Source organism: Pedococcus bigeumensis (assembly GCF_039531795.1).
Taxonomy (GTDB): Bacteria; Actinomycetota; Actinomycetes; order Actinomycetales; family Dermatophilaceae; genus Pedococcus; species Pedococcus bigeumensis.
This window is the reverse complement of sequence record NZ_BAAAQS010000002.1, coordinates 227,615-281,816: the sequence shown is the minus strand read 5'-3', so window position 1 is coordinate 281,816 and position 54,202 is coordinate 227,615. Positions and strand designations below refer to the sequence as shown.

Below are 54,202 nucleotides of genomic sequence, written 5' to 3'. Positions count from 1 at the left end.
TCCCAGGTCGCCTCGGCGACCTCGTCCCCGGTCAACGACCCGCCCTGCGCCGCGGCCCGTAGCCGCGCGTCTCGGGCCGCCTGTTGGGCGAACCGTCGTGGGGAGGCGATCTGCTGGATGACCTTCTTCAGGATCTGCCCGGCGAGCGTGGGCACGGTGAACCGGCCGGTGGTCGTGCCGTCGTGGTTGTCGTGCAGGGTCAGCCTGGTCGCGGCCAGGGCGCGCTCCTCCTCGCCGCGCAACACGGAGTCCTCGTGGGCGTCGACCTCGGCCTGCGAGCGGTGCACGGACTCCAGCGCCCGCCGGGCCTTCCTGCGCAGCGCCGCGGGATCGACGCGCTTGCCGACCGCCACGAGCGACTGCTCGATCGCGGCCCGCTCGGTCTGGTCGAGCCCGCTCGGCAGCTGTTGCGCAGTGGTGGCGATCACCAGCGCGTGCTCGGTGCTCAGGTCACCCACGCTCAACGCCTCCCGGGTCGCGCTGAACCCGCCGTCGAGGGCGGTCGCCAGGCGCACCTCGCGCGCAGCGGACGCACCGTCACGCCGAGACCGAGCGGCCAGCCACGCGGCGGTGCCGGTCATCCCCGCGTCGGAGGCGACGTCGGACCTGTCCACCACCGCCACCAGGGACAGCTTGAGGGCCTGCAACCTGGTCACCGCCCGGTCCAGCTCGACGATCAGGCTCGACGCGGCATACCCGGACAGGTCGCCGACGGACGCGCAGCGGTCGAGCACGGCATGCACCTGACGCACCCCATCAGCTGCCGCGAGCCGCGGCGACGGGTGCATCGGGGTGATGGCCATGCCCCATCGTATTCGAACACATGTTCGAAGGTCAACCAAGGAAGGTGGTTATTTCTGCGAACCGGTTGACCCGCACCCGTCGGTGCCGGACGATCACCTCAACGAACGGGGGAAGTCATGGCAAGTGTGTCGATCTTCGCGATCCTGCTCATCGGAGCCTTCGCCATCGGGGCGGTCGCGATCGTGGCCCTGATCATCTACGGCGTGGTCCGGAGCGCCAGGGACAAGCGCACCCCTGACGAGCGGCGCGCCGACGAGTACGGCGACATGCGGCCGGGCTCGTTCAAGGTCACGCCCGGCATCGGTGGCGACGTCGACGGTGGCACCGGCAGCCTCTGACGACCACCGCCGCGACCCGACGTCAGGCTGAGGGGGGCGGCGCCGCCGCCTCGATGAGGCGGGTCAGGCCGTCGCGCATGGCCTCGAGCTCCGAGAGATCCATGCCGAGGCGTTCGATGATGGCCGGCGGGATGCGTTCGGCTCGCTTGCGGGCGGCCGCCCCCTTGCGAGTCAGGGACACGGCCAGGGCGCGGTCGTCGAGCGGGTCTCGCCCTCGGGTGACCATGCCGCTGGCTTCCAGCCGCTTGAGCAGTGGCGAGAGGGTGGCGGGCTCCAGGCTGAGTCGCGACGCCAGCTCGCTGACCCGCAACGGCGAGTCCTCCCAGAGCGCCAGCATGACGAGGTACTGCGGGTGGGTCAGCCCCATCGGCTCGAGCAGCGGCCGGTAGAGCGCGATCACGTTGCGCGACGCGACCGCGAGGGCGAAGCAGACCTGGCGGTCGAGCCGGAGCAGGTCGGGCTCGTCGGCGGTCAGCGGACGGCGAGCGCTCTTCGTCGATGTGGTCACGATTTCGAGTCTAGCCCGATCGGGTCTATCGTTAGTGCGCAGGTAGTTAGGGCACTAAGTAATTGTGATGCCGAGGATGGGAAGAGCAGATGGCCAAGGCCGATCGCGAAGGGCTGTCGTGGGGATACCGCGTCGGCTACCGGATCAAGTGGCTGGGGATGCACCTCTACGGCCCCGCGCAGCTCGGTGACGCCGAGGACCCGCACCGCCGCCTCGAGCGGCAGCGCGCGGCCAGGGTGGCGGCGGCCAGGCTGGCCCGCGAGACGCCTCAGTAGCAGCCGTTGACCGTCGCGGCGAGCATGTCGATGTTCTGCCGCATGAGCGTCGTCGAGGTCGGGTTGCCGTTGATGATGAACGCGAACGCCTTGATCCGTCCGTCCTTGCCCACGGTCCAGCCGGCCAGGGCGACGGCGTCGCGCAGGGTCCCGGTCTTCGCGTAGACCTTGCCGACGGCGCACTTCGACGTGCTCGCGGTGAACCGGTCGTACGACGCCTTCAGCGTGCCGGTCATCCCGGCCTGCGGCAGCCCCGGGCTGGAGCGCAGGATCCGGAACGGCACCTTGTTGCCCGACTCGAAGGTGTTCTTGACCATCTTCGCGAGCTGGATGCTGGTCAGCCGGTCGCTGCGGGACAGGCCCGACCCGTCGTAGATGGCGGTGGCGGAGAGCCCTTCGTAGGTGAGGCCCTTCTGGGCTGCGGAGCTCGCTGCCGACCAGGTCTTGCCGGCGCCCGAGCTCACCCCGACGAGGCGGTGCAGTGCCTCGGCGTGCTCGTTGTCGGACTCCATCATCATCCGCGTGACGATCTGGTCGATGGTCTGGCCGGCCGAGCTCGCGAGCACGGGGTTGGCGGTCGACGCGGTGCCCCGGGCCACGCTGGCGACGGTGATCCCGTAGGTCTTGAGCTTCGCCGCGAAGATCTTGGCCGCGTCGATGCTCGTGTCGGTGACCTGGCGGCCGTCCACGACGAGCGACCGCAGCCACGTGGTCTCGTCGGGGACGTAGCTCGACGGCCAGCCGGTCGCGAGGCTCGGCGCGGCGAAGAGGGTGTCGTCGGCATACAGGCGCACGCGCAGCTGGCCGTTCGCCTTCATCGTGTAGGCGGTCTGCTTGGCCAGCGCCACCAGCTGCGTGGAGGACAGCGCCGGGTCGCCGGAGCCGACGAGGACCACCTGGTCGGCCTGCGCGCCACGGCGCACGACGGTGGTGAAGCGGTAGGTGGGGCCGAACCGGCGCAGCGCGTTCGTGGCTGCGACGAACTTGATCGTCGACGCGGGCTTCAGCGCGGTGTTGCCGTCCTTGCTCCACAGCAGGGTGCCCGTCCGGGCGTCCATGACCGCGCCGCTGAACTGGGTGCCGAACCGCGCCGTGGTCACGCGGGCGGTCAGCTTGCTGACGATGCGGGCATCGGCTGCGGACTTCGTGTATGCCGTGGTGAGCGTGGGCGCGCTGACAGCGGCTGTCCCGGTGGCCACCGTGGTGCTGGCGACCGTCGTGGCCGGCGACGCCGTGGCGGTGGGCGCCACGAGCATGGTGGCGGCCAGGGCGGCGACGACGGCGGAGGAGGTCAGGAGGGAGCGCGCGCGTGTGGTCATGCCGAGTCCTTGGTGAGGGTGCCGCGGCTGGGGAGGCTGTGGCGGGTGGGGCGTCGGGGGTGTGGCGAAGGTACTGCGGACCACGGGCCAGTGGGGGCTTTCGCCCGATTTTCACAGCGTTTCTGGCCGTTCTCCCGAGGTTGGTCCCGGCGTCGCCGTGGGGCTCGTCGCCGGCACCCGTGCCGGCGCCTCAGACGTCGACGACGAGCCGGATCGTCGTGGTGGCGCCCACCTCCAGGCCCTCGGCCCGCCGCACGGCGCTCTTGAGCGGCACGATGTAGCGACCGTCCTTGGGCCACAGGGACGTCGTCCAGTCGGTCGCGCCGATGGTGACCCGCACCGGGATCATCCCCCAGCCGTAGCTGACCAACCCGGCCGTCGCGTCGAGTGCGTCGCAGAGCTCCTCGGGCACGGTGACGAAGTGGAAGGGTGACGGCCCCTTCCAGTGCCAGATCTCCCCGCTGAACTCCAGCTCCACAGCAGAGCGCCTCAGTAGTCGGCCAGGGCCAGCTCGAGCAGCGCCGCCTCGACCTCGTGGTCGAGCTCCAGCCCTCGCAGCCGGGCCGCGGCATCAGTGGGCCCCTCGGCTGCCGTGACGAGGTCGTAGGCCGTGCGCTTGAGGTTGTGGTCGATGCGCGCCCGGTCGAGGACCTGCCGTAGCTGTTCGACGGTCCGGGTCCAGTCGAAGGGCTGCACCTCCGCCAGGGTGACGGTGACACCCGCGCTGGTGTCGACGGCGCCCAGGGTGAACCGCGTGCCGACGGAGGTCGCTTCGGAGTCGACGTTGTCGTCGCCGTGGCCCGCAACGGCGTTGGCGCCCAGCAGCAGGACGGTCCACTCGCGCGAGGTGGGCAGGACGTCGGTGGCGCCAGTGGCCGGCGCGACGGTGAGCGTGCCGGCGCTGTCGTCCCAGGCGATAGTCGTGACGGCGGTCTGTGCGTCGGCGCTGCCGTCGTCCTCGACGAGGTCGAAGCGGCCGTCCGCACCAGGGGCCAGCACCAGCTCGAGGCGGTCGGGCAGCTCGGTGCCGACGCTCTCGCCCTCGCCGCCGGCCAGTGGGAGCAGCCCGCCGGCGCGCAGGAGCACCGGCATGGTCTCCATCGGCCGGTGCAGCCGCAGCTGTCGCCCACCGCGGTAGCGCACACCCGTGAAGAGGTCGGTCCAGTCGCCCTCCGGAAGCCACGCCTGCACGCTGCCGAGTCCGAGGGTCCGCTGCTGCGGGTTGGTGATCGGGGCCACGACCAGCTCGGTCCCGAAGCGGAACTGCGTCGGCACGTCATACGACTCGACGGCGCTGGGGTCGCCCCAGTACATCGGCTCGACGAGGGGTGCCCCGTCGCGCGCAGCCCGGGCGTTCATGGTGTGCAGGTAGGGGACCAGGCGGTGCCGCAGTCGCAGGAACGTGTCGATGGTGGCGCGCGGCTCGGCAGGGAAGTTCCACGGCTCCTTGCGGATGAAGGGATGCAGCGACGAGTGCAGTCGCATGATCGGCGAGAAGACGCCGAGCTGCACCCAGCGCACGGTCAGGTCGTCGTCACGGCTGCCGTACCAGTGCCCGCCGATGTCGTGGCTCCACCAGCCGTACCCGATGTTGGAGGCGCTCGCCGTGAAGTACGGCTGGAACTCGAGGGACGCCCAGGTGATGTGGGTGTCGCCGGAGAAGCCGATCGGGTAGCGGTGGCTGCCCGGGCCGGCATACCGGGAGAAGGTCAGCGGGAGCTGACCCCGGCGGGCCGAGTCGTTGAAGTGCTCGATGTTCAACAGCCACAACGGATCCACACCCGGGACGCGGCTGAACGAGCCCTGCTGCCAGTCCAGCCACCAGAAGTCCACGCCCTCGTCCTCGAGCGGGTGGTGCAGCCGCGTGAAGTACGACTCCATGAAGCGGTCGTCGGTGGGGTCGAAGGGGATCGGGCGCTCGGTGGCCGGGTCGACGCCCATGTCCCGGGCGACCTGCGGGTAGGCGTCCTCGAACGCCCGGACGCCGTCGGCCGGGTGCACGTTGAGCGTCACCGCGAGACCGCGACGGTGCAGCTCGGCGAGGAAGGCCGGCGGGTCGGGGAAGAGGTCGCGGTTCCAGGAGTAGCCGGTCCACCCGACCCCGAAGCGCGGGTCGATGTCGACCCAGTGCCAGTCCATGTCGATCACCGCGACCGACAGCGGCACCTCCTCGGCCTCGAACGTGTCGAGCAGCTCCAGGTACTCGTCGGCCGAGTAGGGGTGGTAGCGGCTCCACCAGTTGCCGAGCGCCCAGCGGGGGAGCATCGGCACGTCGCCCGACACCGCGTAGAGGTCGGCGACGGCCGCACGGTAGTCGTGCCCACGGGCGAAGATGTAGAGGTCGGTGTTGCCCTGGTGCCGGGCCGCTGCCGCGCCGTCCTCGATGAGGAACGATGTGGAGTCGTCGATGACCGCGATCCCGTTGCGCGACACCACACCCGGGCCGAGCGGGATCGCCCCGTCGACCTCGTCGAGGGTGCGGGCCGTGCCGCCGAGGCCGTCCGCCGGCTCGCCGAACCGCCACTCGACGGTGTGGGAGCCGGGCATCGGCGAGGTCGCCTGCACGACGAGGCCACTGGGGCTGAACGGCATGCCGTCGTAGGACAGGTGGAGCAGGCCGGTCGAGAGCTCCACCCGCTCGCCCTCCCGGTGCACCTCGACGTCGGGGGTGGGCAGGGCGCGGTTGACCGCGAAGGTGCTGGCCCGGTCCTCGAAGACTCCGTCGTCCGACCACTCGAGCCGCACCAGGCCGGGAGTGAGGACGGTGATCCGCCAGTGCCGGCCTTCGAGGATGGAGTCAGGGTTCGCGACCGGGTTGCCTGGGACCGTGAGTCGTGAGGACACGGGTGCCGTCCTTCGTCATCGAGAGTGGGGGACTGCGTGCGCGTCTCACGCTATCGACGCTGCCTCCACTCGCAACACACGCCCACCGCGCGCAACACATGCCCACCGCGCGGCCCTACCCGGGCCGTCAGTCCGGCTGTGCGCGTGTGTTGAGGCTGAAGACCTGGTGCGGCGGCTTCTGTGCCAGCTCGAGTCGTCGGTAGGCGGTGGGCGTCATGCCGACCTCCGCGAGGAACTGGCGGTTGAAGTTCGCGAGGTTGCTGTAGCCGCTCTGGGTGGCGACCTGGCCGATCGAGTCTTCGGTCGTGTCGAGGAGGCGTCGGGCGTAGGCGATGCGCAGCTTCTTGACCATGCTCGAGAAGGTCATGCCGGTCGCGGTCTTGAAGTACTTGGCGAAGGTCTGTTCCGACATGAACGCGTGCTTCGCCGCCGTCGAGAGACGGACCGCCCCACCCAGGTTGTCGAAGATGTAGGCCAACCCGGCCTCTCCGGCCTCCCGCGCCGTCGCGTCCGGGGGATGCCCCATCCACTCGCTGGCGACTACCTCGTAGTCCTCACGTGGTGCGTTGGCGAAGAGGGCGAGCAGCCTGAAGAGGTGGGCGAGCTGGTCCATGCCCTCGCTGTGGACGCACGACAGGATCGTGTCGGCTGCCCTCCAGGCGGTGGCTCCGGAGAAGACCAGACCGCGTGTGGACCGCTGGAGCACGTCGTCGAGGTCCGTCAGCTCGGGGAGGTGCTGCATGGCCCCGCGGATCCACTCGTCGCCGAAGTGGATGACCGCATCGCGGTCGACTGCCACCTCGCCCTCGGCCAGGTCGCTGATCCAGTCGTGGGGGAGGTTCGGTCCCATCAGGCTGACGTGTCCGGGTCCGAAGGTGCCGATGTGGTCACCCGCGATGAAGCTGCCGCGCGTCTTGGTGATCAGGTGGATCTCGTACTCGGGGTGCGACCCCCACCCGCAGATCTCGCTGGGGAAGTCGTGGGTGAGCACCCGCACCGAAGCATGGGGATGGGGCGGGATGACCTCTCGCCGCATGGTCGGGTCGAGGGCGGTCGGCGAGAAGGCGGGGGCCTCGCGTCGGCCGCCGGACCGGGTCGGCTGCGAGCGACTCGTCTCGGGTCGGAACGACATCGACGCCTCCTTTCCAGGACACGAGGAAAGTATCAAGAACGTGGGTCGGTGGCGCTTGTTGCACCTCTCGGACGCCTCCTAGCGTTCTTGGCATGAGCGGACAGCGCAGCCTGCAGGACACCGTCGTCGTGGTCACCGGGGCCGGCGGGGGGATCGGGGGACAGATCGCCCGGCTCGTCCTGGCCAACGGTGGGCGCGTGGTTGCCGGCGACCTGCGCCCCGAGTCCCTGGCCTCCCTGCGGGAGGAGTGTGGCACCGAGCGGTTGGTCGTCGCCCACGGAGACGTCCGCGACGAGGCCACCTCCACCGCACTCGTCGCGGCTGGGGTCGAGGCCTTCGGGCGGGTCGACTCCGTCGTGGCCAACGCCGCCGTCGGTTACTACGGCGGCGTCCTCGACTACTCCGCCGACGAGGTGAGCCTCATGGTCGACGTGAACGTCAAGGGCTCCGTCTGGCTCGCCCGGGCGGCCGTCCACCAGTTCCGCGCGCAGGGAGACGGGGGCGACATCGTCATCATCGGTTCGGTCGCCGGGCTCCTCATCGGCGGCGGCAAGGAGGCTGTGTATGCCGCGACCAAGGGCGCGCAGATCAACCTGGGATACGCCCTCGACCGTGAGCTCCGTGCGGAGGGCATCCGCACGACGGTGATCGCACCGGCCGGGGTGAACACGGCCTTCGCCGCCGCCGATGGTCGGTTCGGGGACCTCGACCCCTCGCAAGGGCAGTTCATGGAGCCGAGCGACATCGCCGACGCCGTGGTCTACACGCTGCAGCAGCCACGACGGATGCGGACCGAGCTCTGGACCATGTGGAGCATGGCCGAGAACCACTAGCTCTCATCGGTGTGGCGAGGACAGGTCGGTCCGGGCCACCCTGCGGCATGACGGATGGCCCTTCTCCTCGGCGGCGATCCCCGCTATGCATGGCAGGTGACGACGGCGCAGTGGTTCCTCGATGCCTCGGAACGTGGCAACCGTCGGACCGCCCTCGACCGGCGCCACGCCGACGGCAAGGCGTGGACCGAGGGCAACGACGTCGTCCCCCTCGTGCACGGAGCTGCCTACTTCGCCGAGCTGCACCGTCGCGTCGAGGACCTGCGCAGTGGTGACCTGCTCGTCTTCGTGGACTGGCGCGGCGACCCGGACGAGCGGCTGCTGGGCGAGCCGGGCAGCGAGGTCTCCCGGTTGCTGTGCCGGGCTGCCGAGCGCGGGGTCGAGGTCCGTGGCCTGGTCTGGCGCTCGCACCTCGACCGGGTGCAGTTCTCGGCCACCGAGAACCGGCACCTGGGCGAAGACATCAACGCTGCCGGCGGCCAGTGCGAGCTGGACATGCGGGTGCGCCCCGGTGGGTCGCACCACCAGAAGTTCGTCGTGCTCCGGCATCCGGGTCGGCCCGAGCGCGATGTGGCGTTCGTCGGCGGGATCGACCTGTGTCACAGCCGTCGGGACGACAGCCAGCACCACGGCGACCCCCAGCGCCAGCAGATGGCGGCGGTGTACGGCAAGCGGCCCCCGTGGCACGACATCCAGCTGATGGTGACCGGACCGGCAGTCGGAGACGTGGAGACGGTGTTCCGCGAGCGGTGGAACGACCCGCAGCGTCTCAGCCGCAGCCCCCTGCGGCTGCTGGGCGACAAGGTGCGCAAGGACCAACCGAGCAGGCCGCGCCCGCTGCCGGAGCAGCTGCCGGATCCTGAGCCCACCGGCGCGCTGCCGGTGCAGCTCCTGCGCACCTACCCGAAGAGGCGACCCGGTTACGACTTCGCGCCTGACGGGGAACGCAGCGTGGCGCGCGGCTACACCAAGGCGATCAAGCGCGCTCGACAGCTGATCTACCTCGAGGACCAGTACCTGTGGTCGCGGCACGTGGCCGAGACCTTCGCCCAGGCGTTGCGGGACAACGCCGGGCTGCGGCTGGTCGCTGTGCTCCCACACCATCCCGACCAGGACGGCAGGGTCAGCAAGCCGCCGAACCTCATCGGCCGGGAGGATGCCGTGCGCATCCTGAGGCGGGCGGCTGGCGACCGTGTCGCCTTCTACGGCGTGGAGAACCACGCCGGGGTCCCGGTCTACGTCCACGCGAAGGTGTGCGTCATCGACGACACCTGGGCCACGGCCGGGTCTGACAACTTCAACCGCCGGTCCTGGACGCACGACTCCGAGCTGTCGGTCGCGGTGTGCGACCGGGGCTACGCCCGCGACCTGCGCAGGTCGCTGGCCAAGGAGCACCTCGACAGCGAGGACGCGGACGGGCTGGAGCCGGACGCGATGTTCGAGGCCTTCGCCGAGTCGGCCCAGCGGCTCCAGCGCTGGCACGACGGCGGCCGGGTCGGGGCCCGCCCGCCGGGACGGCTTCGTCCCCTGGAGGAGCCGCCGCTGTCACGCTGGACGCGCCTGTGGGCGACGCCCTTGTACCGGGTGGTCTACGACCCGGACGGCAGGCCACCGCTACAGCGACTGCGCGGTCAGTTCTGAGGGACCGCGGCTCAGTCCCGGTGCTCGGTCGGGTCGAGCCGTGCCGACTGCTCTGGGCCAGCCCATCGGCGGGACGCACCGCGCGCTGCCCGCGCTGCACCCGCCAGGCACTGAAAAGCGCAGCCATCGCAGCGGTCCAGGCCGCGCCGAGGATCATGCCGCCCACCACGTCCGAGACGAAGTGTGCGGCGAGGGCGACTCGTGAGAAGCCGATCGCCAGCACCATGAAGGCCGCGATGGCAATGGCCGACTTGCGCCAGCGCGGCTCGATCACGGGCAGGAACACCAGCAGCAGCACTCCGTATCCGGTGACGGCGGCTTGGGCGTGACCGCTGGGAAAGCTGGCGCCGGGCAGGTGGACGAGGGGGTGGGCCACCAAGGGGCGCGGGCGGTTCACCGCTGCCTTCACCGCGGTGTTCAGGAAGGACGACCCGGTGCCCGTCACGACGACGAAGCCGGCGAGTCGCCACAGCCGCCTCCAGACCAGCCACAGCGCCACCAGGCCCAGGGCGATCTGCCAGGCGAGGCCAGACCCGGAGTCGCTGATCCACCGCATCACGGTGACGAACCCTGCGTGGTCGACGGCGTACTGGTGCAGGCTGTCACGGGCACTCTGGTCGGCCTCTGCCAGCGGCTCCCACTTGTCCTCGACCAGCACCAGGAGCAGGACGAACGGGACGGCCACGACAGCCAGCGCGGCGCCGCCCAGCAGCAGCCGGATCCTCCGATGGCGTGCGTCGGCCTCTCGGCCAGCCGGGTCGACGTGGGTGGTCACAGGTCCACTCTCGGTAATCCGAACTCCGTCCGCACCCCGGGACTGAAGGCCACGTGGTCGGGTGGCCGAGTCGTCAGGCCGGGGAGCCCGGCCGACGCCACCAGGCCGTCGTCCAGCGTCAGCACCTCCGCGTCGTGCATCGGCCACGGCTCGTGCCGGTTCGGGACGTAGAGGGTCCGGCCCAGCCAGTGCACGTGCAGGCCCCACCGGGCGCTGAGGAAGTGGTCGAGCTCGGTGCTCTCACGTCGTCCGCCGACGCGGACCACGACGTGGCTCTCGGTCCGCGCGTGACGCAGGTGCGCGGCATACGTGTGGACGTCGCCACGCTCGTGGTAGCTCATCCGCGCCCAGCGGTAGGGCAACCCGAAGGTGAGTCGCGCGCCCACCACGACCGCCAGCCGGTCGGCGTCGAGGCTGAGGAACACGATGCCGCGGCGCCCGGTGTCGTCGACCGAGTAGAGCCGCACGTTCGTCTCCAGGAACGAGCCGAGGTAGGGGACGCCGGGACCGCGGCCGACCCCCGCGCCGACCATCCGGAACGGGATGAGGCCCACGTACGTGACCCCGTCGAGGGTGTCGGGGCGGACGCCGGGTGGCATCAGGTGGGCTACGCGCTCGGGCGCCACCGCCCAGTGCAGGAACGTCAGGTCACGCCAGCGCTGGTTCATCAGGATCGCCCCGGTCAGCTCGGGCGCCTGCGCGGTGACGGGGTCGACGGGGGCGAGGGGGCTGACGGGGTCGACGGGGTCGACACCAAGGTGGCTCACCGTCTCACCCTAAGCATGCGCACCGCGGCAATGAAGAGCGCGCTCTCGGACTGACAGATGGGGCAGTTCGCGGGACCATCGAAGTCCGGGGAGCACGGCTCGGAGGAGTCACCATGACCAACGAGGTTCGCGGGCTGGGAGAACACGTCGCACTCAAGGACGTCCCACGGGAGGAGGTCCGGTTCGGGGTGGTGTTGAACGGCGGGGTCAGCCTCGCCGTGTGGATGGGTGGCACCGTCACCGAGCTGGACCGGCTGGCCAAGGCCGACCCCGACCGGCCCGACAGTCCCTACGCCCTGATGCTGCGGCTGGCGGGGTGCGTTGCACGGGTCGACGTGATCGCGGGGACGTCGGCGGGCGGGATCAACGGCGCCGCACTCGCGCTGGCCCAGGTGAACCAGGCGGCCCGGATCGCGACGCTGCGCGACCTGTGGATCGAGCAGGGTCAGCTGGAGACGCTGCTCCGGCAGCCGTTCGTGGGCTCGCCGTCCTCGTTGATGCGCGGTGACGAGTACTTCCTCCCGGAGCTGAACAAGGCCCTCAGCGCGCTGGCCTGGCCGCTGAAGACGACGACCGCGGCCCAGGCGCCGATCGACCTGACGATGGCCACGACCGTGCTCCAGGGCAACCAGCTGGTCACGACCGACGCCCTCGGCCAGCCACTGCCGCAGTCACTGCACGCCGGGCGGCTGCGTTGGAGCCGATGGCCTTCGCCCGAGCGGGATCCCGGCACCGACAAGCCGTTGCCCGACCCGTTCGCCGCCGACCGGATCCGCGCCACCGCGGCCGAGCTGGCGCTGGCTGCCCGGGCGTCGGCCAGCTTCCCGGTGGCCTTCGAGGCGACCTTCGTGCCGGTGGGTGAAGGCCGCCGGCCGGCACAGGGCGGCCAGCCGGCGTCGTGGGTCTCGGGTCGCCCGGCCGACGACCAGCGAGTGCGCCCCGACCTGGAGTCGGTCGTGGCCTCGTGGGGGGAGGTCCGACACAGCCGCGACCGTTCCCGGTTCGCGGTCGACGGCGGCCTCCTGGCCAACACCCCGACGCACTACGCGCTGCGGGCGATCCAGGCGATGCCCGCAGACCGCCCGGTCCGGCGGGTCATGCTGCTGGTCTACCCCCACGCGCCGATGCCGGGGGAGGACCCCGCCGACGCCCTCAGTGCGCCGCCGACGCTGCGCGAGACGCTGACCGGAGTGCTGGGCTCCCTTTCCGCCCAGGGAGGCCGGACCTTCGTCGAGGAGATCGAGCAGCACAACCGTGCCGCTGCCGGGCGACGGGGCACCCGCACCGACATCCTCCTCACCATCTCGGAGGCGCAGAGCGGCACCGGGCGCGGCAGCGACGCGACACCGGAAGGACCGGCACAGGAGGGGCCGCAGACCGTCGAGGCGCTCGCGGGCTCGCTGTTCCCGCACTACCGGCGGCTGCGCAAGTGGCGCGCCGCCCGCGACCTGGCGCGGCGGCTGCTCGACGCGCGGGCCGCGAACGTCGACCTGGCCAGCGCCGAGGTGTCCGCCTGGAGCTACGAACGGGTGCGGCAAGCAGCCCAGAACGCGCAGCGGGTGCTGGACTACCCCGGCAACATCGGTATGCCGTATGTGCCGGAACGGTTGCCCGACGCCGCCCACCCCGATCAGGGGCCGTTCTGGAGCTGGGGCAACAGCGGGTCGGAGCGGATCGCCGAGGCCGCCATCGACGTGATCCGGCGCCTCATCTGGGTGCTCGAGCCAGGCCCCGCGTACGAGGAGGTGGCCAACGCCTTCAAGGTCATCTCGCAGGAGTCGGTCCGACTCACCGACTGCCGTGCCCTCATCGACGACGACTGGGAGACCGACGAGGTGCTGGTGACCCTCGAGCCGGGCCAGTCCTACTGGGAGCTCCGGCTCGGCTGCTACGCCGCGCTCATGCTCGGGGTCGAGCCGACCGGTCTCGACCAGCAGGCCAAGGACCTGGCGGCGCGGGAGGCCGCCCTCGTGCGGGCCCGAACCGGCAGCGACGCTCCTGCGCAGGCGCGCGAGGCGCAGGTGCTGCCTGCACTGGAGAAGCGGCTGGCCTCGGTCCGTGAGGACCCCGGCCATGTCGGCCGGACGGTCCGCGGCCACGTGGAGGTGGTGGTCAGCTGCCTCGCGACGGTCCTGCCGCACCTGCCTGCTTCGCCGGAGGCCGACGGCTGCATGACCCCGGACGACGGACTGCTCGCCTGGCACGACTTCCTGGTGCCATCGGCCGGCAAGGGTGCCGACGTGGCCAGAGGAGCCGACGGGGCGGACCGAGCCGGCGTGGCCGGCGGTGGCGGCAAGGGCGCCGACGGGCTCGAGGCGGAGCAGCTGCTCACCCGGCTGCTGCAGCTGGAGGTCGCCACGACCGCGCTCGGCGACGAGACCACGGACGGCTCGACGGTCGCGGTCGACCTGGTGCAGCTGTCTGCGCAGACCACGAACGGCTTCGCCCGGCACTCGATCACGGCCGACGACAAGCTCGGCGGGATGTCGGTCATGCGGTTCGGTGGCTTCCTCAAGCGGTCGTGGCGCCTCAACGACTGGATCTGGGGGCGGCTCGACGCGGCCAGCGTGCTGAGCCTCACCGTGCTGGACCCCTCGCGAGTGCGTCGTGCGGCCGAGCTCTCCGGCTACCTCGTGACCGGGGCGCCGGCCGACCTCGCGAAGCAGACCGTCGACGGCCTCGTCGCAGCCCTCTTCGGGAAGGGGTCTGCCCTCGTCGACGCCGACCCGAGGCTCGGCAGGCTCAGGGAGGAAGCCGTCGCCGAGCTGGCCGTCACCTTCGACCCCGGCACCGCCCCGGGTGACCTGCCGCCGTCGATGCCTGGCCTCGCCGCGCTGTTCGCCTGGGCCATCCACCTCGACGTGGTGCCGGAGGACCTGCCGGCCCTGCTCGCGGCGATCCGCGGCGACGAGGCCGACGGCGCCAGCACCCGCTCGCGTGGGCAGCTCCTCGTCAAGGCCGATGCGGCCTTCCTCGACGGGGTGTCCACCAAGGTCCGCAAGGGGAGCCCGCTCACCCAGGCGGAGAAGACCGAGACCCTCGCCGCGTTCGACCGCGCGGGCGTCGGGCGCGAGACGCTGACGTCGGAGGCGAGCAGCGACCTGATGATCCGCTCGGTGACCACGGCTGCCGCTGTCGCCGCCACCACCCTCGACTCCCCGCGCTCCGGCCTGGGCGCGCTCCGGCTGGTCACGCGCACCCTGCGGGGGCTCATGCTGGTGGTCTACTGGGGCGTCGTGGGGCTGACCAGCCACGGCGTCGCCCGTGCGCTGGCGACTCTGGGGCTGGCCCTGGGTGGTGTCCTCGTCGTGCTGTCGCTCTTCGGCGCGCTGCCGGCCGCGGTGTCGGGGCCGGCGACGGCGATCGGGTTCGGGGTGCTGATCCTCGGCTTCAGCTTCGGGGCCATGCGCTCGGGCACCGTGCTGCACGGGCTCGTGCTGCTGACCCCGCTCGTCCCCCTCGTCGCGGAAGCCATCACCCGCGCGAGGGAGGACACCGCGAAGACCGGCGGTGCGGCGCAGGGCGCCACCGTCGTCATCGCCGTGGTGGTGCTGTCGCTGGGGCTCATGCTGCTCGGGTCGATCCCGGCGGTGATGGGGAGCCCGTATGCCGCGCTGGGGTCGCTGGCGCGCCGGGCGGGGGTGCCGCCGCCGGAGCCTCCGCGCTCGGGCACGTGGGCCCACCTCGCCGAGGGGATCTGGTGGCGGCTGCGCGGCATCTCCCGCTACCTGGACATCGCCCTGCCACGGCTGGCCCTGGCGCTGGCGCCGTTCGGGCTCGCCGTGTGGGTCACCTCGTCCGGCTGGGACCGGGTCTTCGCGACCCTCCAGGACCACTTCACGCTGTGCCTGGTCGTGGGCATCGTGCTGTCGGTGAGCGGCATCGTGATCGCGGGCGTGACCGCCTTCGCGTTGCAGCAGCTCGCCGAGGACCGCAGCGGCGAGAAGATCAGCTGGGCGTTCGGGCGGGTGGCGCACCCGGTCGGGGTCCAGGTGGGCTGGTCGGCGCTCTACGGGATCGTCTACACCGCCCTCGCGCTCGCGTTGATCCGCGACGCCTGGGGGTGGCAGTCCCGGACCTGGGCCCAGGCCCTCTGCGCCTTCGCGATCGTCGCCGGCGTCGTGCTCACCGTCGTGGTGCCGATCGCCTTGCCGTTCTGGGCGATTCGCGCCGCCGCTCGGCTCGAGCTCGAGCGGGCCAGGACCACGGCCGCGTTCGTCGCGGTGCCGGCCGACTTCGGCGCGGAGGACGACAGCAAGCTGTCGATCAGTGGCGCGATGTCGTATGCCGTGGACCTCCTTCGCCGCGACCGGTCCTACCGCTGGTGGGTCCAGTACCCACCGCCCAAGCGCAGCACTTCCGTGGGGCCGTCACTCAAGCGCCGGGGCACCAAGCTGCTGGAGCGCGTCGAGAAGGAACGCACCTCTGCGGCGGCCCGGACCAAGGGCGACGGCGACCAGTAGGCGCTCGGCACCAGGCGCTCGACCAGCTGGCGCTCGACCAGCTGGAGCTCGACCAGCTGGAGCTCGACCAGCTGGAGCTCACATCACCACTGCGGGAGAAGGGATCGGATGGGCCTCCTCGAACACTCGACCTGGATCGAGGCAACGCCCGAGCAGGTGTGGCTGGTCTATGCCGACCCGACCCGCATCCCCGACTGGCAGACCGGGAAGCCGGTGATCGAGGACGTGCACGGTCCCCTGGAGGAGCCGGGTTCCTCGTACGTCTCACGCCGAGGTCGTCTCGTCGCGCGCACGACGGTGGTGAGCGCCGTCCCGCCGCAGGAGCTCGTGACGCGGACGGACGCCTACCTCGGGTTGAGCATCGAGGTGACCTCCCGGCTGGTCGCGCGATCGGGCGGCACCGACCTGCAGCTCCGCGCCGTGACGCGGTGGCGCCGCAGGCTCGGCCCCGTCGCCAGGCTGGTGGAGATGGCGATCCTCAGCCCCGGGGAAGCGCGCAAGGAGCTGGCCAACCTGAAGGCCCTGGTCGAGCGCCAGCCCTCCGGATGACAGGCCTAGGTGGAGCTCGCCACGCGCAGGCGTAGCGCCTCGGCGCCCTCGCCGGTGAGGTGGTCGAGCGCGGCGGGTCGTCCGGTGATCAGCAGCAGGATGGCGCCGATCGGGCCGGTCACTTCCGCTCCTTCGCCGCGGCTCCACTCCGTGTCGGTGGCACTGAGTCGGCAGCCCGCCCAGGGCAGTCGGCGGTTGACCTTGGCGAGCCAGGTGTCGCGCGTGTCCCATCGTCGGGTCGCAGCCAAGGCACTGAGCGCGGGTTGCATGGGGAGGTCCACGCCGAGTGGGAGGGCGATGTCCTGGCTGTGCACGAGGATGTCGGTGAGGGTCTCCAGGGGAGTCAGGCCGACGTTGTGGCGACGCGACCCGATGCCGCTCCTGATGCCCGCGACGATCTGTTCGGTGGACAAGGCCTGCGCCTGCACCAGTCCGGCGTCGTGGATGAAGGTGTTCAGAGGCATGCTGCGCAGCATCCCGGGGTGACGGATGATGAAGCCCAACGCATCACGCACTCGCTGCTGTTGCATGGTGAGGTGGGCGGCGACGTGCCGCACCGTCCAGCCGTCGCAGAGCGACGGGTGCTCCCACTGCTCGGGCGTGAGCGTCTCCAGCAGGGCTGCGGTCCTGGCCCGCTGGTCGTCGATCCCAGCCCACAGCGCGTCTGCCTCGGTGGCCGACAGGGTCGTCATCACGTCTCCTTCCAGTGACTGCCGGCTCGCTCAGGTGAAGACCGGGGGCTGCTGGCGGGTGCGCTTGAGCTCGAAGAACTGCGGGTAGCCGGCCAGGAGGCGCGCGCCCTCGAAGACCTGGACCGCGTGCTCTCCTCGCGGGATCGCGTTGAGGACGGGACCGAAGAAACCGACTCCCCCGATGGACGTGATCGGCGTCCCCACGTCGCCTCGTCCCACCAGGTCGACCCCGGAGTCGTGGCTGGCCTGCATGGCTTCGTCGTACTCCTCCGACTCCATGGCGTCCTCCAGGTCGCCCGGCAGCCCGACCTCCGCAAGGGCTGCCCCGACCACCTCGTGATACTCCGCCGAGGTGGGGCGGCGCCATACGTCGAAGACCCGGTTGCCGAAGGCGGTGTAGAAGTCGGCGAGTGCCTCCATCCCGCAGCGCGTCAGCACGGCCGTGGCCACCTTCGCGGGCCCGCGGCTCGCCTCGACGTTGCGGCGGTACTCCGGCGCGACGTCCGTGCGGTCCCGGTTGAGCAGGTAGAGGCTCAGGACGTGGTGGCGCACCGTGAGCTGCCTGCCTCGGCCCACCTCGTGCAGCCACCGGGACGCCGTCCACGAGTAGGGGCACACCGGGTCGAACCAGAAGTCGACCACCGTGTCGCGCGTCGTGTCCATGACTCCTCCATGGGCTAAACTAGTCCTAATAACGAACTAATATAGTTCGATGATGGGACTTTGTGAAGGGGTGCGATGGAGCGCGACCTGCCAGCCAGCCTGTTGATGCTCATCGCCTCCCGGTCGGCCGCCAACCGCATCTACGAGGCGCTCCAGGAGCAGGGCTTCGACGACGTGACCATCGCGCAGAGTCGCCTCATGATGGGCATCGACCCCGATGGCACCCGGCTCAGTGTGCTCGCCGAACGCGCCCAGATCGCCAAGCAGACCGCAACCGCCCTCGTCGACAAGCTCGAGCGCGCCGGCTACGTCGAGCGCGTCGCCGATCCCACTGACGGTCGAGCCCGTCTGGTGCGCATGACCGCTCGCGCGAAGGAGGCGATCCCCTATGCGCGGGCCGAGGAAGAGCGCATCGAGGGGGAGTGGCGTGAGCACCTCGGCGCCAAGCGCATGCAGCAGCTGCGCGACGCCCTCACCGAGCTGCGGAAGATCACCGACCCCTACCAGTGACCGCCGCGGACCCGTCCGTATGCCGCGTGGTCCACTCCTGCAGCTCGAAGGACCTTCGGCCCTGATCGATCGTCACGACCACGACGAGCCTGAGGTGATGGGCACGGACACAGCCGCCATTCGCACGGCCGGCCTGACCAAGCACTTCGGGAAGGTCGTGGCACTCGACCACCTCGACCTCGAGGTCTGGCCGGGGGAGATCTTCGGGTTCCTGGGACCCAACGGGGCCGGGAAGTCGACGACCATCCGGCTCCTGCTCGGGCTCCTGCGGCCGACCGCCGGTGGGGCCTGGCTGGCCGGCATCCCGGTCGAGGACGTCGAGCGGGCGCACCGTTCGGTGGGCTACGTCCCCGGTGACGTCGCACTCTGGCCGCAGCTGACCGGCGCCGAGGTGCTCGAGCTGGTCGGGAGCATCGCCGGAGGCGTTGACACGGCATACCGCGATGAGCTGGTCGAACGGCTCGACGTGGACCCCAGTCGCCGGATCCGTGCGTACTCCAAGGGCAACCGCCAGAAGATCGCCCTCGTCGCGGCGTTCATGACGAGGCCCGCGATCCTGCTGCTCGACGAGCCGACCGTCGGGCTCGACCCGCTTATGGAGGCGGAGTTCCAGGCCATGGCGCGGGAGGCAGCCGACCGCGGTCAGACCGTGTTCCTGTCGTCGCACCTGCTCGACGAGGTGGAGGACGTGTGCCAGCGGGTGGCCATCCTGCGCGCGGGGAGCCTCGTGGAGGTCGCCGCGCTCGCCGACCTGGAGCGGCTCAACACCACGATCTTCGAGGCCACCCTCACCGGACCTGCGCCCGCGCTCGCCGACCTCCCCGAGGTGGTCGCCGTCGAGCCGATGGACGGTGGCGTCCGGGTCACCGTGAACGGTGCCCCCGGCGACGTCCTCACCCGCCTGAACGCAGCGGGACTCACGCGGTTGCACAGCCGGGCGCCGACCCTCGAGCAGATCTTCCTCACCTACTACCAGACGACCTCCTCGCAGCGCCGGGCCGTCGCCGCCGCGCACGGCGACACCGGACCGCGGGTCGGCACGCCGGCGCCATGACCACGCCGGCCGTGGCGCACCCCCGCGTCCCCCGCGCCCCCAGGGCCCCACGTGTCAGCCTCATCGCGCTCAGCCTGCGACTGACGCGACGCGGCGCACTGCTGATGGCCACGTCGCTCGGCATCTACGTCCTGATCGAGGTGGCCGCCTACCGGGCTGCCTACCCGAACGGCGTGGACCCCGTGCAGTTCGCGATGTTCCTGGACAACCCCGTGGTGCGCATGATGCAAGGCGTCCCCAGCGCCCTCGACGTCGCCGGTGGGTACATGGTGTGGGACGGCGGCTGGATCATGCAGATCGTGCTGGGGGTGTGGGCGGTGCTCACCACCACCCGCTTGCTGCGCGGCGACGAGGACTCCGAGCGCGGTGACGTCGTGCTGGCCGGCCGCGTCCGGCCCAGTGTGCACACCGCTGCTGCCCTCGCGACCGTATGCGGTGAAGCTCTGGTCATCGGGGTGGTCGCCGCCGTCGCCCTCGTGGCGTCGGGGCAGGACGCCCAGGGATCGGTCCTCTTCGGGATCGGGCTGGCCGGGGTGACGGCCACCTTCGCCGGTGTCGCGGGGGTGACCAGCCAGCTGGTCCAGCCGCGCCGCCGCGCGGCGGGTCTCGCGGCCGGGGTGATCGCCGCGGCATACGTCGTCCGCATGTTCGGCGCCAGCACCGACCCGAGGCTGTGGGCTCGGTGGGCCACGCCACTGGGATGGGTCGACGTCATGGACCCCTACGGTGAAGGGGACTGGCGGGCCGTGCTGCCCGTGGTGGCCGTGCCCGTGGTCCTCGTCGTGGCAGCGGTGCTGCTCCGAGCGCGTCGTGACCAGGGTGGCGCACTGCTCGCCTCCGACGCCGACCGCGCTCCGCGGTTGCGGATGCTGGGCAGCCCGCTCGCCTTCGCCTGGCGCACCAACCAGGCGGTGTTGCTCGCCTGGGGTTTCTTCCTGGTCGTCTTCGGGGTGGTGATGGGCGCGCTGGTCGGGACGATGGTCGACTGGCTCGCGAAGGACGAGGACTACCAACGGATGTTCCAGCAGATGGGTCTGGACGAGGCGCTGTCGACGCTCGGCTTCCTCGCCGTGCTCGCATTGATGTTCGGCCTTGCCATCGCCCTCCAGGTCGCGTGGCGAGTCGGAGCGGCACGCGCTGAGGAGGAGAACGGCCTCGCCGAGGCGCTGCTCGCGCACCCGGTGTCACGCATGCGGTGGCTCGGCGGCCACGTCGCCCTCGCGGCAGCTGGCGGTCTGCTGCTCACGCTGCTCGCCGGATCGGCGGTGTGGGTCGGCTGCCTCGCCTCCGGACTGGACACGGTGACGTGGTGGCAGGCAACGTCGTCGGTGCTCAACGCCGTGCCGGTCATCGTCCTGGCGGGCGGCCTGTCCGTGCTGGCCCTCGGCGTCGCGCCCCGGCTCACCGTGGCGGTCCCGGTGACGGTGACCGTCGTCGGCTACGTGCTGACGTTGGTCGGTCCCGCGCTGAAGTGGCCACAGTGGGTGCTCGACCTGTCGCCCTTCACCCACCTCGCGCTCGTTCCGGCCCAACCTTGGGCTGCGACCTCGGGCATCGTGATGGCGGCCCTCGGGATGCTCGCCGCCGCTGCCGGGCTCATCGCCTTCCGGCGCCGCGACATCGTCGGCGGCTAGGGCGATTCCGCGTAAATGGAGACGAGTCGGACGAGGAATCCGGGCACCCTCGTGGCGCTGGCCGCGGACGCTTTCCAAGACTGTTGGTGCCTGCTCTACTGAAAGAGCGCCAGGGGGACACTCGTGGAACGAATGCGCCGGCACTGGTGCCCGCTCAAGGAGGTTTCATGCAACTTGACCGCGCTCTTCTGGCCTTCATCGGCCGTCGCTTCCCGGCCATCTTCGATGTCATTCCTCGGGGTCCCCAGTCCAGGCTCGGCCCGGGCGCTTCGGTGAGTCTCAACCCCCAGCCGATCCCGCCCGGAGCTGGTGACTACGTGTCGCTGAACCCCCAGCCACTCCCACCTCGTGAGCTCGGTGCGCAGGTGGCGGCCGACCTGCTGCACCTGAGCTGGGTCGCCGCGCGGCTGCGGATTGACGTTGCCCCCATTGCCGATTGGGAGGAGGACCCCTGCCCCACGTGGCCGAAAGTGCCGCACCTGCCGCCACACCGCGGTCCGATCCCCGACCCGGACCCAGGGCCGGACTGGCTCCGGGACTACCACCTCGGTTTGGCCAGCACCTTGGCCGACGCGTCCGACCGAGTGGGCAGTGCGCCGTTGGTCGAAGAGGCCCTGTCACGCTCGGCCGAGGCACTTGCCGCGGGACTGCAGGAGCGATGACGCGGTCGGCTCCGACCCGCTGACGTGGGAGTCCGCGCTGACGACCAGGGCCGACTCGGCTTCGATGCCTCTAGACGGCGAGCCCACGCGGGTGGACCATGAAAGACGGCGGTGGACGGTTCGGTGATAAGCGGGTCTCCCGGGAAGATGTTGTTCGCAGCGTCGCGAAGGGAACTCGAGGAAAAAAGTGTCGGGAGTCGGTGTTACGACGTGGGGTCTGGTCCAGTTCGCTGGCAGTTTCCCGTTGCGTGTCTTCGCCTTTCGTCCAGATGACCTAGTGGTCTGATCTACAGCGCGCCGCGCCATCGTCAACCGCAGCTCCGGGACTTCGGTCCCGGAGTTGCGGGCTGACCTACTCGGGGGCCCGTCCCGGGGAGTAGAGGAAGTCGGTGACGTGCGATGGCCTCACGCCATGCTGGGTTCGCTGCGGTGACAGTCGTGTCGGAGGCCCTGGTCAACCAAGTCCTCGGCACCTACCTCAACACCTTCCTGACCGGGGTCAGGTTGCCCGTCCAGGACCTGGTGTCCATGCCCTTCGGTGGTTCGCCGGCGACGCTCCAGGTCAGCGCCAGTGCAGCGCTGATCTCGGCTCGCGCCAACCTGCGCCGCAACACGGCTGGGTTGGTACCGCTGACGTTCCGCTTCTTCGGTCGTCTCCAAGCCGAGGTCCGTCCGATCGGTGGCGGCGATCCCTTGGCTTCGTTCGCGCCCGAGATCGTCATCGAGGTCGACGTCACTGCGGCGCTGACGACGCTGGTGGTCAACGACCACATCCAGTTCGGAGTGACCCCCCAAGGGTCACATCTCGGAGACATCCGCGTCATCGTCGTCGACGGCGACGGTATGCCGCCGGACATCCAGTCACGAGTCGTGCAGGCGATCGTCGGGCCCCCGGGACGGACCGCAGCTGCCGCGTTTCTTGCCTCGATCGACCCCAACAAGCTCCGCGTCACGCCTGGCACGGTGCCGGCCTTCTACGACTTCACGGTGCCCAAGCCACTTCAGCCGGGTGAAGTCTGGGCGGCCGCACGCATCGCCACCAGCCGAGTCGTCTACTGGCCGATGAATGGGGCAATGGCGCTGGCCTGTGATGTCCCCGGGTTCACGCAGGGAACACCCGCCGACCTGACCGACTTCCGGATGAACTCGGAGATCTCGGCCGCGACCAACCTGGACTTCATGCAGGCCTACTTCGCGTCGGCCGTCCTTCCCCAGATGCGCAATGCCTTCGTCAAGAACAACTTCCGCATCGACAGCATCAACTTCCTCCGGTTCACCCACCGCGACCTCGTCAACGGTCCGGCTGACTACCTCGAGCTGGGACTCAACTGCTCGTACTGGACTCACGACTTCCTGCACTTCGCGATCGCGGGGACCACCAAGATCAGCGACATCGACGTGGTCGTCCCGGCCGCACCGTACGTCTACGGCGACAAGGAGATCCGGCTCACCATCGGGATGATCGAGGCGGATCTGCCCGACTGGCTGGACGTGGCGATCCTGGGCTTCTCGATGATCCTGCCGCCCCTGACGCTGTTCCTGCCCGCCATCATCGACAGCGCCTTGCACAACGCGCTGGTCGACGTCTCGAGCAAGCTCAACGGAGGACCAGCGCCGATGGGGGCGACGGTCCGCGAAGACTTCGCGCTCCCGGGCACCAGTGGTCCCACGTACCGCTTCACGCCGAAGCGCATGGTGATGCAGTGCCAGGCCGGCGAACGGTCCGCCACCATCCATGCCGACCTCCGATCGGTCGGACAGCCCGAGCTGCGGGTGGCACTGGCCGACCAGAATGTCACCGTCGACACCCAGATCGACCGGCAGGAGATACGCCGCAACGGGGGCCTCTCGGACTCCATCACCGCGCGCCTCGTGCTGCCACCGGCATACGTGCAGCGCAAGGACCCCAACCTGCGGGTGCGCTTCGAGACCACGCTCAACGGCAAGGTCGTCCCCGAGTTCACACGCGACCTGCGCATGGTCGGCGATCTGGCCAGCATGGTGCTGGGCAAGCCGATCGACCCGCTGGTGCTGTCGATCGACACCAAGGAGATGGTCAGTCCCACCAAGCCCGACCAAGAGGTGCGGATCTCTTGCCGGCTCTATCGCTCGATGGGGGGAGTCACCGAAGACCTCTACAACGGCTCCGTCTACATCCTCTCGGTCGATCCACGCCCCGATGAGCTCAAGCCCTATGTGCAGTGGGCCCACAAAGCCATCTACTACGACAGGTACAAGCGCGTGGTGGCCTCTCGCCGCAGCAAGATCCACAAGGTCCCCGGGAAGGGCGGGTGCCGGTTCAGCAACCAGTACCTGTCCACGTCCATGTACCTGCCGGGCAAGTTCATCAGCTTGCGCCGCTTCACCGGTCTGCCGTTCGACCTGATCGACATCGAGGACAACCGCGATCTCGTGTGTCCCTACTGCTTCTTCGGTGGACCCGACAAGCACCCCAACCAGTTCATCGAGGCGACCACCGACCTGACCGGGGCGGTCGGCAAGGTCTTCAAGCCCTGACGTTTCGCGGGGGAGGCTCGACGTCATTCCTGGGCAGCGGTGAGGTCCATGGTCCAGCACACGGCGTCGCCCTCGAGGGCCACCACTCCGTCGTCGCGGACCACTCGAACCGCCAGCGTGGTGATCGGCTTGTCGTGCCGCACAGCCGTGACGGTGACCTCGCCGGTGATGGTGTCTCGGGGGCGGACCGGCGCGAGGAACCGTAGGTTCGTCTGTATGAAGACCGTGCCGGGTCCCGGCAGGCGTTCGGCGACGACGGCGTTGAGGATCGCGCTGGTCACGCCCCCTTGGACGACGATGCTGCCGAAGGGAGTGCGCCGCGCGGCCTCCTCGTCGTAGTGGAGAGGGTTGCGATCGCCACTCAGGCTGGTGAACAGCGCGATGTCGTCGTCGGTGATGGTCCGGGACAGGGAAGCCTGCTCGCCCACCTCGGGCGCCCGGTTCGGCCACGTGCTCATGACTACCCCGTATTCGGTCGGTGGGACTGGTGCACTGCAGTCGTTCTCGCTGGGCTGCACGGTAGGGAGCGGACCTTTCGCAACCCTTCCGCGCGAGCCGCCCCGTTCGCGAAAGGTCTGTGAAAGCGACGTCGATACCTTGGCGAGGACCCCCGACCACTCGACGGGTCCGAGCACGAGGCAGGAACATGGAGCGCATGGCCCGCACCGACCACCAGGTCGTGGTCCACGTCCAGCTCCTGGGTGACGTCGTGGTCCGCGTCGGGGAGCGAGCGGTCATCGCCGGCGCGCGGGGCCGTCGAGACCCGATCCGCCTCGCCGAGTACCTCGCCCTGGCGCCCGCGCGACGCGCCCACCGCGAGGTGGTGGTGGACGCTCTGTGGCCCGACGCCCCCATCGACTCGGTCGGCAACCGGCTGCACATGGCGGCCCACTACCTCAGGCGCGCGATCGGCATACCGGAGAGCGTCACGCTCACCGCCGACACCGTGGCGCTGTTTCCCGGGGACCTGGCGCACGTCGAGGTCGACGCGGTCGTCTTCGAGCGGCTGGCCCGGACCGCTCTCGACCCGAAGTCCTCGCCCGAGGAGCGGGCTGCCTGCGCAGAGCGCGCCCTCGACCTGTACCAAGGCGACCTCCTGCCCCACGAGCTCTACGAAAACTGGGCCTTCCACCACCGTCAGCGCCTCCAGCTGCGCCATCGCGAGCTGCTCCGGAGCACCGGCCGGTTCGCGGAGCTCGTGGCCCTCGACCCGGTCGACGAGGAGGCGCGGGTGGCGCTGATGCGCGAGCTGCTGGACGCCGGAGACCGTGCCGGGGTGTTGCGCCACTTCACCGCGCTGACCGAAGCGCTGGAGCGTGAGCTGGGGATCGGACCCAGCGCCGAAGCCAGCGCCGTGCGGGAGCTTGCCCTGACGCCCATCGTGCGGCCGGCGGTGCCGGTGGCGTCTCCGCGGGCTGCGACGCTCGCCGACCAGCGGGTCAGCTTCTGCCACACACCAGACGACGTGCGCCTCGCCTATGCGGTCAGTGGGTCCGGCCCGCCCTTGGTGAAGGCGTCGAACTGGCTGACCCACCTCGACCACGACTGGGAGAGCCCCATCTGGCGACCGTGGTGGAGCGCGCTCTCGCAGCGACACACCCTCGTGCGCTACGACGAGCGCGGTTGTGGTCTCTCGGACTGGGAGGTGGACGACGACTCCTTCACGCTGGAGGCGTGGGTGCGTGATCTCGAGACCGTCGTCGACGCGATGGCACTGGAGCGCTTCCCGCTCCTGGGCATCTCCCAGGGCGGACCGATAGCCATCACGTATGCCGCGCGCCACCCCGAGCGCGTGTCTCACGTCGTCGTCTACGGCACCTGCGCCCGGGCCACCTGGGCTCGCGCGGGCGACAAGCAGCGACGCGAGCTGGTGGCGTTGGGGGAGCTGATCAAGACGTCCTGGGGCGGCGACCAGCCGGGCTTCCGACAGGTCTACGACGCGCGGTTCCTGCCCGACGGACCACTGGAGAGCTGGCGCGCCTTCGACGAGCTGCAGCGACGCTCAGCGCCAGCCCACAACGCCTATCGCTTGTGGCGCGCGTTCGGAGACCTCGACTGCGCCGAGGCCGCCCGCACGCTCGACGTGCCGACCTTGATCATGCACTCGTCAGACGACCGGGTCTGGTCCTTCGCGGAGGCAGAGGAGCTGCATGCCATGGTGCGCGGGAGCCGGCTGGTCAGGCTGGACAGCAAGAACCACATCCTGCAGGGCGCAGAGCCGGCGTTCGGGGTGTTCATCGACGAGGTCAACTCCTTCCTGGCCAGCTGACCGGAGAGGTGGGACCCGCCCTCGGGCCGACCCCGACCCTCTGACGCTGCGGATGCGTCAGAGGGTCGGCGCCGTTGCTCCCTCTGCTGTCGCCGCGAAACGACGCTCGAGCTCGGTGCGAATCTCGACGTGGCGGGCCAGGAACGCTCGCTCATCCAGCCGTTTGCGGCGAAGCCAGCCGGTGACCTCGGTGTTGCACTTGCTGGTGTTGCACGACCGGCACGCTGGCACCACGTTGTCCAGCGTGTACCGCCCACCGCGCGAAATCGGCAGGACGCAGTCACGCTGGAGGGCGTCACTGGCGGCGCCGCAGTAGGCGCACCCTCCCCACATGGCCTTCAGCGTCGACCACTGGGCGTCGGTCAGATCATGACTGACCAGGCTCATGCGTCGTTTGCGCCGCTTGGCCGCCCGGGCTTGGCGGGTTCTCCCTACGGTCACCCCACGAGCCTAGGGTTCCAGGAGTCGGATCGTCGGCAGCCCATCTCTGACGCTGGCGCATGTCGGAGATCGGCGTGCTTCTTCAGCGCGACCGCCCAAGGAGGTCGAGTACGCGCACTGTGCCACCGTAGATGCCGCTGAGGCAGGACGGAGTCAGGTGGCCGGTTGTTTCCGGTGCTGGCAGGCGACCACAAGAAGCCACCGACCCGATGGCGGAGAGTGGAGCGCAGGGTCGGCGGCGTGCAGGTGAAGGGCAAAGTTGCGGTGGTGTCTGCGGCCACTGTTCTGGCAGTGTCCGCCAGACTGACGCTGTGGTGAGTCGGCGCTGGATTCGCGAGCACTGGCCTTCAGACGTTGTGTCTGACGAACGCTTCGAGGGGTACAACGGCTCAGTCGCCGAGATGCGCCTCGCGGGTGCTCGGACGGGTTACGCGATGATGGAGGTCCAGGACTGGGCGACCATCGAGGGCACCCTGTGGTGGAAGCGCCTGACGGGCGTTCAGACGCTGCCGGCCCTGCACATGGCCTATTGGGATAGGGAGACGGCGGCGCAGCGTGACTATGCCTGGCCGGTGTGGTTCACGCATGACGCTGTTGGGGCCCACGCGATGTATGAGGAGTGCATCGCCTCATCCTCCCTAACTTGGGATGGCGTGGTCTACGAGCTGCATTGGCTTACCGAGTCAGAGGCCGCGCGGGTCCGTGCAGAGCTCTTCCGGGAACCAGAGGCGCCGTAGGAGACGTGGTGTGGTGCCCTCGGGCAGCCCCGAGCTGCCGACACCCGCTTTAGGAGCGAGCCCTGGGTTGAAGCCCGCCGCGAATTCCATTGCAGCGCAACGGTTTCAAGTACACGATACCCCGGGCCATTGCGGCTGTTTCCTTGGTTGCGGGTACCTCTCGGGTACCTCCGCGCTACCGTCAGTGCATGTGGGGCGATGAGGCTCGGGTCGTGGATGCGTTCTGTCGATGGCTTGAATCAGAGGGGTGGAGCGTGGAGCGCGAGGTGGCATTCTGCGACGTGGTTGCCACGCGCGGAGCAGATCGCCTCTACGCGGAAGCCAAAGGGCGCACAGCGGCGCCGGGCCTCGATATCGACACTCTTTACGGCCAGCTCTTGCGGCGCATGCCAGAGGAGGAGTTTGGCCGCGGGGAGTTTGCGGTTGTTGTGCCCTCAGATCACGTCGCGAAGGCCCTTCGGGTGCCGCCTCGTGTCCGAGCGCTCCTGGGAGTCCGCGTGTACGGGGTTGGCGAGGACGGGCAAGTCACGATTCATCGCTAACGTACTGCAGTATTGTTCTGCAGTACGTTCTGCAGTACTCTTTTTGCATGAGGCTCCTTGTAGAAGCAACCAAGTCGGGCGAAAGCGTGTGGCGCGGTCGGTTGGACTCCTCCGAACTAGAGCTGTTGGGGAAGCCAACGTCGACTCGTGGTCCCGTGTCGGTTGTCTTGCTACACGCGAACCCGTCCATGCTCGGCGGCGAACTCATTGTCGAGACGACGGCAGCGACCCTTCTCAACCGCGGATCCAGCGAGGTGAGCATCTTCGTCGCTTCTCCCGAGCCGCTCGTCACCGCTCTCTCGAGCGAAGCTCCACCCGCCCCTTCGACACCAGGGGCGAGGGGTGGCGATCAAGAGTTCCTGCGGCAGTTGCCCCCGGTTCTCCGAGAAGTTGGTTCTCAGTTCCTTCAGGAGGCTCGGCGACGCTGGCCAGGCGAGCTGCGCTTTTCGACGCCGTCTGGCCGTTTCGTGGAGACTCCCGACAACTTCTGGACTGTGAAGATTCAGCCTCGGGATGCGTCCCTCCGAATCACGCTAAGGGGCGAGGCTTCCAAGTTCCCGCCTTTGCCGGCGCTCGACCTGAAGGACGACCGAAACGGATACTCAACCTTCAAGGTGCGGACTATGGCCGATGTGCCCACGGCTATCAGCCTCCTGGAGAGATCCCTGCGCCGTTGATTGCCACGCTCGGAATGGTTCCGACCAGGAAGAGGCGCCGACCCGATGGCGGAGCAGGGGAGTCTGTCGCAGTGGTCGGGTCAAGAGTGGCCGGAGGCCATCACGCAGTGACGCGTAGCGCTCTTGATGCGGCCCGGAGACAGGCGGACGGTGAAGCGTCGGGGCGGAGGCTCGAAGGTGACGCGCTCGCTACGGTGAGCGCCATGGGACGAGAGTCGAGTGATGAGGAGTACGTCCTCCAATTGTGTGACGAGTTGCTGGGGGAGGTCGGGTCGCGCCAGCACCTGTTCGACTGGCTCCTGGGCGACCCCGGGGAGAACGGGTCGCGTCGTCGACTCCCGGTCGATGGCTACTGGCCGGGGCACCGCATAGTCGTTGAGTACCGAGAACTGCAGCATGATCGTCCGACGCCGCATTTCGACAAGCCTGAACGCATGACGGTGAGTGGTGTACATCGGGGTCAGCAGCGCCGGCTCTACGACTTGCGGCGTGAGGAGCTGATTCCCGCGCATGGCCTGCGACTAGTGATCGTCAAGCCCTCACAGTTGGACGCTGATTCACGGGGGAGGCTGCGCCGGTCGAAGTCCTCTGACCTGGGGGCGTTGCGGAGCCTTTTGGCTTAACGGCTGAACTCGAGGGCTGAGGGTCACTGCCTAAGGGTGGTGACCCCTCCGTTTGTGCGCGGGGTGCGGTGGGGTGCGCGCAGGGCGCGAAGCGCCCGGAGCGCGGGGCCCCATCGCGGGGACCCGCGCCTCGCGGCGGAGCCGCGCTTGAGCCAGTAAGGAAAGTCCTCACGCGACATCGACCTGCTGCGCGGTACAAGTTCCGAGGGTTGTGTGGCCACGATCGGAGGAGGCGACGCCACGCTGGCGCAGCACTACGCTCGGTGGGACGAGCCGAGTGCGTTCCGAGCTTGTGAAGGTGTCCGGTCGCTTGGAGGGGGTGAGATGGTTGGCCGACATAGTTGACGCCGCCACTCGTAGCCGGATGATGGCGGGAATCTCAGGCCGCAACACCAGACCGGAACTCTTGACGCGCCGCTACCTGCACGCTCGAGGCTTCCGCTTTAGGTTGCATCCGGGGACCTTGCCGGGCAGGCCAGACTTGGTGCTGCCGAAGTATCGTGCCGCAATCTTTGTAAATGGCTGTTTCTGGCACGCACATACGGGCTGCAAATACTTCAAGTTGCCATCGTCTCGCCCCGACTTTTGGGCGACGAAGCTGGAATCGAATCGCGAGCGGGATGCTCGAAATCTGGCTTCTCTAGAGGCGCTCGGGTGGCGCGTCGCCGTGGTGTGGGAATGCGGTGTGCGCGCGGGAGATGCCAGCTTTGAGGAGCTCTGCCGCTGGCTACCAAGTGGTGAGCCAAACGCCGTCATCCCGGCTAGCCCCTCTTCGGCTTTAGGGCCCATCGAGGGGTAGTTCAAGCTCGGGGAGCGCTGGCATCTTTGGTGGGAGTCCCAAGAGCTCCCGCAATTCTCCTGGTTGATATGGCGGCTGTCGCCTGTGGGCGACGGAATGGCAGTTGCTGCAAAGTGGAATTAGGTCGCGAACGGGGTCCACAAGATAGTGTCCTCCCATCGTCGAGACAGGCACCCGGTGATGTACCTCGATAAAGCCGTTGGCCGACGCGCCGTAGCGCTCGCCGAAGTCGAGGTCGCAAACCCAACAGACCGCACCATAATGGGAAATGCAGCGAAGACGATTCACGGGGTTGCGTTCGTACCGGTTTACCTTGATTGTGGCTACTGCGCCCTCGGGAAGTGGCTCGAAAGAGGGTAGGTCGGCCTCGTTCTCCTGTTCCACGATTCCGTTCAACGCGATCGCCAAAGCTGGTCCACCGACCTTGACCAGACTCGCCTCGATGTCCTCAGCGGTACGTGCTGGAATCCTCGCCCAACATTCAATAGTGAAGGACCGCCAGAGGCCAGCCGGAACCTCGTTGGGGTCGTCGAGAATCTCGTCATTCACGGTCACCGTTAGGGCCACGCCTTGGGCCTCGGCTTCGGCAATGCCGACACGCCATGCGTCTGGATGATCTTGGGCCCAGCGGCCCAATCGGCGAACCAGGCCCCCCGCGTAGTCCTCAGCCATTACGACGGCTTCCACACTGGATAGCGTCCGGGACAGGGAGACTAAGAGACCCCTGCCCGGAACGATGCCCGAGATTCGAGCCCCCTCAGCGCGGAGTCCCGGGCGCGATATGGAGCATCGCACCAGCGGTAGTCCGGTGAGTGAGCCCAACCTGGCAACGGCCTGATCAAGGGTTTCTGCATGCGCAGATGCACTCACTCTTCGTCGTCCAGATCAGGCTGCGGAAGGTCCTTGACAAGTTTTCGAAGGTTGCGGCTCACGTCAATGCGCAGTTCCTCGAACATCTCTCGAGAGTCGCTGTTGGTAGCGTCGAGCTCCGCTTGAGCAATCGCGTAGAAGAGGAACTCGATGGCTTGCACCATTGTGCTGTTCTCCGCGATCGGCAGGTACGCCTTCTGGTACCACTCGTGGCCAGCGTTGAGTTCCACTTGAAGGATGTTATTCGTGGAGAGGGACATATCCCAAAGCACGCCATCTGTGAGCGACTCTCGGCGCACGATATTCATGGAGGCGAATTCATCGTCAACAGTGATGTTAACTATTCCGGATGGTTGGCCGTCCGCGCCAATGACTGGCACATCACCTGTCTTGTTGACCATAACGACGGAACCGTCGGCCGACTTAGAGATGACGGGTACGTTCAGCTTGCCCTTGAGCCGTCCAAGGGTGACCTCGGTGGGGCGGTTGCCGGAAGCGCGCGCTGCGGCGGTTTTCGCATTGCCAGCTCGTGACCGTTTGTCGGCTTCTCGACGCAGGGGCGTCAGTAGATCGATCAGCACCTCAACAAGGGCGCCGTCGATGTGGACGCCCGACTTCTTGATTCCAACGCCGAACACTCCGTCGAGAAGTGCATCGAATGACAGTTCCACTCGCAGGTTGTTGATGTGGGTTTCTGCGGCACCGGTGTCCAGCCAGCTTGGCCCATCAATGAGCCGGTCTTCCCGATAGAGGTAGATGCCCTGAAGATTGAGTGAGACGTTAGCTTCCTTCCAGGCATCCAGATCGGCAGTCTCGTCCTTGCGCGGGAGGATGAAGGCCCGAAGTTGTGCAGTGTGCGTCTGGCCGCCGGGCACATCGAATGTGAAGTCCTTCGTCATGACGAGATTGCCGCCGCGCCCCTCCATGAATGGATCCCAAGCAGAGAGCTTGTCACCATTGAGGTAGATGTTTACGTTCCTCGCACGAGCATCCTCGGGGTCAAGAAAGCGCTGGAACACCATGCGCAAATGCTGGCGCAGGTTCGCCTCCGTGCGCTTCATCGCCTGAGTGCGGTTCTTGGCTTCTTTCCCACTCTGGGTCTTCAGAAGTCGATCGATCTTGGCCCACGCAACGAGTGTCCCGCCAGCGGGGGAGACTCCGCTGAGATCCTCCAAGTCCGACAGCGCGTCATCGAGCATTTCACCTTCAGGGTCCTCGGCGACGTCGTGTTCCAAAATCCATTGGCCGGATGCAGCCACGGTGTCGAGGTCCCATGCGGCTGCAAATGAGACGTCAGTGCCTTGGGGTCGCGAGACCACCAAGAGCCTGCGGCAGAACTGTGTCGAGGCGGTCTTCAGTCCCAATCCAAACTTGCTGAGACTATTGGGATTGGTCTGGCGCTCGGCTCCGTATCGCATGGCGTTCTCGAGCCCGTCCAGGTCCATCCCAACGCCATCGTCCGCGACCTCAACGATGGCATCGCCTGTCGGGTCCAATCCAAGCCGCACGGCTACGTTCTTGGCGCCGCCGGGGCCGATTGAGTTGTCAATGATATCCGCGATGGAGGCTTCGAACGTGTACCCGGTGTCGCGAAATCCCTCGATAACGCGTGTCGTATCGGGGAGAACTACCTTTGTGTTCTTGGGCAATATCCTCAGTCCTTGGTATCGGAAATGGTAAGGCGCCAACCATTCTTGAGTACTCTCTCAGTTGCGGGCAACGGCACCGGGTCGTCCTGTAGGCGGATGCACGCTTCAATATCGCCAAGAGGGTTTCTCAGGAACGAGATCGAGTCCCCCACGCGGGGCGCCAGATCGCGCAACATCTGAGTTGTACCGGTCAAGCGATACTCATTCCGAGTCCCTTGGCCATGCGTCTTGCTGTTGTAATAGACGAAGCGCAATTGCCAGTAGTCTCCTGTCGCTGGCGTGTGGACGGCGATAAGACAGTCGGGGTTGTATTCAGTTGGATCCAAGCGTGGAAAGAAGGCGAGGACATCGGCATCCTTAGGGATAGCGATGCCGGCTTGGTGGGTGCCGGTGATGCCAAGATCATTCGGGGTGAGGATCTTGCTAACTTCGCGGGGCGCGGCCATAGGGCAGTTCAACTTCCTTCGCTTGTTGTTCCGGCATCCACCATGTCCGCCAGATCGCGCTTCCAGTCGGCACGGTTGAGGGCGTCCTCCTCGACTGAACTTTCATAGAAGAGGTGGTGGACAGTGACTGGAAGATCCTGCTTCCGCCGGTAGGCGCGTGCGGTTGCCTGACTAGTCAAGGCGGGATTCCATTCAGGGTTGAAATGGATGACATGATTGGCGGCAGTTATGTTGAGCCCGACGCCCGCCGCCTGAGGGTTCATGAAGAGGGCGCCGGGGCCTTCGAAACTGCTGAAGAGATCAATAATGGACTGACGTGCATCTGCCGGAGTTCGACCGTCGATGACCCCGAGAAACGCACCCGGATGCTCCGCCTGTACAGCATCAAACAAGCAATCAAGGGTGGTTTGAAAAGATGCGAAGACCAAGGCCTTCTGGGCTTCTTCAAAAGCCTCGGCGATCAGTCTCAGTGCATGCTCTGCTTTTGGCGAGCGACCGGCGCCAGTCCAGCTGAATCCATCTGCGTGGGCACAAACGACCCGGAGGGCGGTGGTAGCAGCGAGCGGTCCCGCGGCTGTCGCTAGGACATGGTCGTAACGAATCCGGTCGGCCGGGGCCAGTTCGAAGGCGGTCTCAATCTGAATGAGATCGGGGAGGTCTTTAGCTACATCCGCCACCAGGCGGCGGAGTGTGACGGGAGCGACGATTCGTCCGACCTCGTGGGCTCGATCGAGTTCGTCTGGGAAGGCGTCCTCGAATGCAGCTCGGTTCCCGAGCAGGGGCGGGATGACGAACTCGGCAATGGACCAAAGGTCGAGAAGGCGATTCTCGACCGGCGTGCCTGTGAGCGCTAGTGAGATGCGCCGATTCAATGACTTGACTGCCTCCGCGCGGGCCGTGTCTGGGTTTCGAATCGACTGTGCCTCATCGAGAACCACGACGTTCCACTCGATGGTGCCAAGGAAGCTCAGGTCATTGATGAGCGTGTCGTATGAGGTGAGGACAACGTCGTAGCCGGACAATCCCTGTGCGATACCCGTGCGTAGGGGACCTGAGTGGTTGAGGACGGAGATGTCAGGGGCGCACAGGCGGAACTCGCGACACCAGTTCCGCAGCAACGAGGCCGGGCCGACGACGAGGGCCGGACCGTCTTCGCGCTGGTCAAGGAGCAGGGCAATCGCCTGGAGTGTTTTGCCCAAGCCCATCTGGTCGGCTAGGAGAACCCCAACGCCGCGGTCCGCCATCGAGGCGAGGAAGTCCGCGCCCGTCTGCTGGTACGGGTATAGGTCGATGGTCAAGCCTTGGCTGGCGAAGTTCCTGGCCGTAGGGGGTTCCGCTGTCGTCCGATCGCTCCATGCCGTCTCGTCAATCAAGAGTCCCCAGGCAGCGGGGTCCGACTTCAGGTGGAGATACGATCCCAATGCCACGTCGTCGTGTGGTGACACCCTGTGCCGAGCGAGGAAGTCCTGACAAAGGTCCATGGCGCCGGGGTCTAGTGGGTGCCACCTGCGACCTTGGATTATGGCGCGCGAGCTAAGGCTGGGGATGGGGACAAATGTTGCCCCCCGCTGAACACCCAGTTCGACGCGAACATCATCTGGCAGATCCCCAACGAGCTTGACCCGTGGGCTGAGCATGACCCTGCCGAATCGCAGGCCAGTGTCCCCGCGGATCTCCGCGCTATGGTCCCCGGACGATGCCTCGGCGATCTCTGCGGTGGAGGCTGTCCGCCATGCCGTGCCATCCTCGACCTCGACGTCCGCGCCAACTAGACGCCACCTAGGTCTCTTCAGCCCCCGGGTGTCCATGGGGACGACGATAGAAGACCCTGGGTGCGCGAGGACGACAAACCGCCCAAATAGATTCTCGCAGGTGAGGTGTGGCTCTTGATCCTCCACCGGGCGTGGTTCGGTCCTGACAGGCAGTGCTGCGCCGCCGGCTTGCTGGCCGCGCTGGGAGTGTCACGGCCTGGATATACGTTCGACGCCGGGTATATCGGCGCGCCTCCCGCACGTGGGGGCTGTTAGCGGTCAAAATGTCCGGCAACACTCCCCACCATGAGGTAGACGAATGATGCCAAAGAGCTCTCACGACATGCTTCTTGAGTTGCGTCGCCAGAAGACCCACCAGCAGGTCGCGACCCTTCTCTCGGTCAGTGAGCGGACTGTTCGTCGGTGGGAGAGTCAAGAGTCGGCGTGCCCCGCGTATCTAGGCGACGCGATCAGAATGCACCTGACCGTGGACTCAGACCAGGGCCGATTTGCCTTCGCCGACCTCTTCGCTGGCATCGGAGGAATTCGTCAAGCATTCGAAGGTATTGGTGGAAAATGTGCATTCACGTCGGAATGGAATCCCTATGCACAACAGACCTATGCTGCGAATTTCCCTCACCGCGAGATGCATGTGTTCAACAACGACATAACAAGTGTCAAAGACGCCTCCACGGTGCCGGATCACGATGTGCTCTTGGCCGGATTCCCTTGTCAGCCATTCTCCATTGCAGGGGTTTCTAAGAAGAACTCCCTCGGCCGGGCGCATGGCTTCTCTGACCCGACCCAAGGAACGCTGTTCTTTGACGTTAAGCGGATCATAGACGCAAAGCAACCGGCTGCCTTCCTGCTTGAAAATGTTAAGAACCTACAGACGCACGATGGGGGAAGGACCTTTGCGGTCATCCGACGGACTTTGGAGGAGGAGCTGGGTTACCACGTGAAGTTTGAGGTTGTAAACGGTCTGCATTTCACACCGCAAAACCGTGAGCGGATCATGATTGTAGGGTTCCGTGAGCCGACCGACTTCAGTTTTGAATCCTTGGAGCGGCCGGCCGAGGGATCAAAGATCGAGTCCGTGCTTCATCGTACGGACGGCACGGAACCGGTATTGCCACATGACGAGGGCCGATACTTCGATCATTCGAGAAACCGTGTGCCCGACCGCTACACGTTGACAGAAAACCTCTGGACCTATCTGCAGAATTACGCAGCCAAACATCGGGCTGCCGGAAATGGCTTTGGCTACGGCCTGGTTAGAGAGGGAATGACCACTCGAACTCTCTCGGCTCGTTACTACAAAGACGGATCTGAGATCTTGGTTGAGCAACTCGGAACTCGTCCACGTCGTCTCACGCCGCGTGAGTGTGCTCGTCTCATGGGCTTTGAGGACTCTTTCAGAATTCCGGTTAGCGACACCCAAGCCTACAAGCAGTTTGGGAATAGCGTGGTTGTTCCCGCCATCGGAGCCGTTGCGAAATTGATGGCGCCACACATTTGGCAAGCCGTGACGCGCAAGAGGGCGGCGTGAACTGCGCAGGGCCATCTTGTGTCTACTCACTGTCGCCGCTCGGCTTAGCAACTTGAGTCAAGGAGTGGCGAAGCCGCGCTCCGCGAACGATTCCAGTGCAGCTGAGGAAACGCTGGAGGGCGCCGCTATCACCAAGACCTTGCGCGCTCGGGTAAGAGCGACGTAGACGAGCCGCAACTCCTCGGACGTGTTTCCATCGTCAAGCAACGTAGACCACTGGTCCGTCTGACCATCCCGCCAACCTTCAGGGGGTGCGGCCACCAGGAGCACAGCATCAAATGACTGACCCTTAACCCCGTGGATGGTGTCAACCCGGACTCCTCCTGGTGGCGGTGCAAACAGCTGGGCCATAGTCGCCCCACTCTGGCCTTGGAGAGCAAGCGACGCTGTGTCCCGCCGCTCAGGGAAAGCGACTCCGGCGTAATGCGTCAAAAGGGGCATGGCGTCAGAGGCCCAAATCATGGAATCCGTCTCCAGAGGGGGCAAGGCCTCGATGAGATCCATGGCCGCGACTCGAACACGGAGGCGGTCCGTGTCCCTCGTCACCGGTTCCCCGCGGAAGGCCGCCTCCGTCAAGAGTTGCTCGACGTCGTGGACGAGCGCCTTCGATAAACCTACGCCGGCGGACTTCGCGCGACCAAGGATGCTGAGCGGCCGCCGCAACTTGGGTTTGCCGCCTAGGACGGACGCGAGGTCGTTGCCCCTTGCCACCACCACCGCGTCAGACAGCTGTATCCCGAGGTTCCCGATGTAGGTGGTGAAGTCGGCGATAGCACTTCTTGGATCGCCGTCATCGAAGAGTGTGACGGTGGGACGCTGCGCGAATCCTCGGTTTGGGCCCACGGCACGGTCGGGCGTGGACTTAGTGCTGAAATGCCAGGCGACATCACAAATGGCCTGTGAGCACCTGTAGTTCTCGTTGAGCGAAGCGACGCTCAGGCTGCGGTCGCGGGCGAACCGCCGAAACAGATCGGGACGGGCACCGGTGAAGCTGAAGATGGACTGATCGAAGTCTCCGACCAGCACGATCGATCGAAGTCCCGCCTCGTGCAACTGTTCAAGGCAGGCAAGTTGCAGGTCGGTTGTGTCCTGCGCCTCGTCGACCATTACCTCGTGGAAGCGAGCTGCCAGCGACTGTCGGGCGACCTCGTGCTTGCGAAGGGTCTCTAGACACCAGTAGAGGGCGTCATCTGGCGTAACCAGTCCAGCAATCGCTTGGGCCTTCTTGGTTGCTTGCGCGGCGCTCCGCTCTGGCACCGTGTTCGCGCTCTGCCGCCTCTGTCGCGTTCGAAGCTCACCAACGCGATCAAACCTGTAGTCGTCCCATGTCAGCGGTTCCGAGGCCACCATGGGGACGGTCGCACAGCCCATCTCGAGATGGCCGAAAGGCCTCAGCACATACTGGAAAAGGAACTGGTGAAGAGTGCCGACGAAGTGATCCGAACCCAAGGACAACCCATGGTCGCGGCGCACGGATTCGGCGATCTCGTTGGCGCCAACGTTCGTGTAACTAGACAGGGCGACGGACCGCCCTACAGCCTCGGACCAAGCCAGGCGCGCAGCCACCGAACGCGTCTTGCCCGAACCGGGACAAGCGGTGAGCATGATGTTGTCGCCCCCGATCATCGCGTCCGCTTGCTCAGGCGAGAGTCCCCAAGTCTGGGGCTGATCGTTGTCGACGCTCATTGCGTCAGCCAAGAGATTGCATCAGCAATGTATGCCGGAATCTCAAACTCGACTTCGCTTGACGATTCCAAAGCTACGGCCAACTCTTGCGCCACTCGACCCTTATGGTTCCTGGCCGCCTCCAGGTAGGCGTCCGCAAAGCCAGATGGCCCTTGCGGTTGCTCCGTGCGAAGTCGAGCTCCCACGATGGGACGCACACTCGCCAACGCAGTGAGAAGCAACTCCGGCTCGCCTGCGTTGGCATGGGCTACGTCCCACTCAAACGTCTTCGTCGCCAGCCCAACGTGGATCTTGTCTGACTCGATCTCAAATAGTCCACGGGCCGTCGGAGACATCGCCTCCTCTGTGCCGTCTTCGTTGGTGGCTGGGTCTGAATCAGAGAGGACGGCGCATCGGTAGGGCAGTCCGTTGTCTTGGAAGAGCGTCAAGAAGGGCTGGAACGCCAAGCCCCCAACGTTGACCACGGTGATGCCATGTTCCGACAGGGGGACGCCCATTCGCGCGGCGAACTGGGGCACAACCAGTTGCTCGGCAATTCCTTCGACAAGTAGAACGCCCTGCGAGAACAAGAGCGCGGATTTGGTCACGTCAAGGAACCTGCGGAGAAAGGCAGCGTCCTTCGACGTTAGGCGCAGCTGTCCCAACGCCGTTGCCGAAGCGTTTGAAACGCCATCGCGGGCAAGGATCGTGATTCGTTCCACATGGGCCGAGGAGGCCAGCTGCGGCGAGTGGGTGGTCATCACTACCTGCGTGGTGTCAGACGAGGATTCTGCTTCGAGGTATCGCATCAGCAGGTCCTGAAGCTGGGGGTGCAGGTGCGCCTCCGGCTCCTCCACGAGCAGAAGGTTCAATGGAGTGTCCGAATCGTTCTCGAGCGCGCCCAGCAGCACCGACATATAGAGCAGGTTGTTGTAGCCCAGCCCGTTCTCGTCCAGTCCGAGCGGCGTGTTTCGTCCGGCTAGGGCTTGAAGTGTGGAGATGATCCGGTCGTACTTAGGACGGGAAAACGTCATGGCGGCTTGGTGCGCGTAGACGCCCGTCCCGGTCAGCCCCTTAAGCCGTTGGCCGATGGCGGTTGCTGCTTTGACCACCGCATCGACGCTCTCGAGGGCGGTGTTGGCATCGCTCATGATGGTCTCTAATTCAGAGCGGTCAGGATGCCCGGGCGGTGCGAACGCGGTGAGTAGCCCTGCCAACCGATTGGTGGACCCTGGTTGCAGGTCGGAGGCTGCGTCACGGAGCGGGGGCAGGTAGACGTAGCGGATTGCTTCACGCGCCATCGTCTCCACATCGGTGTGGCCTAGGTCGCCCCCCTCCCAACGCGTCGACACTCGGTCGTGTTCGTCAAGTTGGGCGATCATGGTGAGGCGACCAGCCCCAGCCCCAAGGGATGGTGCCAGAGCAGAGATCATCCGCCCCCGCTGGCTCTCGGCTATGTCGAAGAGTTCGGCGCTGAGGCGTAGCCGATTGACGCGGTTGTCGCCGTGTCCGTCATGAGAGAAGTCCGCTGGGGTGAGCCATCGATTGAATCGGCGCCCGGCTTGGGGCTGAAATAGAACCCTGATCGCGTCAATGACGGCGGACTTGCCAACGTTGTTCTCGCCGACGATGAGCCCCAAGGGCGCGTCCAAGGTCACGCTTGTGTCAAGGCCGCGGAAGCCTTCCAGTCTGATCTGGCGCATATACATTCGTGCCCCCTGGTTTGCCTGGCTTGCGGACCCGTGCTGCCCCTCATGAAACATGAAGATCGAGGCCTTTGCCCCAGAATTGGCAAGAGTGCTTAGGTATGGCCGTGTCTACGTTCGGTGCATAACAGATTCGTGCCGTCATGGGCTCTGGTGGCCGCGCCGAGACTGGACTCTGCGTCAGTCAATCGAACGGAAAACGCTGCGACCATGAGTTCCGGCAGATCTGACATCTCGCACCATGCGACCTCCGCAGCTTCGATCGACTCTGGGAGGAACGGGCTGACAAGCCTGCAACGAAATACGAGTGCTACGACCCCTAGGGTCATGTTCTTGTAGGCGCCGGTAAGTGGTCCGACCTCGATTCCAGCGCCAGTTTCCTCGAGGACCTCTCGCCGCAATCCGTCTTCAATGGTCTCTTCGACCTCCAGGACGCCGCCCGGCGGTTCCCAGTGGCCGGTGTCACGGCGCCTAATGAGCAGGACATTCTCACCGGAGTCGTCAAAGATCGCAGCGGCGACGCTGACGGAGTGTCGCCGCATGTCGGTCACGTCGGGCGCGCCTCAATGAGGCGACGGGTGTAGCCAGCAGACACCAGCCGTTCGTAGGCGGCGCCTGCCTCCGGGGTAACCGGCTGGGGAGCCGCGAAGCCTTGGTCGGCGTAGAGCCAGATCCGTTGAGTGTCACCCACGAGCATGTTGAGGACCTTGTCCTCATCACCGATCGACGCGATGTAGTCGGGCAAGGACTGAGGGCGCGAGGAGCAGACAACGTCGAGTTCGGGCCAGATCTTTTGACATGTCGCGTAGGCGCGGCGTTGTTGGTACGGCCGACTGATGATGGTTGCGGACTTCGGATGGATGCCCTCGTGGTCGAGCAGTGCGCGGGTCAGGGTGAAGTTCTCGCCCGTGTTGCGCGCGTGCTCCTCAAGGAGGATCGCGGTGTCAGGTACCCCCAGCTGCTCGGCGCGCTCGGCGTAGTGGACGGCCTCGCCGCGGGGGAAGGCCTCGATGGTCGTTGGTGCGTTGGCGCCGGTGAAGACGATCAGAGGGAACCTTCCTTGTCGGTAGAGATCTGCCGTGTGCTCGGCGACTCCGATGTCGTGGCTCCCGAGCCCGATGGCGATGTCGGTGTTTCGCGGCTCGTGGTGCATCTGGTGGTAGTCCCAGAGGATCTGGGCCTCGTCCATGACACTCACAGTTGTCTCCTCAGTCGGGCATGTCGTAGGTGTAGGTCCAGGAGAACCGCGAAGCGGCGTGAACTCCGGTGGCGTACTCCACGGCATATCCGTCCTTGGTCCTGGTGATTCGCTCAAGGATCATGACCGGCTCTCCTGCTGGGAGCTCCAGGGTCGAGATTTCATCGGGAGTCGGCATCCGGGCGTGGAACGTTTCGGTGACCTCGTGAGGTTCGAGGCCTTGCAGGGTGAGGACAGCGAAGCCACCGCCCCGGCCAGCCGGTCCGGGCGTCGGATCGACCAGGGGAGTGCCCTCGACGTCCTCGGGCCGGTAGTAGCTCGTCAGGGTATGAGTGGGTCGCCCCTCTAGCTTGACGAGCCGCGCACGGGCATAGAGCTGGCTGCCGGGTTCGATCCCGAGCACCTCGACGGCCCTCGTTGGCGGGCTCACGAGTTCTACGGTCTGGGTCTGGTCGGTCCGCTGCCACGGCTGTCCGGACGCCTCGCGGTCCGCGATGAACGCGACGCTGTCGCCGAATTTCCACTTGCTCTTGGAGTAGCGCTCGGCCCCGAGCCGGCGCATCGGTGGACGCTCTCGGACCACGGTGCCCCGACGTCGCACAGGCGTGACTAGCCCCTCGGCTTCCAAGAGGGCGACGGCGTTGCGAACCGTCTTGACGTTGACCCCGAACTGCGAAGCCAGGTCGTCCTGCTTGGGCAGTGTGGACCCGGGACCGTAGTCGCCCCGCTCGATCTCGCCGCGCAGCTGCGCCGCCAAATCCCGATAGCCCATGCCCATCCTGCGCGCTCCTGTTCCGACGCTATGACCTGCCATAACGCTACCGGTAAGGAGCGCAAAGTAAAAAGTTGGCAAATAGAACCGGTTGTAAAAATGCTCATGTGATACGTTCCTCAATAGAACCACCTCTAAATGGTTCATCTCACGAGAGGGAGAGTCATGGCAATTCAGCAGAGGATGCGGGTCCGGTTCGAGGACGTCTTCCCGGAGGGTGTCGGCATGCGTGGGTCGGTCACCGCAGTGGAGGACTTCGACCTGATCCAAGCCGCGAAGGCCGAGGGACGCGAACCGGGTGACGTGCAGGTCCGGGACAAGGAGTCCGGGCTGCGGGTGTGGGAGGTCCGTGTCGTCGACTACGACGAGGATGCGCCGAAGAACCAAGGCGAGGTGACGGTGAAGATCGCCGCCGACGTTCAGCCGGTGCCGCCGTCGAAGGTGGAGGGTCAGAAACTGCGACCGGTGGAGTTCGAGAACCTGACGGTGACGGCGTGGATCGACGACCGCGGCAAGCGCCCGAAGATCGGGTGGTCGCTGCGCGCGGACGGGATGCACGCCCCCGGTGCCAAGCCCGCCGCCACGGGCTCGGGCAAGCCGCAGTCGGTCTCTGAGAAGGGTGCGGCGTGATGCGTCCTGTGGAGGCGGTGGCGTGGGCCGACGCGTTCGACGTGGACGTGAAGGACCTCCCGGCCGTGCTGACTCACGAGGTCGCTCGGGTGGACGGGGTCCGCACCGAACTGGCGAAGCTGGTCCGGGAGTTCGGCAATGCCCCGGACGACGAGATCAGGCGCGGCGTCTACCGGGCGTACTCAGCGCTGGGTGCGGCTCAGTCCCGGGTGATGGCTGTGGCCTCGGACGCTCGCCGGTCGGCCTGAGGCGGGGTTGGTGATGAGCACGCCCAGAGGTTCAATGTTCGGCAGCGACGAGCCGGTGCCGATGCTGATCGAGGCAGTCGTCCGGCTCGTGCTACTGGTACTGCGGTCGGCGTTCCGGCTGGTCCGGTTCGCGATCCGCCGCCCCCGGGTCGCCTCTGCGGTGGGCTCGTTGTTGGTGTTGGACCGGTATGCGGGTCACGCGGCGGTCCTGGCTGTGCTAGCCGCGCTTGTCATGGCGGTGGGTGTGTGGCGCGTGGTGTGGCCGGAGTCCTACAAGGGGCAGGTTCGGCCACGCCTGCACCGGTTCTGGCTGTTGACGACATACCCGCGCAGGTGGCGGCGGATCGCCTCCCGGGTCGGGCTCGTGGTCCACGACCACACAGGCAGCGACAAGCCGTGGGTTTACGGGGCGCTGGGGGATGTGCGGGTCACCTCGGCCGGGATCGTTCGGTTGCGGGTGGCGATCCCGACAGGGCTCACCCTGGACGACTACGCCGGCAAGGCTGACGCGCTGGCCGTCGCGTTCGGGGCCCGCGAAGCCCGAGTGACCGCCTCGGGGCCAGGGTCGGTGTGGATCGAGCTGCACCACGCCGACGTCCTCGCCGACACGATCGGTCCGCTACCGGTAATGGCCTCGCCGGAGGTTGATCTCGCCGGGATCCCGGTCGGCAGGCACGAGGACGGGACCCCGTGGCTGTTCTCCCTCTGGCAGACCCACGTTCTGATCGCCGGGGCCACCGGGGCAGGCAAGGGCTCCATCCTTTGGTCACTTCTGCGAGGGCTGTCTCCGGCCCTTAACGCCGGGTGGGTACAGGTGTGGGCCATCGACCCCAAAGGCGGTATGGAGCTACGACCCGGGCAACGCCTGTTCTCGAGGTTTGAGGACGGCACCCCCGAGACGATGTGCGACCTCCTCGAGGACCTCGTCGCGGTCATGGACGCCCGCGCCAAGAGGCTGGCCCACCTCGCCATCCGCAAACACCAACCCTCCCCGGACTCACCGCACCTGCTCGCCGTGATCGACGAACTGGCGACCCTTACCGCGTTCGCAGAACGGGACGTGGTGCGCCGGATCGACAAGGCTCTCGGGCTGCTGCTCACCAAGGGCCGCGCGGCCGGGATCACCGTGCTGGCGGCGGTGCAGGACCCGGGCAAGGACGTCGTCGGGTGGCGGGACCTGTTCCCGACCCGGGTTGCGATGCGCCTGGACAACCCGATCCAGGTCGACATGGTCCTCGGCGAAGGAGCCCGCGACATGGGAGCAACCGCCGACCACATCGACGAACGCACACCCGGCGTCGCCTTCGTCCGCGTCGAGGGCACCCGCGCCATCCGACGGGTCCGCGCCTCCTACCTGACCGACGACGACATCGCCGAACTCGCCGGGTCGGTCACCGCCTCACCGGCCCTGACCGCACCACGCGCGCCCAAGCCGGTCGACCCGCTCGACCGCTACGACCCGGGACCGCGACCGGTCGCTCCCGAGCCAACACCCAACGTGCCGACCGGTGGTGCTGCAAGGCCGAGGAAGCCACGCACCCCACGCAAACCGCGCAACCGCGACGGATCACAGGTTGCCTGACCCATGACCACCACCACCGCACCTGCCGCGCCCTCCGTGCCCTTTGCAGGTTTCGGGAGCGAAGCCGCCCTGGATCTTGACGTCGGCTCACCCCGCGTGGCCGCGCAGGTGATGGCGCGGCTGCTGTCGGCCGACTTCGAGGACTGGTCCAACGCCGTGGCCCGGGTGGGGTCGTGCACCAACCCGATCCACCTCACCGGCTCCTCCACGAGAGTCGACGCGGGCACGGGGGAGGTGCTGTCGTCGTACTCCTCCGACACCGAGCCACTCGGGACGACCCTGATCCGGTGCGGCAACCGCCGAGCCTCCGAGTGCCCGTCCTGCTCGCGGGTGTACGCGGCCGACATGTTCCATCTCATCCGCGCCGGGGTCGCGGGGGGCAAGGGTGTACCCGAGCGGGTGGGGGAGAACCCGCTGGTCTTCGCCACCGTGACCGCGCCCTCCTTTGGTCACGTCCATGGCATGCGGGACAACGGCCGCCGCTGCCGCCCGCACGCCGAGACCCCGCGGTGCGAGCACGACCGGCCCACCACCTGCCACCAGAAGCATGATGACGGGGACGAGCTGCTGGGGCAGCCACTGTGTTGGGAGTGCTACGACTACGCCTCCCACATCGTCTGGCAGTGGTGGGCGCCGGAACTCTGGCGGCGGTTCAACATCGCGCTCAAGCGCGCGCTGGCGCACCTGCTCGGCGTCACGGAGTCTCAGCTGAAGGACCTCGCCTGCGTGCAGTACTCCAAGGTGGCCGAGTACCAACGTCGCGGGCTGATCCACTTCCACGCGCTCGTCCGCCTCGACGGCCCCAAGACGGACGACGCCTTCGCGCCCGCACCGGACGGGGTCACGGCCGAGCCGCTGGCCGAGGTCGTCGAGGAGGCCGTCGCCTCGGTCCGGTTCACCGCTCCACCCGTCTTCAACGGCGACGTGCCGAGGGTGTTGGCCTTCGGTGCACAGGTCGACTCCCGCCCAGTCAGAGTCGGCCACCGCACCGACGACCCCGACGGGCCGTTGAATGCCGAGCAGGTCGCGGGGTACCTCGCGAAGTACTCCACCAAGTCCGCCACCGACACCACCACCGGGAACGTCTCGAACCCGCACCTGTCCCGGATCCAAGAGGTCGCGGCAGAGTTCGCAACGCTGGTCGAGGACGAATGGGTCGCGGCCGAGATGCCCTGCGATCTCAAAGAGGTGCCATACGGACTCCTCGGCAGGTGGCATACCGCCCTCGGGTTCCGCGGACACTTCTCGACCAAGTCGCGCCGCTACTCGGTCACCCTGGGAGCCCTCCGGCGTGCCCGCCGTCGCGCCCAGGTCCTCATCGCCGACGCGCAACGCAGCGGCATCCCCGTCGACCTCGCGTCGATGGAAGCCCAGCTGCTGGCCGACGACGAAGACGAAACCACACTCGTGGTCGGGTCCTGGTCATTCGCCGGGGTCGGCTGGGACACCGAAGGCGACGTCGCACTCGCCCGCGCAGCAGCGGCCCGGGCCCGCGAGTACGCCCAACACCGAGCCGAGGCGAAGCGTGCGAATCAGCAGTAGTCACGAGGGAAATCAATCAAGGAGTGAAGATCATGAGTAGGGAAGTCGACGAAGTGCAGGCTCCGGTCCTGCTGTCACCGGACGAGGCGGCGGCGTGGTGCCACATCAGCGTGGGAACGCTGAACCATCTGCGGTACCACGGCCGGTTCGCCCCGGCGATCAGGATCGGCAAGCGCTGCTTCTGGACGCCGAAAGACCTCCTCGCCTGGTTGGAGTCGCAGAAGGAACCGGCGTGATCATCAAGCGCCCCAACGGCAAGTGGCGGGTCCAGGTGAAGTACCGCAGCCGTGTCGTGGCTGATCGGACCTTCGATCGTCGCGGCGATGCGGTCCGGTGGGAGGTCGAGCAGAAGCGGCTGCTGCACTCCGGGGAGTTCGTCGCTCCTGCTGCGGGTCGGATCACGGTGCGCGAGCTGGCGGACGAGTTTCGAGAGGCGCGGAAGGGACAGGTGTCGGTCCGGGCCTGGGAGTCGGACGAGAGCGCGCTCCGGGTCCACGTCGTGCCGGCCTTCGGCAAGTTCCCGATCTCGTCCGTCACGCCTCCTTTGGTGGAGCGATTCCTGGTCGACCTGGCAGTCTCGCGGTCGGTGCGGACGGCGGCTCGCGTCCGGACCACCCTGAGGGGTCTGTTCAGGTATGCGGTCAGGACGCGTCGGCTGCAGGTGTCGCCAGCGGAGCTCGTGCCGCTGCCGCACCCGGACTCGAGGACAGGCAAGGTCGTCGAGGTCGATCCGTTCACGGTTGCTGCACTCCTCGATGTGGTCGACACCCAGCGGAAGCTGTCGCCAGGAGGCGCCGACATCACCTTGGTCCTGGCTCTGACCGGTCTGCGGTTCGGCGAGTTGCGCGGGCTGCGAGTCCGCGACGTGGTGTCGGTTCCCTATCCCGGGATCGTGGTCAAACGGTCCATTCCCCAATCGGGGCTGACGGGTGCGGTCATCGAGAGGGCGACGACGAAGAGCGGTCGATCCCGGATGGTGCCCCTGTCCGAGATGGTCCTGCCGGTTGTGACAAAGGCGGCGGAGGGCAAGGAGCCGAACGACTTGCTCTTTCCCGCGCCCGAGGGCGGATACCTCCATGCTCAGAACTGGCGGCGGCAGATTCACTGGAATACGACTGGGCTCGGGAGGCGTCCGCACGACCTGCGCCACACGGCGGCATCCCTGTGGATCGCGGCCGGGGTGGATATCAAGACGGTCTCGTCCTGGCTCGGTCATTCGACGGCGAAGCTGACCCTGGACACCTATGGGCACCTCATGGGGACGGACGCCGACCGTGCGGCCCTGGACCGGGTCAACAAGGCTCTTGGGAACCCAATGGGCACCCAACAGCCGAAATCGTCAGACTCGGAGAGCGGCGGCGAGGCCTGAATATGGCCTCTGACCTGCGAAAACGTGGTGGTGCCCTCGGGCAGATTCGAACTGCCGACACCCGCTTTAGGAGAGCGGTGCTCTATCCCCTGAGCTACGAGGGCGGGGCAGGGCCGGAACCCTCGCTGGCACGGTCACCGGGACCGCGAGCAGTGGTAGCCCTGCGACAGGAAGGGTAGCCCAAGCGCAACGATGCTGGTCCGCCGGTCATGATGCGCGGACTCCCGGTCACTGTTGACCGTGGTCGCTGCGCAGGTTGATCCTGAAGCAACGGGCGGTCAGCCCGCGAACAGGGGAGGCCGCGATGATCCTCGTGGTGGGTGGCACAGGTGATCTTGGCGGCCGGGTCGTGGGCCGCCTCCTCGACGCGGGGCACCGGGTGCGCTGCCTGGTGCGAACTGGCACCGACGGGTCTGCCCTCCGCGCGGCTGGCGCCGAGCTCGTCCAGGGCGACCTGACCGACTCGGCCTCTCTGCGCGCTGCCTGCGCGGGGGTGGACATCGTGGTCGCCAGCGCGACTGTGATCAGTCGCCGGTTGGCCGGGGCCAAGGTGCCCACCATCCGTGAGGTCGAGGAGCAGGGGATGACCGCCCTCGTCGACGCCGCCGAAGCCGGCAAGGTGCAGCGGTTCGTCTACGTCTCCTACGCGGGTGTCGGGGACGGGCCGCGCACGCCGATGGCGCGGGCCAAGCTGGCTGTCGAGCGCCGGCTCGCGAGGTCACCGATGCGACGGGTGATCGCGCGGCCCGACGCGTTCCAGGAGGTGCACCTCGCACCGGTCGGACGCTTCGACCTCAAGGCCGGCAAGGTCGCCACCTTCGGCAAGGGCGACACGAAGCACCGGTGGGTCGCCACCGACGACGTCGCGGCGCTGGTGGCTGGGGTCGCTACCGAGCGGAACCCGCCTGAGCTCATCGTGTTCGGCGGCCCGGAGGCCATCAGCCGCAACGAGTGCGTGGCCGTCGCCGAGCGCTCCACGGGCCGGTCGATCAAGGTGATGCGCGCGCCCCTCCCGGTGGCGCGGCTCGCGACGAGGGTCCTCCAGCTCAGCAGTCGTGGCGACGCCACGGCGAGCATCATCGGGCTCGGCGTCCTCATGGACGAGTGCGAGATCACCTGGGACGACGCCCCGTTGCGCGAGCGCGGCATCACCCCCCGCTCCGCCACCGACTGGATCACCCAGCAAGCCGCCGCCCTCCACGCCGCGCAGTAGCCCCTGCCCCGAGGGCTCTCTCCTCGCCGCCGCCCCGACGCCCCCCGCCGCCGCCCCGAGGCCCCGACGCCCCCCGCCGCCGCCCCGACCCCCCCGGCGCGGGGCACGGCACAGGAAGGCGGGCGCGTCTCGGGGTTGGTCCCCGGGACGCGCCCGCCGCTCCGGGCGCGCACCTCGTCCTCAGCAACCAGAGCCGAGGGCCGCTTCGCGCCGTGCTGTGACGGTGCGCCGCCGTCCTCGGAGGCGCTCCCAGCGGGCTCGACGGGCGAGCCGTTTCTCGAGGGCGAGGTCGAAGGCGATCGCGTGGACAGGGTGTTGCGACTCCATCGTCGCCACCTTGTGCCCCGCCGTCGTCATCGTCGTCAGGTCACTCATCTCGATCTCCTTGGTCAGGCCCAGGAGCCGGTCTCCGTGGTGCCTGCCGACGAAGGTGCCGTGGCGACCTTCCGCAGACCTTTCGCGCCCGATGCGGTGCGGACGCAGACCTTCCCCGCGACGACAGCAGCCGACGCGCCGCGCAAGGTCCGCGAAAGGTGCCCTTCCTACGGTCCTCTCCATCAACCACACCGCCGGGCAACCCGGCACTTCCTGAGGAGAGCACCACCCATGAGCAACACGGCATACGCAACCCCTGCATCCCTCAACGGCGTCGACGTGGCAACGCTTTTCGCCACCCTCGACGCGGTCAAGGGTCAGAACGAGATCGCCAAGTTCCAGTTCCGCGCCGAGAACACCTGGCAGACCGGCACCCACAGCCGCTCGCGCATCCACGGCTTCTACGGCGCCGGCCAGGAGCTCACCCACATCCACGAGACGGTGCTCGACGCCGACCACCCGGTGGTCCTCACCGGCGCCGACCAGGCGCCGACGCCGGTCGAGTTCCTGCTGCACGCCATTGCCGCCTGCCTCACCGCCGGCATCGCCAACATCGCTGCCGCCAGGGGAGTGGCGCTCACCAAGGTCAGCTCGACCGTGGAGGGCGACATCGACCTGCTCGGCATCCTCGGCCTGTCCGACGGCTCGGTCCGCAACGGCTACCAGGACCTGCGCGTCACGTTCCACATCGAGGGCGACGCCGACGACGAGACCCTGCGCGGCATCGTCGAGCAGTCGCGCCGCCGCTCCGCCGTCTACGACGCCCTCACCAACCCCACACCCGTATCCGTCTCAGTCGTGACCGGCTGAGCGAGACCCAGGCGCGCCCCCGTCCGGCGATCCCGGACGGGGCGCGACCAGAAGGAGCACCACCATGCCCGCCATCGACACCGTCGTCATCGGTGCCGGCCACGCAGGCCTCGCCGTCAGCCGGTTGCTGACCCTCGAAGGTCGCGACCACGTGGTCCTCGACCGCGGTCGCGTCGCCGAGAGCTGGCGCACCGCCCGCTGGGACTCCCTGCACCTGCTCACCCCCAACTGGATGGCTCGCCTGCCCGGGTGGGCCCACGCCGGCCCCGACGCCGACGGCTTCATGAGCGCCTCCCAGTTCGTCCGCTACCTCGAGAGGTATGCCGCCAGCTTCAGTGCGCCGGTCCTGGCCGCTGTGCGCGTGGAGGAGGTGAGCGCAGTGGGTGACCGCTACCGCGTCGTCACCGACTGCGCGACCTGGCTGACCCGGCACGTGGTCGTCGCGACCGGACCCGGCGGGCAGCCGCGCGTCCCGGCTGCCGTGCAGGGCCTCGACCCTGACGTCCACCTGACCACCTCGGCCGACTACCGCAACCCCCGGCAGCTCGCCGAGGGCGGAGTGCTGGTCGTGGGCGCCTCGGCCTCCGGCGTGCAGATCGCCGACGAGCTCGCTGCTGCCGGTCGTGAGGCCGTGGTGGCCGTGGGGCGGCACAACCGGATGCCGCGCGAGTACCGCGGCATGGACATCTACTGGTGGCTGGAGCGCACCGGCCGCACCGCCCGCACGATCGACGAGGTGCGCGACCCCGCGGCCGCGCGACGCGAGCCGTCGTTGCAGCTGGTCGGACGTCGTCGTCACCAGAGCCAGTCCGGGCAGCTCGACCTCGGCACGCTGCAGGCGCGTGGTGTCCGGCTCGCCGGTCACCTCGTCGGCGCCGAGGGCCACGAGGTCCGCTTCGCCGACGACCTGGTCGACTCGCTCGGCAGTGCCGACAACCGGATGCACCGGTTCCTCGACGCCGTCGACCGGCACATCGACCAGAGCGGGCTGACGCGCGAGGTCTGGGCACCCGAGCGGCCGCGCGCCGTGGCGGCGCACGGCGCGCCAGCCTCCCTGGACCTCGCGAGCGCGGGGATCACGACGGTGCTGCTGGCGACCGGGTACCGCCCGAGCCACCCGTGGCTCACGCTGCCGATCACTGCGGCCGACGGCTCGATCCGCCAGCACCGCGGCCGGACCGAGGCTCCGGGGGTCTACGTGGTGGGCCAGCGGTTCCAGCACCGGCGCGACTCGGGGATGGTCGACGGCGCGAGGCACGACGCCGCGATGGTGGTGTCCGACCTCGTCGGCGCCGCACGCGCGGCCGAGGCGCGAGAGCGCCGGGAAGCCGTCGACGAGCTGGCTGACGAGCTGGTCGACGAGCGACTCGACGACAGGCTCGAGGGGAGGGCGTCATGACCACCTACGACGCCGTCGTCGTCGGCGCCCGCGTGGCCGGCGCGTCGACGGCGATGCTGCTGGCCAGGGCCGGGGCGAAGGTGCTGCTCCTCGAGCGCAGCCCCTACGGCTCCGACACGCTGTCGACCCACGGCCTCATGCGGGCCGGGGTGTTGCAGCTGTCGCGGTGGGGCCTGCTCGACCAGGTCGCCGCTGCCGGGACGCCGCCGGTGACGCGGACCCTGTTCCACTACCCGGGCTCCAGCCCCGTCCGCATCTCCATCCGAGCCAGCCAGGGCGTGCCCGCGCTGTACGCACCGCGTCGGAAGGTCCTCGACCGGATCCTCGTCGACGCCGCCGTGGACGCCGGGGTCGAGGTGCGGCACGGAGTCTCCGTGACCGACCTGCTCACCGACGTCGGTGGGCGCGTCACGGGGGTGCGCGGGGTCGACGCGGCCAACCGCACGTTCACGGCATACGCGCGGACCACGATCGGTGCGGACGGGATCAGGTCCACCGTCGCCTCTGCGGTGCACGCGCCCGTGGAGCGGACGTCGGCCGCGGGCGGCGCCGTGCTCTACGGCTACTTCGAGGGCTTCCCGACCGAGGGGTACGAGTGGGCCTACGGCTCCGCGACCGCCGCGGGGCTCATCCCCACGAACGACGGGCAGACCTGCGTCTTCGTCGGCACCACACCGGAGCGGCTCCGGCTGGCGCGGCGAGCCGGCGCGGGCACTGGCCACGCCACCCGCGTCGACACCGGCACAGGCACAGGCACAGGCACAGGCACCGGCACCGGCACCGACGCGGCCTTCGCCGAGCTGTTCGGCCTCGCTGCGCCACGCCTGCGTCACCGGCTCGAGTCGGCGACCAGGGTGGGCGGGCTGCGCGGCTGGTCCGGACAACGAGGGCACATCCGTCGCTCGCACGGTGCCGGGTGGGCCCTGGTCGGTGACGCGGGCTACTTCCGCGACCCCATCACGACGCATGGCATGACCGACGCCCTGCGGGACGCCGAGCTCCTCGCCGACGCACTGCTCGCTGCGTGGGCTGGGCAGCGGCCGGAGGCGATCGCGCTCGCCGCCTACCAGGCCAAGCGGGACGCCCTGTCCTCACAGCTGTTCGAGGTGAGCGACCGCATCGCCGCCTACGAGTGGGAGGCCACCGAGATCCACCAGCTGCTGCGCGAGGTCAGCTCCGCGATGAGCGACGAGGTCAGCCTCCTCCAGACGCTGCCCCCGCGCCCCCTTCGTCCGGTTGCGACGGTTATGGATGGGCTTGTCTCGGCTGACATGCCCAGCGCCGGTCGCTAGCGTTGAAGACCCTTTCCGGAAGACGGCACAGATCGGCACCGGCCATGGATGCGCGCATCAGCCTCCTCGGAGGCTTCTCGGTATCGGTCGGCAGCTCCGTGGTCACCGACCAGCAGTGGAGCCGCCGCAACGCCAGTGCGCTCGTCAAGGTGCTCGCCCTGGCCAAGGGACGTCGGCTGCACCGGGAGCAGCTGATCGACCTCCTCTGGCCGGACCTGTCGGCCGACCTCGCCGGTCCTCGGTTGCACCAGGCGGCGCACTACGCGCGGCGGGCACTGACGGGCGCCCCCGGGCAGGGCGTGGTGCTGCGCCACGACTTCGTGGAGCTCCTGCCGGGGTGTGACGTCACCGTCGACGCCGTCGAGTTCCGCGCTGCCGCCGAGGCAGCCCTCGCAGACGGATCCGCCGCCCAGGCCGCCACAGCCCTCGACCGGTATGCCGGGGTCCTGCTCCCCGACGACCTCTACGAGCCGTGGGCCGAGGCTCACCGGGAGTCGCTGGAGCAGCTGCATCGTGAGCTCCTGCGCCGGACCGGGCGCTGGGACGAGCTGGTGGCGGCGGACCCTGCAGACGAGGAGGCCAACCTCGCGCTGACCCGCGCCCATGCCGACCGGGGTGACGTCAGGGCGGCGTTGCGTCAGCTGGAGCGGCTCGAGCTCACCCTGCGTCGCGAGCTGGGCACCAGCCCGGGCGCCGAGGCTGAGGCGCTGCGCACCGAGCTGATGGCGTCGCAGACCGCCACCGCGACCTCCCCGCCGGTCGCCGAGGTCCTCCCTGCCCGGGCCGCGCGGGGCGAGCAGCGTCGACTGGTCGGACGGCGCGCGGTGGGCGACACCCTTCGCGAGCGACTGACCACGGCCCAGCTGGGGCGTGGGGGAGCCGTCCTGGTCACCGGCCCACCGGGAGTCGGCAAGTCCAGCGTGCTCGACCTCGCGGAGACGCTGGCCGCGCGAGCAGGCTGGCGCACCGGTCGTGGCACGGCGTCTGCGGTCGAGGGGCCGTGGCCCTATGCCCCCGTGCTCGAGGCGCTCGGCGACCTGTGCCGCAGGCACCCGGGCCTGCTGGACGGGCTCGACGACCGCTACCGCGAGGAGCTGGACCGCGCGCTGTCCGAGCGCCAGGTGAGCTGGTCGGGGGAGAGCGCCCACCAGCGGCTCTTCGTCGCAGCGGCGGAGCTGTTGCGGCTCGGCGCCGCGGGTCGTGGCCTGCTTCTCGTCATAGACGACATCCACGAGGCGGACGAGGCGTCGCTGCGACTGCTCCACTACCTCGCGCGCTGCGCCGCTGCCGACCAGGTGCTGCTGGTGCTGGCGCACCGCACCGCCCACAACGCGGCGCTGGAGGAGGTCCACACCAGCCTGGTCGCGCGGGGCATAGGTTTGCGCATCGAGGTCGCGCCCCTCACCGAGTCGGCCACCCTGCGCCTGCTCGCAGATCGCTTCCCCGGCCTCGACGAGGCCAGCCAGCACCACATCTGGGCCGTCAGTGGCGGTCTGCCCTTCACCGCCCTCGAGCTCGGCGCGGCTGCGGCGACCGGGAGGGAGCCGGCGACGATCTCCAGCGTCCCGCCTGACACCCTCCGCGCGCTGCAGCGGGCCGCCCTGCTGGGGTTGTCCTTCACCACGGACGAGTTCCTGGCGGTGGCGGGAGTGAGCGAGGCCGAGGCCTACCGACACCTCGAGACCGCCCAGGCCGGCTTGGTGGTCGAGTGGTCCGAGACCGGGTATCAGTTCCGCCACCCCTTGGTGCGCGAGGCCGTGCTGGACTCCATGGCCCCGGCAGCCCAGAGCGCGGCCCGAGTCGAGGTCGCCCGCGAGCTGGCCAGGCTCGGCGCCCCACCCGCGCGGATCGCGCACCAGTACCTCTCTGCCGGCCAGCCGCGCCAGGCGATCCCCTACGTGCTGCCCGCCGTCGAGACAGCCGGCGCCCTGGGCGCCTACCGCGATGCGCTCAACCTCGTCGAAGGGGTCCGCGAGTCCGCGACCGGCGAGACGCTCGGCCACCTGATGGCACGACGCGGTGACCTGCTCACAGCCCTGGGCGACCCCGCCTCGATGGCGAGCTATCG

Annotated in this window: 48 protein-coding genes, 1 tRNA gene and 1 pseudogene (1 of these 50 only partly in view); 27 read left to right on the top strand and 23 right to left on the bottom strand. The window is 68.0% G+C overall.

Annotated elements, in window-relative coordinates; translation table 11 throughout:
- A partial coding sequence (locus tag ABD262_RS10610) for a DUF222 domain-containing protein (protein WP_344135348.1) occupies positions 1 to 803 on the bottom strand: 803 nt, incomplete at its 3' end.
- Positions 804 to 920: 117 nt separating this feature from the next.
- On the opposite strand from ABD262_RS10610, the gene ABD262_RS10605 reads away from it, so the two are divergent.
- Positions 921 to 1,142 carry a hypothetical protein gene (locus tag ABD262_RS10605; RefSeq protein ID WP_344135345.1) on the top strand — a complete coding sequence of 74 codons (222 nt, stop codon included), beginning with the start codon at positions 921 to 923 and terminating at the stop codon, positions 1,140 to 1,142.
- 22 nt (positions 1,143 to 1,164) lie between these two features.
- On the opposite strand, the gene ABD262_RS10600 is transcribed toward ABD262_RS10605, so the two are convergent.
- On the bottom strand, positions 1,165 to 1,650 hold the full coding sequence (locus ABD262_RS10600; protein ID WP_344135342.1) for a MarR family winged helix-turn-helix transcriptional regulator: 486 nt from the start codon (positions 1,648 to 1,650) through the stop codon (positions 1,165 to 1,167).
- 89 nt (positions 1,651 to 1,739) lie between these two features.
- Here ABD262_RS10600 and ABD262_RS10595 point away from each other — a divergent pair, with 89 nt between their 5' ends.
- On the top strand, positions 1,740 to 1,925 hold the full coding sequence (locus ABD262_RS10595) for a hypothetical protein (protein WP_344135339.1): 186 nt from the start codon (positions 1,740 to 1,742) through the stop codon (positions 1,923 to 1,925).
- Here the strand turns inward: ABD262_RS10595 and dacB are convergent.
- From dacB to ABD262_RS10575, 4 genes are all read right to left on the bottom strand, one after another.
- Positions 1,919 to 3,244 carry a D-alanyl-D-alanine carboxypeptidase/D-alanyl-D-alanine endopeptidase gene (gene dacB / locus ABD262_RS10590; protein WP_344135336.1) on the bottom strand — a complete coding sequence of 442 codons (1,326 nt, stop codon included), beginning with the start codon at positions 3,242 to 3,244 and terminating at the stop codon, positions 1,919 to 1,921. The two genes, ABD262_RS10595 and dacB, sit on opposite strands and share 7 nt — an antisense overlap.
- A 190-nt stretch (positions 3,245 to 3,434) precedes the next feature.
- Entirely contained in the window at positions 3,435 to 3,722 is a 288-nt protein-coding gene (locus ABD262_RS10585; protein ID WP_344135333.1) for a DUF1905 domain-containing protein, read from the bottom strand.
- Between the two features lie 11 nt (positions 3,723 to 3,733).
- Positions 3,734 to 6,088 (bottom strand): glycoside hydrolase family 31 protein, encoded by a 2,355-nt coding sequence (locus ABD262_RS10580; protein ID WP_344135330.1) that lies wholly within the window; start codon positions 6,086 to 6,088, stop codon positions 3,734 to 3,736.
- 127 nt (positions 6,089 to 6,215) lie between these two features.
- On the bottom strand, positions 6,216 to 7,220 hold the full coding sequence (locus tag ABD262_RS10575) for an AraC family transcriptional regulator (protein WP_344135327.1): 1,005 nt from the start codon (positions 7,218 to 7,220) through the stop codon (positions 6,216 to 6,218).
- Between the two features lie 92 nt (positions 7,221 to 7,312).
- Between ABD262_RS10575 and ABD262_RS10570 the strand changes: the two genes are divergently transcribed.
- Both ABD262_RS10570 and ABD262_RS10565 read left to right on the top strand, forming a co-directional pair.
- A complete protein-coding gene (locus ABD262_RS10570; RefSeq protein WP_344135324.1) occupies positions 7,313 to 8,053 on the top strand; it encodes an SDR family oxidoreductase in 741 nt (246 codons plus the stop codon).
- A gap of 96 nt (positions 8,054 to 8,149) precedes the next feature.
- A complete protein-coding gene (locus ABD262_RS10565) occupies positions 8,150 to 9,694 on the top strand; it encodes a phospholipase D-like domain-containing protein (protein WP_344135321.1) in 1,545 nt (514 codons plus the stop codon).
- 121 nt (positions 9,695 to 9,815) lie between these two features.
- On the opposite strand, the pseudogene ABD262_RS19625 reads toward ABD262_RS10565, so the two are convergent.
- Positions 9,816 to 10,250: pseudogene (locus ABD262_RS19625) on the bottom strand (phosphatase PAP2 family protein); the annotation flags it as partial.
- Between the two features lie 215 nt (positions 10,251 to 10,465).
- A complete protein-coding gene (locus ABD262_RS10560; protein ID WP_344135318.1) occupies positions 10,466 to 11,236 on the bottom strand; it encodes a YqjF family protein in 771 nt (256 codons plus the stop codon).
- A 113-nt stretch (positions 11,237 to 11,349) separates the two neighbouring features.
- On the opposite strand from ABD262_RS10560, the gene ABD262_RS10555 reads away from it, so the two are divergent.
- Entirely contained in the window at positions 11,350 to 15,699 is a 4,350-nt protein-coding gene (locus ABD262_RS10555; protein ID WP_344135315.1) for a patatin-like protein, read from the top strand.
- A gap of 108 nt (positions 15,700 to 15,807) precedes the next feature.
- Positions 15,808 to 16,248, top strand: coding sequence for an SRPBCC family protein (locus tag ABD262_RS10550; protein ID WP_344135312.1), 441 nt, complete (start codon positions 15,808 to 15,810; stop codon positions 16,246 to 16,248).
- Positions 16,249 to 16,253: 5 nt separating this feature from the next.
- On the opposite strand, the gene ABD262_RS10545 is transcribed toward ABD262_RS10550, so the two are convergent.
- Together ABD262_RS10545 and ABD262_RS10540 are read right to left on the bottom strand one after the other, a co-directional pair.
- Positions 16,254 to 16,940, bottom strand: coding sequence for a maleylpyruvate isomerase family mycothiol-dependent enzyme (locus tag ABD262_RS10545; protein WP_344135309.1), 687 nt, complete (start codon positions 16,938 to 16,940; stop codon positions 16,254 to 16,256).
- Between the two features lie 30 nt (positions 16,941 to 16,970).
- Complete coding sequence (locus ABD262_RS10540) at positions 16,971 to 17,603, bottom strand: mycothiol-dependent nitroreductase Rv2466c family protein (RefSeq protein ID WP_344135306.1); 633 nt, start codon at positions 17,601 to 17,603, stop codon at positions 16,971 to 16,973.
- A gap of 75 nt (positions 17,604 to 17,678) precedes the next feature.
- Here ABD262_RS10540 and ABD262_RS10535 point away from each other — a divergent pair, with 75 nt between their 5' ends.
- From ABD262_RS10535 to ABD262_RS10515, 5 genes are all read left to right on the top strand, one after another.
- A complete protein-coding gene (locus tag ABD262_RS10535) occupies positions 17,679 to 18,113 on the top strand; it encodes a MarR family winged helix-turn-helix transcriptional regulator (RefSeq protein ID WP_344135303.1) in 435 nt (144 codons plus the stop codon).
- Between the two features lie 97 nt (positions 18,114 to 18,210).
- Complete coding sequence (locus tag ABD262_RS10530) at positions 18,211 to 19,167, top strand: ABC transporter ATP-binding protein (RefSeq protein WP_344135300.1); 957 nt, start codon at positions 18,211 to 18,213, stop codon at positions 19,165 to 19,167.
- A complete protein-coding gene (locus tag ABD262_RS10525) occupies positions 19,164 to 20,801 on the top strand; it encodes an ABC transporter permease (RefSeq protein WP_344135297.1) in 1,638 nt (545 codons plus the stop codon). The genes ABD262_RS10530 and ABD262_RS10525 overlap by 4 nt, the downstream gene beginning before the upstream one ends.
- A 167-nt stretch (positions 20,802 to 20,968) precedes the next feature.
- Positions 20,969 to 21,463, top strand: a complete 495-nt coding sequence (locus tag ABD262_RS10520) for a hypothetical protein (protein WP_344135294.1) — start codon at positions 20,969 to 20,971, stop codon at positions 21,461 to 21,463.
- 429 nt (positions 21,464 to 21,892) lie between these two features.
- Complete coding sequence (locus tag ABD262_RS10515; protein WP_344135291.1) at positions 21,893 to 23,980, top strand: hypothetical protein; 2,088 nt, start codon at positions 21,893 to 21,895, stop codon at positions 23,978 to 23,980.
- A gap of 23 nt (positions 23,981 to 24,003) precedes the next feature.
- Here the strand turns inward: ABD262_RS10515 and ABD262_RS10510 are convergent, their stop codons facing one another.
- Entirely contained in the window at positions 24,004 to 24,438 is a 435-nt protein-coding gene (locus tag ABD262_RS10510; RefSeq protein ID WP_344135288.1) for a MaoC family dehydratase, read from the bottom strand.
- Positions 24,439 to 24,626: 188 nt separating this feature from the next.
- Here ABD262_RS10510 and ABD262_RS10505 point away from each other — a divergent pair, with 188 nt between their 5' ends.
- Positions 24,627 to 26,249 (top strand): bifunctional AfsR/SARP family transcriptional regulator/alpha/beta hydrolase, encoded by a 1,623-nt coding sequence (locus tag ABD262_RS10505; protein WP_344135285.1) that lies wholly within the window; start codon positions 24,627 to 24,629, stop codon positions 26,247 to 26,249.
- A 57-nt stretch (positions 26,250 to 26,306) separates the two neighbouring features.
- On the opposite strand, the gene ABD262_RS10500 is transcribed toward ABD262_RS10505, so the two are convergent.
- On the bottom strand, positions 26,307 to 26,636 hold the full coding sequence (locus ABD262_RS10500) for an HNH endonuclease (protein ID WP_344135283.1): 330 nt from the start codon (positions 26,634 to 26,636) through the stop codon (positions 26,307 to 26,309).
- Positions 26,637 to 27,046: 410 nt separating this feature from the next.
- Between ABD262_RS10500 and ABD262_RS10495 the strand changes: the two genes are divergently transcribed.
- The 3 genes from ABD262_RS10495 (at position 27,047) to ABD262_RS10485 (ending at position 30,068) form a co-directional block, all read left to right on the top strand.
- Positions 27,047 to 27,427, top strand: coding sequence for a hypothetical protein (locus tag ABD262_RS10495; RefSeq protein ID WP_344135281.1), 381 nt, complete (start codon positions 27,047 to 27,049; stop codon positions 27,425 to 27,427).
- Between the two features lie 589 nt (positions 27,428 to 28,016).
- Positions 28,017 to 28,646, top strand: coding sequence for a hypothetical protein (locus tag ABD262_RS10490; protein ID WP_344135278.1), 630 nt, complete (start codon positions 28,017 to 28,019; stop codon positions 28,644 to 28,646).
- A gap of 834 nt (positions 28,647 to 29,480) precedes the next feature.
- Complete coding sequence (locus ABD262_RS10485; protein WP_344135275.1) at positions 29,481 to 30,068, top strand: very short patch repair endonuclease; 588 nt, start codon at positions 29,481 to 29,483, stop codon at positions 30,066 to 30,068.
- On the opposite strand, the gene ABD262_RS10480 is transcribed toward ABD262_RS10485, so the two are convergent.
- The 4 genes from ABD262_RS10480 to ABD262_RS10465 form a co-directional block, all read right to left on the bottom strand.
- Positions 30,048 to 30,740 (bottom strand): HNH endonuclease, encoded by a 693-nt coding sequence (locus ABD262_RS10480; RefSeq protein ID WP_344135272.1) that lies wholly within the window; start codon positions 30,738 to 30,740, stop codon positions 30,048 to 30,050. The two genes, ABD262_RS10485 and ABD262_RS10480, sit on opposite strands and share 21 nt — an antisense overlap.
- 194 nt (positions 30,741 to 30,934) lie before the next feature.
- The gene (locus ABD262_RS10475) at positions 30,935 to 32,587 is read right to left on the bottom strand and encodes an ATP-binding protein (protein ID WP_344135269.1); all 1,653 of its coding nucleotides are present in this window, start codon (positions 32,585 to 32,587) and stop codon (positions 30,935 to 30,937) included.
- A 5-nt stretch (positions 32,588 to 32,592) separates the two neighbouring features.
- Entirely contained in the window at positions 32,593 to 33,033 is a 441-nt protein-coding gene (locus ABD262_RS10470) for an EcoRII N-terminal effector-binding domain-containing protein (protein WP_344135266.1), read from the bottom strand.
- An 8-nt stretch (positions 33,034 to 33,041) separates the two neighbouring features.
- Entirely contained in the window at positions 33,042 to 34,331 is a 1,290-nt protein-coding gene (locus tag ABD262_RS10465; RefSeq protein ID WP_344135263.1) for a DEAD/DEAH box helicase, read from the bottom strand.
- Between the two features lie 940 nt (positions 34,332 to 35,271).
- On the opposite strand from ABD262_RS10465, the gene dcm reads away from it, so the two are divergent.
- A complete protein-coding gene (dcm, locus tag ABD262_RS10460) occupies positions 35,272 to 36,333 on the top strand; it encodes a DNA (cytosine-5-)-methyltransferase (RefSeq protein ID WP_344135260.1) in 1,062 nt (353 codons plus the stop codon).
- Between the two features lie 57 nt (positions 36,334 to 36,390).
- On the opposite strand, the gene ABD262_RS10455 is transcribed toward dcm, so the two are convergent.
- The 5 genes from ABD262_RS10455 to ABD262_RS10435 form a co-directional block, all read right to left on the bottom strand.
- Positions 36,391 to 38,019 (bottom strand): UvrD-helicase domain-containing protein, encoded by a 1,629-nt coding sequence (locus ABD262_RS10455; RefSeq protein WP_344135257.1) that lies wholly within the window; start codon positions 38,017 to 38,019, stop codon positions 36,391 to 36,393.
- On the bottom strand, positions 38,016 to 39,701 hold the full coding sequence (locus ABD262_RS10450) for an ATP-dependent nuclease (RefSeq protein WP_344135254.1): 1,686 nt from the start codon (positions 39,699 to 39,701) through the stop codon (positions 38,016 to 38,018). The genes ABD262_RS10455 and ABD262_RS10450 overlap by 4 nt, the downstream gene beginning before the upstream one ends.
- A gap of 98 nt (positions 39,702 to 39,799) precedes the next feature.
- Positions 39,800 to 40,246 carry an NUDIX hydrolase gene (locus ABD262_RS10445; RefSeq protein ID WP_344135372.1) on the bottom strand — a complete coding sequence of 149 codons (447 nt, stop codon included), beginning with the start codon at positions 40,244 to 40,246 and terminating at the stop codon, positions 39,800 to 39,802.
- Between the two features lie 5 nt (positions 40,247 to 40,251).
- Complete coding sequence (locus ABD262_RS10440; protein ID WP_344135369.1) at positions 40,252 to 40,893, bottom strand: YdcF family protein; 642 nt, start codon at positions 40,891 to 40,893, stop codon at positions 40,252 to 40,254.
- A 19-nt stretch (positions 40,894 to 40,912) separates the two neighbouring features.
- Entirely contained in the window at positions 40,913 to 41,821 is a 909-nt protein-coding gene (locus ABD262_RS10435; protein WP_344135251.1) for a GntR family transcriptional regulator, read from the bottom strand.
- Positions 41,822 to 41,839: 18 nt separating this feature from the next.
- Here ABD262_RS10435 and ABD262_RS10430 point away from each other — a divergent pair, with 18 nt between their 5' ends.
- The 6 genes from ABD262_RS10430 to ABD262_RS10405 are packed head-to-tail and all read left to right on the top strand — an operon-like array spanning position 41,840 to position 47,045.
- Positions 41,840 to 42,304, top strand: coding sequence for a plasmid replication, integration and excision activator (locus ABD262_RS10430; RefSeq protein WP_344135248.1), 465 nt, complete (start codon positions 41,840 to 41,842; stop codon positions 42,302 to 42,304).
- Complete coding sequence (locus ABD262_RS10425; RefSeq protein WP_344135245.1) at positions 42,301 to 42,552, top strand: hypothetical protein; 252 nt, start codon at positions 42,301 to 42,303, stop codon at positions 42,550 to 42,552. Before ABD262_RS10430 ends, ABD262_RS10425 begins: the two co-directional genes overlap by 4 nt.
- 13 nt (positions 42,553 to 42,565) lie before the next feature.
- Positions 42,566 to 44,134 (top strand): FtsK/SpoIIIE domain-containing protein, encoded by a 1,569-nt coding sequence (locus tag ABD262_RS10420; RefSeq protein WP_344135242.1) that lies wholly within the window; start codon positions 42,566 to 42,568, stop codon positions 44,132 to 44,134.
- A 3-nt stretch (positions 44,135 to 44,137) separates the two neighbouring features.
- Positions 44,138 to 45,676, top strand: coding sequence for a replication initiator (locus ABD262_RS10415; protein WP_344135239.1), 1,539 nt, complete (start codon positions 44,138 to 44,140; stop codon positions 45,674 to 45,676).
- Between the two features lie 32 nt (positions 45,677 to 45,708).
- Positions 45,709 to 45,912, top strand: a complete 204-nt coding sequence (locus tag ABD262_RS10410) for a helix-turn-helix transcriptional regulator (RefSeq protein ID WP_344135236.1) — start codon at positions 45,709 to 45,711, stop codon at positions 45,910 to 45,912.
- Positions 45,909 to 47,045: a tyrosine-type recombinase/integrase gene (locus ABD262_RS10405; protein WP_344135233.1), complete on the top strand. Its 1,137-nt coding sequence runs from the start codon at positions 45,909 to 45,911 to the stop codon at positions 47,043 to 47,045. The genes ABD262_RS10410 and ABD262_RS10405 overlap by 4 nt, the downstream gene beginning before the upstream one ends.
- A gap of 28 nt (positions 47,046 to 47,073) precedes the next feature.
- Here the strand turns inward: ABD262_RS10405 and ABD262_RS10400 are convergent.
- Positions 47,074 to 47,149 (bottom strand) — tRNA-Arg (locus ABD262_RS10400).
- A 200-nt stretch (positions 47,150 to 47,349) separates the two neighbouring features.
- Here ABD262_RS10400 and ABD262_RS10395 point away from each other — a divergent pair.
- Positions 47,350 to 48,258, top strand: a complete 909-nt coding sequence (locus ABD262_RS10395) for an SDR family oxidoreductase (RefSeq protein ID WP_344135230.1) — start codon at positions 47,350 to 47,352, stop codon at positions 48,256 to 48,258.
- Between the two features lie 180 nt (positions 48,259 to 48,438).
- On the opposite strand, the gene ABD262_RS10390 is transcribed toward ABD262_RS10395, so the two are convergent.
- Positions 48,439 to 48,633 (bottom strand): hypothetical protein, encoded by a 195-nt coding sequence (locus tag ABD262_RS10390; RefSeq protein WP_344135227.1) that lies wholly within the window; start codon positions 48,631 to 48,633, stop codon positions 48,439 to 48,441.
- Between the two features lie 231 nt (positions 48,634 to 48,864).
- Between ABD262_RS10390 and ABD262_RS10385 the strand changes: the two genes are divergently transcribed.
- The 4 genes from ABD262_RS10385 to ABD262_RS10370 all read left to right on the top strand — a co-directional run.
- A complete protein-coding gene (locus tag ABD262_RS10385; RefSeq protein WP_344135224.1) occupies positions 48,865 to 49,443 on the top strand; it encodes an OsmC family protein in 579 nt (192 codons plus the stop codon).
- A 64-nt stretch (positions 49,444 to 49,507) separates the two neighbouring features.
- Positions 49,508 to 50,842 (top strand): NAD(P)-binding domain-containing protein, encoded by a 1,335-nt coding sequence (locus tag ABD262_RS10380; RefSeq protein WP_344135221.1) that lies wholly within the window; start codon positions 49,508 to 49,510, stop codon positions 50,840 to 50,842.
- Complete coding sequence (locus ABD262_RS10375) at positions 50,839 to 52,134, top strand: NAD(P)/FAD-dependent oxidoreductase (RefSeq protein ID WP_344135219.1); 1,296 nt, start codon at positions 50,839 to 50,841, stop codon at positions 52,132 to 52,134. The genes ABD262_RS10380 and ABD262_RS10375 overlap by 4 nt, the downstream gene beginning before the upstream one ends.
- A 44-nt stretch (positions 52,135 to 52,178) precedes the next feature.
- Positions 52,179 to 54,202: the 5' portion of an ATP-binding protein gene (locus tag ABD262_RS10370; protein WP_344135216.1), read on the top strand. 1,135 nt of this gene lie beyond the right edge of the window; the window shows 2,024 of its 3,159 coding nt (coding positions 1-2,024); it begins with the start codon at positions 52,179 to 52,181; its stop codon lies beyond the right edge, outside the window.

Coding starts and splice junctions, on each gene's coding strand:
- ABD262_RS10510 (WP_344135288.1), bottom strand. CDS start 24,438: ATGAGCACGTGGCCGAACCGGGCGCCCGAGGTGGGCGAGCAGGCTTCC.
- ABD262_RS10500 (WP_344135283.1), bottom strand. CDS start 26,636: ATGAGCCTGGTCAGTCATGATCTGACCGACGCCCAGTGGTCGACGCTG.
- ABD262_RS10455 (WP_344135257.1), bottom strand. CDS start 38,019: ATGAGCGTCGACAACGATCAGCCCCAGACTTGGGGACTCTCGCCTGAG.
- ABD262_RS10490 (WP_344135278.1), top strand. CDS start 28,017: ATGAGGCTCCTTGTAGAAGCAACCAAGTCGGGCGAAAGCGTGTGGCGC.
- ABD262_RS10390 (WP_344135227.1), bottom strand. CDS start 48,633: ATGAGTGACCTGACGACGATGACGACGGCGGGGCACAAGGTGGCGACG.
- ABD262_RS10575 (WP_344135327.1), bottom strand. CDS start 7,220: ATGTCGTTCCGACCCGAGACGAGTCGCTCGCAGCCGACCCGGTCCGGC.
- ABD262_RS10430 (WP_344135248.1), top strand. CDS start 41,840: ATGGCAATTCAGCAGAGGATGCGGGTCCGGTTCGAGGACGTCTTCCCG.
- ABD262_RS10410 (WP_344135236.1), top strand. CDS start 45,709: ATGAGTAGGGAAGTCGACGAAGTGCAGGCTCCGGTCCTGCTGTCACCG.
- ABD262_RS10395 (WP_344135230.1), top strand. CDS start 47,350: ATGATCCTCGTGGTGGGTGGCACAGGTGATCTTGGCGGCCGGGTCGTG.
- ABD262_RS10520 (WP_344135294.1), top strand. CDS start 20,969: ATGCAACTTGACCGCGCTCTTCTGGCCTTCATCGGCCGTCGCTTCCCG.
- ABD262_RS10440 (WP_344135369.1), bottom strand. CDS start 40,893: ATGGACGAGGCCCAGATCCTCTGGGACTACCACCAGATGCACCACGAG.
- ABD262_RS10530 (WP_344135300.1), top strand. CDS start 18,211: ATGGGCACGGACACAGCCGCCATTCGCACGGCCGGCCTGACCAAGCAC.
- ABD262_RS10480 (WP_344135272.1), bottom strand. CDS start 30,740: ATGGCTGAGGACTACGCGGGGGGCCTGGTTCGCCGATTGGGCCGCTGG.
- dacB (WP_344135336.1), bottom strand. CDS start 3,244: ATGACCACACGCGCGCGCTCCCTCCTGACCTCCTCCGCCGTCGTCGCC.
- ABD262_RS10595 (WP_344135339.1), top strand. CDS start 1,740: ATGGCCAAGGCCGATCGCGAAGGGCTGTCGTGGGGATACCGCGTCGGC.
- ABD262_RS10445 (WP_344135372.1), bottom strand. CDS start 40,246: ATGCGGCGACACTCCGTCAGCGTCGCCGCTGCGATCTTTGACGACTCC.
- ABD262_RS10570 (WP_344135324.1), top strand. CDS start 7,313: ATGAGCGGACAGCGCAGCCTGCAGGACACCGTCGTCGTGGTCACCGGG.
- ABD262_RS10420 (WP_344135242.1), top strand. CDS start 42,566: ATGAGCACGCCCAGAGGTTCAATGTTCGGCAGCGACGAGCCGGTGCCG.
- ABD262_RS10450 (WP_344135254.1), bottom strand. CDS start 39,701: ATGCGCCAGATCAGACTGGAAGGCTTCCGCGGCCTTGACACAAGCGTG.
- ABD262_RS10605 (WP_344135345.1), top strand. CDS start 921: ATGGCAAGTGTGTCGATCTTCGCGATCCTGCTCATCGGAGCCTTCGCC.
- ABD262_RS10535 (WP_344135303.1), top strand. CDS start 17,679: ATGGAGCGCGACCTGCCAGCCAGCCTGTTGATGCTCATCGCCTCCCGG.
- ABD262_RS10505 (WP_344135285.1), top strand. CDS start 24,627: ATGGAGCGCATGGCCCGCACCGACCACCAGGTCGTGGTCCACGTCCAG.
- ABD262_RS10385 (WP_344135224.1), top strand. CDS start 48,865: ATGAGCAACACGGCATACGCAACCCCTGCATCCCTCAACGGCGTCGAC.
- ABD262_RS10550 (WP_344135312.1), top strand. CDS start 15,808: ATGGGCCTCCTCGAACACTCGACCTGGATCGAGGCAACGCCCGAGCAG.
- ABD262_RS10525 (WP_344135297.1), top strand. CDS start 19,164: ATGACCACGCCGGCCGTGGCGCACCCCCGCGTCCCCCGCGCCCCCAGG.
- ABD262_RS10555 (WP_344135315.1), top strand. CDS start 11,350: ATGACCAACGAGGTTCGCGGGCTGGGAGAACACGTCGCACTCAAGGAC.
- ABD262_RS10380 (WP_344135221.1), top strand. CDS start 49,508: ATGCCCGCCATCGACACCGTCGTCATCGGTGCCGGCCACGCAGGCCTC.
- ABD262_RS10540 (WP_344135306.1), bottom strand. CDS start 17,603: ATGGACACGACGCGCGACACGGTGGTCGACTTCTGGTTCGACCCGGTG.
- ABD262_RS10545 (WP_344135309.1), bottom strand. CDS start 16,940: ATGACGACCCTGTCGGCCACCGAGGCAGACGCGCTGTGGGCTGGGATC.
- ABD262_RS10415 (WP_344135239.1), top strand. CDS start 44,138: ATGACCACCACCACCGCACCTGCCGCGCCCTCCGTGCCCTTTGCAGGT.
- ABD262_RS10375 (WP_344135219.1), top strand. CDS start 50,839: ATGACCACCTACGACGCCGTCGTCGTCGGCGCCCGCGTGGCCGGCGCG.
- ABD262_RS10435 (WP_344135251.1), bottom strand. CDS start 41,821: ATGAACCATTTAGAGGTGGTTCTATTGAGGAACGTATCACATGAGCAT.
- ABD262_RS10470 (WP_344135266.1), bottom strand. CDS start 33,033: ATGGCCGCGCCCCGCGAAGTTAGCAAGATCCTCACCCCGAATGATCTT.